Source organism: Hyunsoonleella aquatilis (genome assembly GCF_014270105.1).
In the GTDB taxonomy this organism is placed as follows: Bacteria; Bacteroidota; Bacteroidia; order Flavobacteriales; family Flavobacteriaceae; genus Jejuia; species Jejuia aquatilis.
Genome location: NZ_JACNMF010000006.1, coordinates 115344 through 168085, shown reverse-complemented (window position 1 = coordinate 168085; position 52742 = coordinate 115344). Strand labels below are relative to the sequence as shown.

General features: G+C 37.0%; 45 protein-coding genes (1 of these 45 only partly in view). 30 read left to right on the top strand and 15 right to left on the bottom strand.

Annotation, left to right across the window (positions count from 1 at the left end; genetic code table 11):
- Window positions 1–73 precede the first annotated feature (73 nt).
- The 6 genes from H7U19_RS16035 (at window position 74) to H7U19_RS16010 (ending at window position 5846) form a co-directional block, all read left to right on the top strand.
- The gene (locus tag H7U19_RS16035; RefSeq protein WP_186563890.1) at window positions 74–1720 is read left to right on the top strand and encodes a hypothetical protein; all 1647 of its coding nucleotides are present in this window, start codon (window positions 74–76) and stop codon (window positions 1718–1720) included.
- Between the two features lie 237 nt (window positions 1721–1957).
- The gene (locus H7U19_RS16030; protein WP_186563889.1) at window positions 1958–2206 is read left to right on the top strand and encodes a DUF6364 family protein; all 249 of its coding nucleotides are present in this window, start codon (window positions 1958–1960) and stop codon (window positions 2204–2206) included.
- Window positions 2203–2622, top strand: coding sequence for a type II toxin-antitoxin system VapC family toxin (locus tag H7U19_RS16025; protein ID WP_186563888.1), 420 nt, complete (start codon window positions 2203–2205; stop codon window positions 2620–2622). Before H7U19_RS16030 ends, H7U19_RS16025 begins: the two co-directional genes overlap by 4 nt.
- Window positions 2623–2783: 161 nt before the next feature.
- Window positions 2784–3548, top strand: coding sequence for a DUF6090 family protein (locus H7U19_RS16020; protein ID WP_186563887.1), 765 nt, complete (start codon window positions 2784–2786; stop codon window positions 3546–3548).
- A gap of 162 nt (window positions 3549–3710) precedes the next feature.
- Entirely contained in the window at window positions 3711–5366 is a 1656-nt protein-coding gene (locus H7U19_RS16015) for a SulP family inorganic anion transporter (protein ID WP_186563886.1), read from the top strand.
- Between the two features lie 39 nt (window positions 5367–5405).
- Window positions 5406–5846, top strand: coding sequence for a 2-dehydro-3-deoxyphosphooctonate aldolase (locus H7U19_RS16010; RefSeq protein WP_186563885.1), 441 nt, complete (start codon window positions 5406–5408; stop codon window positions 5844–5846).
- A 19-nt stretch (window positions 5847–5865) separates the two neighbouring features.
- Here the strand turns inward: H7U19_RS16010 and H7U19_RS16005 are convergent, their stop codons facing one another.
- The 4 genes from H7U19_RS16005 to H7U19_RS15990 form a co-directional block, all read right to left on the bottom strand.
- Entirely contained in the window at window positions 5866–8121 is a 2256-nt protein-coding gene (locus H7U19_RS16005) for a ribonuclease R family protein (protein WP_186563884.1), read from the bottom strand.
- A gap of 134 nt (window positions 8122–8255) precedes the next feature.
- The gene (locus H7U19_RS16000) at window positions 8256–10790 is read right to left on the bottom strand and encodes a T9SS type A sorting domain-containing protein (RefSeq protein WP_186563883.1); all 2535 of its coding nucleotides are present in this window, start codon (window positions 10788–10790) and stop codon (window positions 8256–8258) included.
- 132 nt (window positions 10791–10922) lie between these two features.
- Window positions 10923–12314 carry a T9SS type A sorting domain-containing protein gene (locus tag H7U19_RS15995; protein ID WP_186563882.1) on the bottom strand — a complete coding sequence of 464 codons (1392 nt, stop codon included), beginning with the start codon at window positions 12312–12314 and terminating at the stop codon, window positions 10923–10925.
- A gap of 10 nt (window positions 12315–12324) precedes the next feature.
- Complete coding sequence (locus tag H7U19_RS15990; RefSeq protein WP_186563881.1) at window positions 12325–13785, bottom strand: T9SS type A sorting domain-containing protein; 1461 nt, start codon at window positions 13783–13785, stop codon at window positions 12325–12327.
- Window positions 13786–14352: 567 nt separating this feature from the next.
- On the opposite strand from H7U19_RS15990, the gene rpiB reads away from it, so the two are divergent.
- Genes rpiB through H7U19_RS15975 form a run of 3 tightly spaced genes read left to right on the top strand, consistent with a single transcriptional unit; the run spans window position 14353 to window position 16158 of the window.
- Complete coding sequence (rpiB, locus tag H7U19_RS15985; RefSeq protein ID WP_186563880.1) at window positions 14353–14787, top strand: ribose 5-phosphate isomerase B; 435 nt, start codon at window positions 14353–14355, stop codon at window positions 14785–14787.
- Window positions 14788–14790: 3 nt separating this feature from the next.
- Window positions 14791–15702, top strand: coding sequence for a cation diffusion facilitator family transporter (locus H7U19_RS15980; RefSeq protein ID WP_186563879.1), 912 nt, complete (start codon window positions 14791–14793; stop codon window positions 15700–15702).
- A gap of 12 nt (window positions 15703–15714) precedes the next feature.
- Entirely contained in the window at window positions 15715–16158 is a 444-nt protein-coding gene (locus H7U19_RS15975) for a GNAT family N-acetyltransferase (RefSeq protein WP_186563878.1), read from the top strand.
- A 4-nt stretch (window positions 16159–16162) separates the two neighbouring features.
- On the opposite strand, the gene H7U19_RS17050 is transcribed toward H7U19_RS15975, so the two are convergent.
- The 5 genes from H7U19_RS17050 to H7U19_RS15950 all read right to left on the bottom strand — a co-directional run bounded on the left by H7U19_RS17050 (window position 16163) and on the right by H7U19_RS15950 (window position 21281).
- Window positions 16163–17713 carry a T9SS type B sorting domain-containing protein gene (locus H7U19_RS17050; protein WP_186563877.1) on the bottom strand — a complete coding sequence of 517 codons (1551 nt, stop codon included), beginning with the start codon at window positions 17711–17713 and terminating at the stop codon, window positions 16163–16165.
- A gap of 108 nt (window positions 17714–17821) precedes the next feature.
- On the bottom strand, window positions 17822–18679 hold the full coding sequence (locus H7U19_RS15965) for an OmpA family protein (RefSeq protein WP_186563876.1): 858 nt from the start codon (window positions 18677–18679) through the stop codon (window positions 17822–17824).
- 46 nt (window positions 18680–18725) lie between these two features.
- A complete protein-coding gene (locus H7U19_RS15960; RefSeq protein ID WP_186563875.1) occupies window positions 18726–20360 on the bottom strand; it encodes a S41 family peptidase in 1635 nt (544 codons plus the stop codon).
- A 9-nt stretch (window positions 20361–20369) separates the two neighbouring features.
- Window positions 20370–20747, bottom strand: coding sequence for a ribonuclease P protein component (gene rnpA / locus H7U19_RS15955; RefSeq protein WP_186563874.1), 378 nt, complete (start codon window positions 20745–20747; stop codon window positions 20370–20372).
- Window positions 20748–20852: 105 nt separating this feature from the next.
- Window positions 20853–21281, bottom strand: a complete 429-nt coding sequence (locus H7U19_RS15950; protein ID WP_186563873.1) for a VOC family protein — start codon at window positions 21279–21281, stop codon at window positions 20853–20855.
- 292 nt (window positions 21282–21573) lie between these two features.
- Here H7U19_RS15950 and H7U19_RS15945 point away from each other — a divergent pair, with 292 nt between their 5' ends.
- Together H7U19_RS15945 and H7U19_RS15940 are read left to right on the top strand one after the other, a co-directional pair.
- Window positions 21574–23424, top strand: a complete 1851-nt coding sequence (locus H7U19_RS15945; protein WP_186563872.1) for a CBS domain-containing protein — start codon at window positions 21574–21576, stop codon at window positions 23422–23424.
- 44 nt (window positions 23425–23468) lie between these two features.
- Window positions 23469–24629, top strand: a complete 1161-nt coding sequence (locus H7U19_RS15940) for a succinylglutamate desuccinylase/aspartoacylase family protein (RefSeq protein ID WP_246454833.1) — start codon at window positions 23469–23471, stop codon at window positions 24627–24629.
- A 34-nt stretch (window positions 24630–24663) separates the two neighbouring features.
- Here the strand turns inward: H7U19_RS15940 and H7U19_RS15935 are convergent, their stop codons facing one another.
- Window positions 24664–25215, bottom strand: a complete 552-nt coding sequence (locus H7U19_RS15935) for a hypothetical protein (RefSeq protein ID WP_186563870.1) — start codon at window positions 25213–25215, stop codon at window positions 24664–24666.
- A 60-nt stretch (window positions 25216–25275) separates the two neighbouring features.
- On the opposite strand from H7U19_RS15935, the gene H7U19_RS15930 reads away from it, so the two are divergent.
- Window positions 25276–25821, top strand: a complete 546-nt coding sequence (locus H7U19_RS15930; protein WP_186563869.1) for a GNAT family N-acetyltransferase — start codon at window positions 25276–25278, stop codon at window positions 25819–25821.
- Here H7U19_RS15930 and gltX read toward each other — a convergent pair.
- Both gltX and H7U19_RS15920 read right to left on the bottom strand, forming a co-directional pair.
- On the bottom strand, window positions 25816–27384 hold the full coding sequence (gene gltX, locus H7U19_RS15925) for a glutamate--tRNA ligase (RefSeq protein WP_186563868.1): 1569 nt from the start codon (window positions 27382–27384) through the stop codon (window positions 25816–25818). The two genes, H7U19_RS15930 and gltX, sit on opposite strands and share 6 nt — an antisense overlap.
- A 316-nt stretch (window positions 27385–27700) precedes the next feature.
- Window positions 27701–28531 (bottom strand): transporter, encoded by an 831-nt coding sequence (locus H7U19_RS15920; protein ID WP_186563867.1) that lies wholly within the window; start codon window positions 28529–28531, stop codon window positions 27701–27703.
- Between the two features lie 110 nt (window positions 28532–28641).
- On the opposite strand from H7U19_RS15920, the gene H7U19_RS15915 reads away from it, so the two are divergent.
- From H7U19_RS15915 to H7U19_RS15895, 5 genes are all read left to right on the top strand, one after another.
- Entirely contained in the window at window positions 28642–32076 is a 3435-nt protein-coding gene (locus H7U19_RS15915) for a hypothetical protein (protein ID WP_186563866.1), read from the top strand.
- Window positions 32069–32485, top strand: a complete 417-nt coding sequence (gene ybeY, locus H7U19_RS15910) for an rRNA maturation RNase YbeY (RefSeq protein ID WP_186563865.1) — start codon at window positions 32069–32071, stop codon at window positions 32483–32485. The genes H7U19_RS15915 and ybeY overlap by 8 nt, the downstream gene beginning before the upstream one ends.
- A gap of 174 nt (window positions 32486–32659) precedes the next feature.
- Window positions 32660–34531: a tRNA uridine-5-carboxymethylaminomethyl(34) synthesis enzyme MnmG gene (gene mnmG, locus H7U19_RS15905; protein ID WP_186563864.1), complete on the top strand. Its 1872-nt coding sequence runs from the start codon at window positions 32660–32662 to the stop codon at window positions 34529–34531.
- A gap of 88 nt (window positions 34532–34619) precedes the next feature.
- Window positions 34620–35471, top strand: a complete 852-nt coding sequence (locus H7U19_RS15900; protein WP_186563863.1) for a class I SAM-dependent methyltransferase — start codon at window positions 34620–34622, stop codon at window positions 35469–35471.
- Window positions 35472–35722: 251 nt separating this feature from the next.
- The gene (locus H7U19_RS15895) at window positions 35723–36241 is read left to right on the top strand and encodes an OmpH/Skp family outer membrane protein (protein ID WP_186563862.1); all 519 of its coding nucleotides are present in this window, start codon (window positions 35723–35725) and stop codon (window positions 36239–36241) included.
- A 71-nt stretch (window positions 36242–36312) separates the two neighbouring features.
- Here the strand turns inward: H7U19_RS15895 and H7U19_RS15890 are convergent, their stop codons facing one another.
- Window positions 36313–37770 (bottom strand): vWA domain-containing protein, encoded by a 1458-nt coding sequence (locus H7U19_RS15890; RefSeq protein WP_186563861.1) that lies wholly within the window; start codon window positions 37768–37770, stop codon window positions 36313–36315.
- Window positions 37771–38022: 252 nt separating this feature from the next.
- On the opposite strand from H7U19_RS15890, the gene H7U19_RS15885 reads away from it, so the two are divergent.
- The 8 genes from H7U19_RS15885 to H7U19_RS15850 all read left to right on the top strand — a co-directional run bounded on the left by H7U19_RS15885 (window position 38023) and on the right by H7U19_RS15850 (window position 45284).
- Window positions 38023–40398 carry a TonB-dependent receptor gene (locus H7U19_RS15885; protein WP_186563860.1) on the top strand — a complete coding sequence of 792 codons (2376 nt, stop codon included), beginning with the start codon at window positions 38023–38025 and terminating at the stop codon, window positions 40396–40398.
- A 29-nt stretch (window positions 40399–40427) separates the two neighbouring features.
- Window positions 40428–41273 carry a DUF4249 domain-containing protein gene (locus H7U19_RS15880; RefSeq protein WP_186563859.1) on the top strand — a complete coding sequence of 282 codons (846 nt, stop codon included), beginning with the start codon at window positions 40428–40430 and terminating at the stop codon, window positions 41271–41273.
- 149 nt (window positions 41274–41422) lie between these two features.
- On the top strand, window positions 41423–42076 hold the full coding sequence (locus H7U19_RS15875) for a head GIN domain-containing protein (protein ID WP_186563858.1): 654 nt from the start codon (window positions 41423–41425) through the stop codon (window positions 42074–42076).
- A 106-nt stretch (window positions 42077–42182) separates the two neighbouring features.
- Window positions 42183–42350 carry a hypothetical protein gene (locus tag H7U19_RS15870; protein WP_186563857.1) on the top strand — a complete coding sequence of 56 codons (168 nt, stop codon included), beginning with the start codon at window positions 42183–42185 and terminating at the stop codon, window positions 42348–42350.
- A 96-nt stretch (window positions 42351–42446) separates the two neighbouring features.
- On the top strand, window positions 42447–42983 hold the full coding sequence (locus H7U19_RS15865; RefSeq protein WP_186563856.1) for a sigma-70 family RNA polymerase sigma factor: 537 nt from the start codon (window positions 42447–42449) through the stop codon (window positions 42981–42983).
- A 5-nt stretch (window positions 42984–42988) separates the two neighbouring features.
- The gene (locus H7U19_RS15860) at window positions 42989–43531 is read left to right on the top strand and encodes a hypothetical protein (protein ID WP_186563855.1); all 543 of its coding nucleotides are present in this window, start codon (window positions 42989–42991) and stop codon (window positions 43529–43531) included.
- Window positions 43512–44600 (top strand): hypothetical protein, encoded by a 1089-nt coding sequence (locus tag H7U19_RS15855; protein WP_186563854.1) that lies wholly within the window; start codon window positions 43512–43514, stop codon window positions 44598–44600. The genes H7U19_RS15860 and H7U19_RS15855 overlap by 20 nt, the downstream gene beginning before the upstream one ends.
- Window positions 44601–44612: 12 nt before the next feature.
- The gene (locus H7U19_RS15850; RefSeq protein WP_186563853.1) at window positions 44613–45284 is read left to right on the top strand and encodes a hypothetical protein; all 672 of its coding nucleotides are present in this window, start codon (window positions 44613–44615) and stop codon (window positions 45282–45284) included.
- Here the strand turns inward: H7U19_RS15850 and H7U19_RS15845 are convergent.
- A complete protein-coding gene (locus H7U19_RS15845) occupies window positions 45281–46435 on the bottom strand; it encodes a DNA polymerase III subunit (protein ID WP_186563852.1) in 1155 nt (384 codons plus the stop codon). The two genes, H7U19_RS15850 and H7U19_RS15845, sit on opposite strands and share 4 nt — an antisense overlap.
- Before the next feature lie 96 nt (window positions 46436–46531).
- Between H7U19_RS15845 and H7U19_RS15840 the strand changes: the two genes are divergently transcribed.
- The 5 genes from H7U19_RS15840 to H7U19_RS15820 all read left to right on the top strand — a co-directional run bounded on the left by H7U19_RS15840 (window position 46532) and on the right by H7U19_RS15820 (window position 52208).
- Window positions 46532–47605, top strand: a complete 1074-nt coding sequence (locus H7U19_RS15840) for a DUF2652 domain-containing protein (RefSeq protein ID WP_186563851.1) — start codon at window positions 46532–46534, stop codon at window positions 47603–47605.
- 105 nt (window positions 47606–47710) lie between these two features.
- The gene (locus H7U19_RS15835) at window positions 47711–48898 is read left to right on the top strand and encodes a phosphoglycerate kinase (RefSeq protein WP_186563850.1); all 1188 of its coding nucleotides are present in this window, start codon (window positions 47711–47713) and stop codon (window positions 48896–48898) included.
- 68 nt (window positions 48899–48966) lie between these two features.
- Window positions 48967–49512: an MOSC domain-containing protein gene (locus H7U19_RS15830; protein ID WP_186563849.1), complete on the top strand. Its 546-nt coding sequence runs from the start codon at window positions 48967–48969 to the stop codon at window positions 49510–49512.
- 142 nt (window positions 49513–49654) lie between these two features.
- Window positions 49655–51214, top strand: coding sequence for a LysM peptidoglycan-binding domain-containing protein (locus H7U19_RS15825; RefSeq protein WP_186563848.1), 1560 nt, complete (start codon window positions 49655–49657; stop codon window positions 51212–51214).
- Between the two features lie 22 nt (window positions 51215–51236).
- A complete protein-coding gene (locus tag H7U19_RS15820; RefSeq protein ID WP_186563847.1) occupies window positions 51237–52208 on the top strand; it encodes a DUF4837 family protein in 972 nt (323 codons plus the stop codon).
- A gap of 387 nt (window positions 52209–52595) precedes the next feature.
- Here the strand turns inward: H7U19_RS15820 and H7U19_RS15815 are convergent, their stop codons facing one another.
- Window positions 52596–52742: the end of a lipocalin-like domain-containing protein gene (locus H7U19_RS15815; protein WP_186563846.1), read on the bottom strand. The gene runs 267 nt beyond the window's last position; only the last 147 of its 414 coding nucleotides appear in the window; the start codon falls outside the window, past its right edge — the gene reads right to left on this strand; it ends in the stop codon at window positions 52596–52598.

The following is a 52742-nucleotide window of genomic DNA, read 5'->3' as shown; positions in this document are numbered from 1 at the left end:
GCCATAAATCTACCCATCATTGGGTATTGCATCAACCAAAATTAAATGCTATTATTTAACATAAATATTGACTATGAGAAAACTAACCTTCCTGTTTACACTTTTAATCTTTTTGGGATGTTCAAAAGATGATAACAATGTAGAAGATTCATCGATTACTGGCACAATTAAACTTCCAATTGGCAGTCAAATTAATTCAGATTTATTACAAGTAAATTCTTTTGCCGGAAATAGTGAAGTGACTGATAACAATTATAGTGTTGATATTAATGAACTTGAAACCAATTTCTTATATGTTACAGACCAAACTGATAAAGTAATCTTAATGGGATTCAATTATCCTAATCAAACAGATTTCACTATAGATTCAGAATCCACGTTAATAGCCATGTTTATGTCATTGCCATTATCCCAGACATTAACAACTCAAGGGAAAATAGATTTATTAAATAGCCTTAAGCAAGGGCCTAACTTCGAAAGTTTAAAAATTGAACTTGAACAATTAATAGCTCAAGGTATATCACCCCTTGATACAAATCAAAATACTTTTGCTTCAAATTTTGTTTCATTTTTCCAGCAAAATGCAAACAAAAAAGCTTCTATTAAACTAAATGACAATCCAGTCACAATATTTCAACAAAATAGAGAGTTTATTTTTCAAAACCCTGGTAAAACATACTCAACTTACATTGGAATCTATAAAGATAATCAACGACTAGAATCTATAAAACTAGATAGAGTTACTTTTGTTCCAACATCCATTTCAGAAATCTTCCAAAGTATTCTTGACAATATTACAAATGATGTTGATATTGTCGAAAGTCCATATACATTACCTGCCGACAATGGTGATTATGAAATTAGAATAAGAACAGGTAGACAATTTAGTAATCAGGGAGATTATGAAGCTGCACTAGCATTGGGAGCCAATATAAAAGATATAGCGATGGATATATTTTTAGACCTAATCCCTTCTAAAAATGGTTCAAACCTTCAATGCGCACAGGCTCTTGCAGGCAACTTTGAAACATTTTTAGGTTCTGTAGATGATTTTCAAAATATAAATTCAGTTCAGGATATCTTGACATTTACATACAACAAAATTCTAGCTTTCATAACTACTTCAGAAAATGTGTTCTTTGGATGTAATCCACCTAACTCTTCAATTTCTATTTTAATAGAATCTATTCAAGATAAAATTAGTTGGTTAAAGTGGGTAGGAATTATTGGAAGTTCTGGTAATTTATCAATAGCAGCTTATCAATGGTTTACTGATGACGCGATTATAGATAAATGTTATTCTGTGAATGGTAATGATGTGCAAGAATGTGAAAATCAAATTGATATTGTTGGTACATGGTCATTAAATGATAATGGAATAACTTGCAGTTCTGGTCAAGAATATGGAGGTCCAACACCAATGACATTTTTTGAGGACGGCACACTTGAATATATTGCTGGTAGCACAGGAACATATGAATTTGATGGGAATAATTTGTCACTAACTTTTGGTTATGATTTATTTAACTTAGAATTTCAGTGTGATGATAATTCAACATTGTTACATGATCAATTTGTCGATGGCAGTTTTGAGGGAACCTTCAATGGAACCAGTTTTATAGGAACATTTACTTATTCAGTGAATAGAATACCTAATTTAGATTCTTGCAATGGAACCTCAGACTCGTCTTGTTCAGGAGCAATGACAATCTCCCAGTAGTAGATAACAAGTTAAAAACTGCACACAACAATGGCTATAAGTAATTGCTCGTTCTCGCCTACTTATGAAAATCCTCGCGGATTTTCAGTTTGGTGTGTAGATGCTAAGTTAAGTGCTAACCCACGCAACTACTCATAGCCGATGCCGTTGGGCGTAATTAAACCTCACAGCAAAAGTCATTGCTAACTACATTTATACGGATTATTTTATTATATTTGTACGTATAAATGATTTGTTATGGACACAAAATTAACTTTAAAGCTCAATCAGAGGATTATTGAAAAGGCAAAGGAATATGCTTCTAATAAAAAGATGAGCCTATCTCGAATTGTAGAAGCCTATTTACAATCCTTGACTTCTGATAACGATACTTCTGAATTCGAGATTTCACCTTTCGTGAAAAGTATCTCAACGGGAACTGAAATTCCAGCTGATTTGGACTATAAAAAAGAATATTCTGATTATTTAATCGAGAAGTATAAATGAGCAAAAGGATTTTTATAGACACAAATGTAATGTTGGACTTTTTAGGAGAGCGAAAACCATTTTACGAACCGATTGCAAAAATTGCAACGTTGGCCGAAAAAGAAAAGCTGACAATGGTTGTTTCGCCTATTTCTTTTGCAACAGTAAACTATTTTATAGCAAAATTTGAGAACGAGAAAATTGCAAGAGAAAAACTTCGAAAATTTAAGATAATCTGTGAAATATGCTCTCTCAATGAACAAACGATTGAAAAGGGACTTAATTCTTCGATAAAAGACTTTGAAGATACATTGCAATATTTCAGTGCGACCGAATCAGAATGTGAAATTATAATAACAAGAAACGGAAAGGACTTTAAGAAATCATTATTACCTGTAATGACAGCAGATGAGTTTTTAAAATCTCTGAATAAATAATAACTACACCCAACAATGGCTATAAGTAATTGCTCGTTCTCGCCTACTTATGAAAATCCTAGCGGATTTTCAGATTGGTGTGTAGATGCTAAGTTGTGCTTCATTATTTCTTACTTATACGGAATTAAATAATTATTCTAACTTTAGAGAATTTCCAATCAATGATAAAATTCTTTAGAAAAATTAGGCAGAACTTACTTTCGGAAGGAAAGACTGGAAAGTATTTTAAATATGCCATTGGAGAAATCATTCTTGTCGTTATTGGAATTTTAATTGCTTTGCAGATTAATAATTGGAATGAAAACAGAAAAAATAAAAATGCCGAGGCTGATTATTACTGTAGAATTTTAGACGACTTTGAGTTAAACGACAAATTAATTAATGAAACTTCTAAACTCACAACTGATAAAATTAAGCTTTGTAAAGAGCTAATATTAGACTTAAACAAATCACCTAATGACAGAGGTGAACTACTCAATAATTTTGTACTTGCTTTAAGACAAGACGTTTTTGTACCCAGCAATATTGCTTTTGAAGACATAACATCTTCGGGACAGTTGAAACTGTTGACGGATTTAGAGCTTAAAAACAGACTCATTCAGCATAGTACATTTTTGAACAATATTCTAAATCTACTTCAAGAGAATAGGAATGAAATTCTTAAAAGAATGAGTGATTTTGAATTAATATGTCATTTCGGGTTTCAAGATATTGATTACCTAAATCAAGAGCTCGACAAAGAACTATTAGACCTATTACCAAAAAATGATTGGACAAATGAGCCCAATAATCCAATATTCGTAAAGTTTCAAGATAATCTTGTTTTTTTTATTGCTATGCTAATCAGACAGAAACAACATTTATCTAATTTGAAAAAGGAAATGCAAGAACCTATAGAATTATTAAAAAATAAAAAGTGTAACTAACGAAAGCAAAACAACAGGTATAATCCCTAGCTATGCATTTTTAAAATTTAGAATATTCCTTACCTTTAAATCGCACTGATTCCTATGACCGAATTCTAATCGAATTCAATCGTTTAGGAAACATAAAGCGATATTCCTATGAATAAATCTTATAAATAAAATATGCTATCAAAATTCTACAACATTAAAAATTTAAAAGGTGATTTTACCGGAGGTTTAGTAGCCGGAGTAGTTGCGCTTCCTTTGGCACTGGCCTTTGGTGTACAATCTGGTATGGGTGCCACTGCAGGTTTATACGGCGCTATTGCCGTTGGTGTTTTTGCCGCCATGTTTGGCGGTACCGAAACACAAGCTAGTGGGCCAACTGGACCGATGACCGTCGTTTCAGCAACACTTGTAGCAGTAGCTATTGAAATGACAGGAAGTCTTGAAAATGCTATGGGGATCATTTTAGTGGCCTTTTTATTGGGGGGCTTATTTCAAGTGATTTTCGGGTTTTTAAATATTGCCGGTTATGTAAAATACTTCCCCTACCCTGTGGTATCGGGATTTATGAGCGGCGTGGGACTAATTATTATTATTCTGCAGCTCTTTCCTTTTGTTGGACTGGGCTCGGCAAAATCCACTTTGGCGGTAATTCAAGATTTTCCAAGACTTTTTCAAGAGGCCAATCTTTATGCTTTGCTGTTAGGGGGTGTTACCATTCTTATTTATTTCGTGTTTCCAAAAATTACTAAGGCCATTCCTAGCGCATTGGTGGCTCTGATTGTAGCGACTTTAATCGCTTATTTTACAAAAATGGATGTGCCTTTAATTGGTGAAATCCCATCTGGTTTGCCCTCCTTTCAATTGGGAGGAATTTTAGATATTGATTCTAGTGCGTATAGTACAATTTTGGAGTATGCTATTGTTTTGGCTGTTCTTGGAAGTATTGATTCTTTATTGACTTCTGTTATAGCTGATAATATGACCAAAACAAGACACAACAGTAATCGCGAATTGATTGGGCAAGGTATTGGAAATATGCTTGCGGCAGCCATCGGCGGTATTCCGGGTGCAGGGGCCACCAAAGGCACTGTTGTAAATATTAATGCGGGTGGAAGAACACGATTATCTGGAATTTTGCATGGCCTCTTTCTTTTAGCTGTATTGCTAGGTTTAGGACAGTTGGCGGCCCATATTCCGCTTTGTGTACTGGCGGGTTTGCTCATTCCAATCGGTTTTAAAATTGTAGATTTTAAAGGGTTGAAACACTTATTAAAAGTACCTAGGGCAGATGCTATTGTTTTGGTTTTAGTGTTGTTGATTACCACTTTCGGTAGTTTGATTCAAGCGGTTGGCATTGGCGTGGCACTAGCATGCTTGTTGTTTATGAAAAAATCCGGTGATATTAGCGAACAAGGATTAGAGGTTGGTGCCGTTGCAGATATTGATGGCAACAAACCATGGCAGGACGAAATAGAATTCTACGAAAAATACAAAGACAAAGTCATCATCAAACATTTGTACGGTGCCTTGTTTTTTGGGTTTACCTCGTATTTTAAAGATCAAATAAAAGGACTACCCAATGAAGTAAAAGCTGTGATTCTTAGAATGGATCGGGTGCCTTATATGGACCAATCGGGTTTATATACTTTAGAAGATACCATTTTTGATTTGCGTGAAGAAGGTATTGAAGTATTGTTGGTAGGCTTAAAAGAACAGCCTATGGATATGCTGGAAGCAGTAGATATTATTCCTGATTTAGTGCCAAAAGCTGATGTTTTTGAAGAGATTGATGATGCTTTTGGGTATTTGAAGGGGAAGTTGAAGGGTTGATATATTGAAACGTAAACTCCATTGAATTATAACAACACCATGAAAAAAATATTAATCGCTTTTGTAGCTTTAGTATTATTTCTTTCCTGTGGTTCAACACAACAGGCATCAAAAAATACCGCTCAGATTCTGAGAGATAACAACACATTTGTGGTCACTGAAATAGCCAAAGACAAAACCTATGGCTATTCTCCCAAAAATCCCGTTGAAGTTGGCGGTGCCAAAGACTCCGAAGGTCCAAAAAATGAAAGACGGTTTCTTAATGCATTAGCTGGGCCTAATGGTGAACAAATTTCATACTATAGAGATGGAAGCTGTTGCCCAGTGAAAAGCAACAATGATCCTTTTGGCTTTGGTAGCGTAATGCTGGATAATTATCGGGTGACATGGGAAAACTCAAAAGATACGGTTTCCATCTATATCAATATGTATGACTCAGGACCTCTGAAAGCCCCTATTGGCTTTACTATACGAAAGTAACTATTTCAAATTAGAGTGTTTATGCCGTTGCCTTCCCAATCAAATGAAAATCCAAATGCTTTTTAACTAAATCGGTATTTTTTACTTTCACCACTACTTCATCGCCTAACTGATACATGGTTTTGGTACTTCGTCCCACCATGGCATAATGGTCTTGATCGAAAGCGTAATGATCATCAGTCATATCCCGGACGCTTACCATACCTTCGCATTTATTGGAAATAATTTCCACGTAAATACCCCAATCAGTCACCCCTGAAATCACCCCTATAAATTCCTGATCTTTATGGTCTTCCATAAAACGAATCTGCATATATTTAATGGAATCCCGTTCAGCTTTAGTAGCCAGCATCTCCATATTGCTGGAATGTTGGCATTTCTTTTCGTAACTCTCTTCGTTGGCAGATTTACCACCATCTAAATAATGCTGTAACAACCGATGCGCCATCACATCCGGATAACGACGGATGGGTGAGGTAAAATGACTGTAGTAATCAAACGCCAATCCATAGTGCCCGATGTTGTGCGTGGTATATTCGGCTTTGCTCATGCTTCGTATCGCCAAGGTATCCACTAAATTTTGCTCTTTTTTACCCACTACTTCTTTAAGCAAGTTGTTTAAAGAGGCGGTGGTGGACTTTCTATCCTTAAAATTCAGTTTATAGCCAAAACGTCCTACCACATTTTGAAGCGAAGCTAGTTTTTCATCATCCGGTTCGTCGTGCACACGATAGACGAAGGTCTTTTTTGGTGATTGCTTGCCGATAAATTCTGCTACTTTTTTATTGGCTAATAGCATAAATTCTTCAATCAGTTTATTTGCATCCTTGCTGGTTTTAAAGAAAACACCTTCGGGATTGTTATTTTCATCCAGATTGAATTTGACTTCAACTTTATCAAACGAAATAGCACCGTTTTTCATACGTTTTTTACGCATGATTTTGGCCAGTTTATCTAAGGTTAGAATAGCTTGTGCTAGTTCTGGAGTGGTATTGTAGGCTTCTCCAGTTAGTGAAACTTCAGCAGGAATTTTATAATTGATCTTGCTTTTTTCTTGCACTTCGTCCCGATAGCTATCGGGAGCGCTCAGTGTGACATTCTGCTCAATAACAGATTGTGCTTCTTCGTAGGCGTACCGTGCATCACTGTAAATAACAGTTCGGCCGAACCATTGGTGTTTAACCTCGGCATTCTCATTGATTTGAAAAACTGCCGAAAAGGTATATTTTTCTTCATGCGGTCGTAAAGAACAAGCATTATTGGACAATACTTCAGGCAACATAGGTACTACCCTATCCACCAAATAAATTGAGGTAGCACGCTCAAATGCTTCATCGTCCAAAAGAGTACCTTCTTTCACGTAATGCGACACATCGGCTATGTGAATACCTATTTCATATAGCCCATTATCCAGTACTTTAAAAGACAGAGCATCGTCAAAATCCTTGGCATCCTTTGGATCAATGGTAAAGGTTAAATCCTTGCGCATATCACGGCGTTTGGCAATTTCGCTTTCTGTGATTGAAGTATCCAGTTCATTAGCAAAAGCTTCTACTTCATGTGGAAATCCATGTGGCAAACCATAATCCGCTAAAATCGCATGGATCTCAGTTTGGTGTTCCCCTGGTTTTCCGAGTACTTGTTTCACTTTTCCATAAGGTGAATCTGCATTTTCAGGCCAGTCTTCCAATGTCACCAATACTTTATCACCATCCTCTGCTTTTAAAGTCTTGCTGATAGGAACAAAAATATCTTTGTACATTTTTGTGCTGTCCGGTACCACAAAGGCATAATTGCTGTTTTTTTGGATTTGAATCACTCCAACGTATTCAGACTTAGCTCTTTTTATAACATTTGTGATTTCACCCTCTATTTTCCCGCGTTTGCGACGTTTGTAAGCGTAAAATTCTACCTCGTCACCATTCAAGGCTTTGTTGATATTGTTGGAGGCAATAAACACATCCTCATCAAAATCCTCTGAAATTACATAGCCCGAACCTCTGGCAGATATATCCAAAATACCCGTATGATATTCTGCATTAACAATCGCTTTAAACTTGCCACGGTCTACTTGTTGTATTTCCTCTTTTATGGCAAGTTTGGCTAGTGTTTTTATAATTTGATTACGACTACTAGCATCGTTAACACCTAGTTTTGAAGCAATTTGTTTGTAGTTAAAAGTTTGGTTTCTATCTTTTTTTAAAATGCTTAAGATGGCATTTGTTAGGTTAGGGATTCCTTTTTTTCTGGATTTCCCTCGTTTCTTTCTTTTCATTTAATTCTTTTCTTCATGTTTTAATTTCCAAGGTTTTGGAAATTTTAGTATTCAATAGCATCAGGCGAAGAGTTTGCTATTTGTTTCAACAAAGTTAGGGTTTTAATATTAAATGGATGTTTTAGAAACTTAAACTATTCTATAATTATTTTTTTCGTGGATTTTCCTTGATTAGTTTCAACTTCTATAAAATAAAATCCACTTGTTAACCTCGAGACATCAATACTTTTCTCTTTCGTAGAAAACAAAAATTGTTTTTGGATATTGTAAATATTAATATTTTTCAATTGAATACTTTTTTCTAGGTTTATGTTTACTACTTCTTTTGCTGGGTTGGGATAAACTAATACTTCACCACCCTTAACAACTTTATCTATACTCAATTCTTCTGAAGCTAGAAGTCTTGCAATTCTATTTCTTCCTTCTTCATGAAACTCATGAAAAGTCCCACCAATAATAATCTTACCGTCATCTTGAATCGTTAATGTATGTACATAATCCCTGTATAAAAAATGATCATCTTTACTTATTCCAGTACTAAAACTATCGTCCACACTACCATCTGAATTTATACGAACGACATCATTCATGTCTTGGTTATCAACCTGGTTAATATCTCCTCCTAAAAGTATTTTTCCATCACCCTGAAATGCTACAGCTCTAATATCGCCAACTCCCACAATGGAAAAGGTATCATCCAAAATACCATCTGGTTGCATTCTTACCATAGATGACACGTCTGTACCATTATATTCATTAAACCAGCCGTAGACAAGAATTTTTCCATCGTTTTGTAAAAACACACCCTTTACCACATCATTAAAACCCTTTCCTCCTGAGGCAAATGTAAAGTCTACGTTACCATCCATATTTAGACGTACAAAATTGTCAAATAAGTAACCATTGTATCTTCCAAAATCTCCTCCTATAATTATTTTATTATCATTTTGAACTACTACTGACCATACCTTACTATCACTTAGAAGAGTAGCCTCAGTAAAACCTGTATCTATGCTTCCATCACTATTTAATCTGACTATTTTAGACCTTCCAGTACCATTATAATTTATAAAATCCCCGTAAAGCAGTATTTTACCATCTTGCTGTATTTCTATACCATAAACCGAACCATCATCCTCATCAATGATTCCATCTGTAAAACTTGTATCTATGCTTCCATCACTATTTAAACGTCTTACTCTATTAACAATTCTATTATGATTTGAAGTACCTGTACTCCTATTTAAAACACCTGAACCGACAATTATTTTACCATCACCCTGAACCTTAAGTATCTCGACAACTGAAACATAGCTAACAACTAATTCGGCATCAAAACTAGTATCCAAACTTCCATCTTCTGTATTCAAACGAGCTATATTGTTAACTAATTTGCCATTATATCTATTAAAAGAACCTCCTATAAGAATTTTGCCGTCACTCTGTTTTGCAGATGTATAAACGTTATGATTAGCGCCCGTTCCTTCATTGAAACTCATATCTAGACTACCATCTGAACCTAGCCGTGCAAGTCCGTTAATGTATATACCATTAAAATTTTCAAAATCACCGGAGATTACTATTTTACCATCACTCTGAATCACCATTGTTCCAATATATGGGCCACTTTTACCATCATCCGCACCAGTTCCAGTATTAAAGCTTGTATCCAAACTACCGTTGGTATGTAAACGTGCAATTCTATTTACAGTCGTTTCGTTATATCCAGGAAACGTGCCAGAAATAAGTATTTTACCGTCACTTTGAATCTTAATACTAAACAGAGTGCCATAAATACCCGTTCCTGTATTAAAACTAGTATCTATACTACCATCGCTATTCAGACGTGCAAGTCTGCTTGCTAGAATTCCATTGTATCTTTTAAACTGTCCTCCTATTACAATTTTGCCATCATCTTGAACAACCATAGCATTAATGGCGTTATCCGGGCCTGTTCCAGCATCAAAATTGTTATCCAAAGTACCATCTTTGTTTAAACGAACTAAACCATTTGCTTCTTCATTATTAAATAAATCATAATCTCCTGAGACAAGAATATTTCCATCGGCTTGAACTGCGAGTTTACTAACATAACCGTTTGTACCAACTCCGGAATCAAAAGTGGTGTCTAAACTACCATCGCTATTTAGGCGTGCTATTCCGCCTACAAAAATATTATTAATAGTTCTAAAACTTCCACCCAAAACAATCTTACCGTCATTTTGTACTGCTAACTCAGTGATAGGCTTGTCCGTTCCAATACCTACATTAAAGCTAGTATCCAAACTTCCATCGCTATTTAAACGGGCTAAGTAATTGACCACAACACCGTTATATTCATTAAAGTTACCTGCTATCAGGATTTTGCCTTCACTTAGAATTATTATTTTATAGATACGCCTATTAGTATTAACCCTTCCTTTTATAAAACTATTATCTATGCTACCATCATTGTTTATACGTGTCAAAGCTACTCCCTTTAAATCTGGCCTTGATTGATACGGCATTGCAACAACAATCTTCCCATCGTTTTGGATAGCCATAGCCCTCGCGTCCATAATATCCTTGCCGAACCCATAATCATTAGAGTTAAATGAAATATCTAAAGATCCCGGTTGCTGAGCAACTACACTTAATGAAAATAATAGGAGTAAATAAAAAACTTTCATAAATAGCTTATTGATTTTAAACAACATACTTAATAATACTATAATTTAAAAATACAAAAAATCACTTAATTGAATAAGAGAAATCTTCAAAAAGGATTTTATATCTGCAGAATATAGTTAATTCTAAACAATCTATTTTATAAATACCTTTTTTGTTAATTTGCCTTGGTTAGTTTCTACCTCAATAAAATACATACCACTTGCTAATTTACTTACGTCTATTTTTGAGGTTTTTACTGAATACAAATATTGGCTTTGTAGATTATAAATATTTATCTGTTTTAGTTCTAAGCCTTTATTTAAAGTAATATTTAAATTGTCTTGAACAGGGTTTGGGTATATGTGAAAATTATTTTTCCTTAAATAAGTGAGGTTTAGGTTTTCACAATTTTCATTAAAACTGGCATCAGCGTCTTTACCTTCAAACCAATTGGCATCACTGTAGGTAGCATCATCTACCTCAATACAACTTAAATTTTCATTATTGATTGCTTTAAAAAAAGTAAAACTAGTATTGTTTCCATTTTTAACATTTAAGCTAGTCAAACTGTTATTTTGACATTCCAAATATTTTAAATTGTTGTTAGTGCTAACATCTAAACCGGCTAGTTTATTATTATCACATTTTAAAGTTGATAACAATGCGTTTTTGCTAACATCTAAATCACTTAAGTTATTGCCAGAACAATATAAAAAATACAAACCAACATTATTATTAACATCCAAGCCATTCAAATTATTAAACGAGCAATCTAGAAAATAAAATGCAAAATTATTACTAACATCGAGGCTGCTTATGTTATTAGTAAAACAAAATAAAGTTTGTAAAGAAGTATTTGTACTAATATCTAAAGCGCTTAATTTATTATCCCAACAGTATAACTCCTCTAAAGTTGTAACTGAATTTACATTTAAATTGGAAAGCTCATTTTTTGAGCAATTCAATCGCCTTAAAACACTATTTGAACTTACATCTAATGTACTTAACTGATTATTAAAACAATCTAACCACTCTAAATCTACATTTTTTGAAACATCCAAATTTGTGATGTTATTATTCTTTACTATTAAATCAATTAATCTAGTATTTGTGGCAACATTTAAAGCAGTTAATTTATTATTTCCACCCTGTAAAAATAAAAGGGATGTATTACTAGAAAGATCTAAACCAGAAATAAGATTATGATCACAATACAAGGTTTTTAGTTCTATATTTGATGATGTGTTTAAGTTCTGTAAGCTATTATTAGAACAGTATAATTCTTCGAGGCTAACAAAATCAGCAATTCCTGTTAAATCTGAAATTTCTCTACCAGAAATATCTAAAGATTTAAGATTAGTAATATTACTAGTTAGTACAAAATCATCTAAAACCGTATCGTAACCGAAATCAATTAAAGCTTGCTCAAAATTATTATCGGGTACGTAGGTATTCATTAAAGAAAAAACATTGCTGTTTTCACTAGTTTGGGTTTGACCAAACATAAAAAACGGACATAGTATTAATATAAATACTTGCTTCATTTCCCAATTTTTAATTGATTATTATCTTCTTAGCAGATTTTCCTTGATTGGTTTCAACCTCAATAAAATAAAGCCCACTTGCTAATTTACTTACGTCTATTTTTGAGGTTTTTACTGAATACAAATATTGGCTTTGTAGATTATAAATATTAACCTGTTTTAGTTCTAAACCTTTGTTTAACTGGATATTCAAAATATCTTTTACTGGATTTGGATAGTATGAAAAATAATCTTTTTCAAAACTCTGTGTTGATAAAACTGCGCTTAAATCATATAATCTTACATGACCAGCTATATCGTTAGATACCGCACCAATGGCAACAACTGAAGCATCCGAGGATATACTTAAACTATATCCTGAATAATCTTGCTGAAATTCTCCATCAATATTTTCCCCTATTTGTGTCCATACATCATTTTCATTCTTAAATATTCTTACATGACCTGCATATAAGCCAGAGTCGTTATGGTTATTAGGGGCAGCAATAGCAACTATTGATCCATCTGCGGAGATACTCACTTTAGAACCTGACTCGTCATTCATAGATTCTCCGTCAATATCATTTCCTATTTGAGTCCACACATTATTTATATTTCTAAACACTCTTACATGTCCTGCTTTTTCGGCAGTGCCATCATTAGTTGGAGCACCAACAGCAATAATAGAACCATCAGATGATAAACTTACACTAAATCCAAAAGTATCTCCGTGCTCCTCACCGTTAATATCACTTCCTATTTGAGTCCATACATTATCTATATTTCTGAAAACCCTTACATGTCCTGATGAACGTCCATTGCCATCATTACGATGAGCTCCAATGGCTAAAACATCACCATCTGATGATAAACTTATGCTAGATCCTGAGTAATCAGCTTCAGCTTCACCGTCAATATCGCTTCCTATTTGGGTCCATACATTATCTATATTTTTAAACACCCTTACATGTCCTGAAGTACCTCCATTGTCGTCATTATAAGGTGTTCCTATTGCAACTATAGAGCCATCAGATGAAATACTTATACTATAGCCAAACTGGTCATCTTCATTTTCACCGTCAATACCACCTCCTATTTGAGTCCAAATATTATTTATATTTTTAAATACTCTTACTTGTCCTGAATCTTCCCCATTTGCTCCATCATTGGTAATTGAACTAATAGCTACAACATTTCCATCAGAAGATAAAGACAAACTCCACCCAGAAAAATCGGTTTTTTTTTCACCATCGATATCTCCACCTAATTGAGTCCAAACATTGTTTATATTTTTAAATACTCGAACATGACCCGCTCCTATTGCCTTACCAGCATTAAGATATGCGCCTATAGCTACCACCGAACCGTCTGAAGATAAGCTAACACTACAACCCGAGTAATCGTTCATTGATTCACCATCAATATCATCTCCGATTTGGATTTGGCTAAAACTTATAAAAGGAACTAAAAGCAAAAAGAGTAAATTTTTCATAAAAAATATTGTTAATTTAATATGCAGTATTAATAGCCTGATAAACATAAAGACAATTACTTACAAGACAAAGAGATTTCGATAAAAGGATAACTTATCCACATTATATATCATATAATTATTTTCTTTTTAAAATTTAAAAAAATAAATGATGATTATGATAGCTTGTGAATAGCGGTATAACTTTTTTAAGCTTTATTTTGAATTGTTTCTTATTGAATATTGTTGATAGGAAATCAACAGCTTAAAAATTGGTAAAACGTTAGAATATAATGGCTTTCATTTTTCTATCAACAATTGTTTAAAACTACTATTGACAAACTATTTTTAATAAGTATTAGTATTAACAAAGCTGAAAAGTATAGATTGTGGTGCTGATAACTTAACCAAAAATTTACATTAACTATTTTGGATGTTATCTAAAGGTTATGGATTGAAAATTTAAAGTGATTTTCCTAATAATTTTTATAAAAATCCGTCAAGAGATATTAACAAGTCATCAAAAGGCTAGTTAACAGAAATAGGTTTTAGTAACTTTGCAATTCAAACGACTTATTTATCAATATCATGACAATTTCAATAGGAAACGATCACGCAGGCACGGATTATAAATTTGCAATAAAAGACTATTTGGAAAGTAAAGGCCACACCGTTAATAACTATGGTACGGATGTACACGACAGTGTGGATTACCCTGATTTTGTGCACCCTGTGGCCAAAACTATAGTTGATAAATCGGCTGATTTTGGTATTTTGATTTGTGGTAGCGCGAATGGCGTAGCAATGACGGCCAATAAATACCAGGACATTAGAGCTGGATTGTGTTGGACAAAAGAGATAGTTAGCCTTATCCGTCAACATAACAATGCCAATGTATTGTGTATTCCTGCGCGTTTTACAGCTATTCCTCAGGCGATTCAAATGGTTGACACGTTTTTGAATACCGATTTTGAAGGTGGAAGGCATCAAAACCGCATTGATAAAATTCCCTTGTCCTGTTAAATCATGGGACACAGTCATGGGCATAATCACTCACATGGCGATCTAAAGGGTCGCAATCTTCTTATATCCATTGTATTAAATATTGCCATTACCGTGGCACAGGTTATTGGTGGCCTGCTTTCCGGAAGTTTATCTCTGTTGAGCGATGCCTTGCATAATTTCAGTGATGTTTTGTCGCTCATCATCAGTTATATAGCCAATCGGTTGACCAAAAAGAAAGCCTCAGCACAAAAGACATTCGGGTATAAACGGGCTGAAATTTTAGCAGCCTTTATCAATGCTTCAACTTTAATGATTGTAGCTATTTTGTTGATTGTCGAAGCTATTGAGCGTTTTCAAAATCCCCAGGAAATAGAGTCTAGTCTAGTCATTTGGTTATCTGTAATTGCTATTTTAGGAAATGGCTTTAGCGTACTGTTGTTGAAAAAAGACGCTAATGCTAACATGAATATGAAAAGTGCCTACCTGCATTTGCTGACGGATATGATGGCCAGTGTGGCCGTATTGGTTGGAGGTATTTTAATGTTATTTTATCAGATATATTGGGTAGATAGTTTGTTGACTTTGGCCATAGCTTTGTATTTAGTTTGGATGGGATTTGATTTGTTGAAGAATTCAACCAAAGTGTTGATGCTGTTTACGCCAGATGACATCCCTGTTCAGAAAATTGTTGACGAATTGAATGCTTTCGAGTCCATAAAAAATGTGCATCATGTACATGTTTGGCAGTTAAACGAAGAGGAAATTCACTTGGAGGCCCATATTGATTTTCATGAAAATATTACCTTGTCCAAATTCGATGAAATTTTACATGAAATAGAAACTCATGTGTTCAAAAAGTACGATATCAATCATGTTAACATTCAACCAGAATATGGTAAGGATGATGCCAAAGAAGTGATTGTACAGGATTAACAAAACGAAACTATGTTAAGTATAAAAGTAAAAACCTTCTCAGAATTAACTGCAGAGGAATTGTACGCGATCTTGCGTTTAAGAAGTGAAGTTTTTGTGGTGGAACAGGATTGTGTATATCAAGATATCGATGGAAAAGATCAAAATGCCATACATATTTTAGGTTTTAAAGCTGATGAATTAGTGGGCTATGCTAGAGCTTTTAAGCCAGGAGATTATTTTGAAGAGGCGAGTATAGGAAGGGTAGTAGTATCAAAAAAAGAAAGAGCTTTTAAATATGGTTATGATATGATGTACGCAGCAGTTGAAGCGTTAGAGCAAAATTTTAAGGAAAAGACTATTAGGTTATCAGCACAGTGTTATTTAAAAGGGTTTTACAATAAAGTAGGTTTTGAAGCTGTGGGAGAAGTCTATCTTGAGGACGGGATACCACACGTGGCGATGATCAAGGAATAGACTATTAGCGCTTTAAGGCGAAATACCCTCGAACCGCTCCGCCGTTGTTTAATACAATTTCGTACCAATAAGTATCCGATGGCAATAATTGCCCATTGAATATGCCATCCCATTTTGAACTAGGCAATAAAAACTTCAACAGTTTCCCATTTCTGTTGTAAATTGAAATATGCTTAATCTCATTAAAGGTATCTACTATTCCCCAAAAATCGTGCTCACCATCATTATTTGGCGTGAAATATTTTGGAATGAAGTAGTTTGGGCTTCCGGGAGATGAAATAATAACATTGAATCGAGATTCATTGCTGTAGCAACCGTTGGTATTGAAGATATAAATGGTCTGTGAGGTAGTAATAATTTCACCAGAAAAAAGGGGTTGTCCTGTACCATTGGATCCAGTAAAATAGGAGCCGTCATTAAGTGTAGGTAAGATAAACTGGTTCCCAAAAAAATCATTTAGAACGTCAACATCAGGGGTAATATCAGCCACTGCATCACACTCCTCTTGATTGGTAACAAAATTGGTAATTGGCTCAATATTTGTCCAATTTGAAGCACTATAGATAGGGTCGTCCACAAATACACAAGATAAGTCTGGGTTCTCCCGAGCATCAAAAAAAGTCACATTGGTGTTTGCCCTATTTTTAATATTAAGGTTGCAAAGTGAATTGTTAGCTACATCAACATGGTTTAATGAAGCGTTTCGATTCAATTGGAGTGTTGTTAAAGTGTTGTCGTTGCAAATTAATTCCACCAAATTTGGGTTTCGGGATACGTCCAAATCATTCAACATGTTATTTCCACAACTCAAAATACCAAGGTCTCCATTATTGAAAAGATCAAGCGAGGATATCATATTTCCCATACAATATAATTGCTGTAAAGCGGGATTTTGAGAAAGGTCTAAAGTACTGATAAAGTTGTATTCGCAATTCAGCACGTTCAACGATGGGTTATTGGTCACATCCACTTCGGTAAGCCTATTATTGCCACAATGAAATACCTTTAAATTAGAATTTTGGGATACATCAAAATTTGAAATCTGATTGCCAACGCATAGAAATGTGTTTAAGGAGAGGTTGTTGGACACATCAACATCTGTCAACAAATTATTACTGCAAACTAGAGACAGCAATCTTGAATTGTTGGACACATCTAAAACGGGAATCCGGTTGAAATTACACCAGATGATGCTTAAGTCTGAATTATTTGAAATATCCAGACTTGTAATTCTATTGAAAGCACAAAACAGTTGTTTCAAATTGGTGTTTTGAGAAATATCAAGAGCTGATAATCGGTTTTCTGAACAATCTAAAACTTCTAAGGCAGAGAAGTCTTCTATTCCGGTTAAATCATTGATATTCAATTGAGAAACATCCAAATCAATTATAGTATTGATGTTGGAGGTAGGCACGAGGTTGTCCAAAGGTCCAGTATCATAGCCTTTGTCAATCAAAGCCTGTTCAAAAGTAGCATCAGGTACAAAAGTGTTCTGTGGCTTAGCGTAACCATAGACCAGTAATAGGACGACTAAATGCAGGTACTTTGAGGACACAACGGAAAAATTGAGTTTAAAGGTAAAGATTTGTTGACGCTTTACCGCAAAACGCCTATATATTGCATCAATTTTGGCTGAAATTTTATAATTGGAAGTTTGAAAGCGCTACTGACTTTCATTGTTACCAACGTAAGTAATCAGGATTTCTACACGCCTATCGTATTTTGGATCGCCACCCAGAGGAAATTTTCGCCTTAAGCCCAAGTAGCGCATGCGTTTTTTATCCACGCCTTTTTTAGCAAAATAGTCATATACGTATTTAGCTCTGGCCACGGAAAGATTACGTTTTTTGGTTTTCTTATCAATGGCGTCCCTAGTATATTTGGTACAACATACATGTCCTTGAATGGTGAAATAAATATCATCGCGCTCAACCAAAGCTTGTGCTATATTCTGCAATATTTTTTTTGAAGGTGGCGTTACGGTGCTATAACCGGTTTTGAACAAAATATTTTCGAAAACAATCTTATCCCCAACCTCTAAATGGCCTTTAATTTTCTGCGGCACTGTTTTCTTTTTTACTTCGGCTACCACTTCTTTTACCTCTGGTTCCGGAAGTTTTTCAGTAACAATGATTTCAACTTTTCGGTTAAGCCCTCTGATTTTTAAAACGTCCTTTTCATCTACTATTTTCAGCAGAATTTCACCTTTTCCATCTACGTTGGTAATCAACGATTCACTTATTTCATTGTTAGAAAAGATGGTTTTTATGGCGTCTGCACGCTGTTGCGAAAGCTTCATATTGTAGGTGTCCGCACCAACATCATCACAAAACCCATAAATAGCAATAGACTCAATTTCGATGTCCTGAAGTTTTGAAATGAAAAGTAAAAGCCTGTTTTCCTCAGTTTTTGGCACCACGAACTCGTCCGTGTTGAAATACACGTCATGGGTATATTCGGTTTGGGAGAATCCGAGATACGCCTGAAAGCATACTAATATGGCTATTAATAGTCTATGCATGTTTGGGAGCAATAAATAATGTTTAAAGATAGTATTTTTTGAAAATCTACCTTAAATAATCCATGTAAGTCATAGTATTACCGAGGATTTGCGTGCTTTTCTTAATATATTCGTCATGGGTTTTATAATAATCGTATAATCCTTCGCGATACGTATAACGTTTTACGATGTCTTCAGTAAGCATCTTCAGAATAAAATCTCTATGCGCATCGATAGCTTTATTTTTGGAGGCTTTTAGACCTGAAATAAGGGCGTTATAGTCGGATTCTATATCATCGTTTAAATTTTCCTTTACAGAGGTGTCATAAGCTTTAAACAATGCTTTTTCGGTATCCGTAGTGAAGGAAAAGTTGTTTTTCTCCATATAGGTTTTAAAGTCATTGAAATCAATATCCGTCAATTTAAAATTCACTATATCCTGATCAGGATGTTTGTAATAATAATCCGTGGCAAAATCGAAAATCAAATTACTTTGGATGATGGCTTTAGTGATGGTAGAATTCTTCGTTTTTCCAAAAGTAACGTCGGGAAAAATACCGCCTCCATCAAATACTTTTCTGCCATTTTTGGTTTTGAATTCGTTGTAGTTTTCCTGTTTTACTCGAACAGCTTCGCCTTTGTCGTTACGGTTCCAATAGTCCAAGGATTGGATGCATCGTCCTGAAGGGGTGTAATATCTTGAAATGGTGATTTTTACTTGGGTACCATAGGTTAATCGTTTTGGGCGTTGCACCAGGCCTTTACCAAAACTGCGGGAGCCAACAATAACAGCACGATCCAAATCCTGTAAGGTACCCGACACAATTTCGCTGGCAGAAGCACTGGAACCGTCTATTAAAACCACCAAGGGAATTTCAGTGTCCAAAGGTTCTTTTTGGGTGAAATATTGACGGTTGTATTTTTTTACTTTTGATTTTGTGGTGACTACCAATTGGCCTTTCGGAACAAACAGGTTTACTACATTGACAGCTTCGTTCAGCAAACCGCCCGGATTTCCTCTTAAGTCGAGAATAATTCGCGTTGCTCCTTGGGCTTTAAGATCCCGAAGCGCATAATTGGTTTCAGCGGATGCTTTGCTGTTAAACTTGCTTAAGACAATGTAACCCGTATGTTCGTTTACCATCGAAAAATGGGGCACAGCCTTGATATCCACTTCTGCCCGTTGAATGGTGGCGCTTTTGGTCTCGTTATTACGTGTAAAAGTTACATTAATGGATGAACCGGATGGTCCTTTGAGCAGATTTCCTGCATCATCTTTATAGTCTGAAACCATAACATCGCCCACTTTTATGATTTCATCCCCAGCCTTTAAACCAGCTTTGTCCGCGGGGTAATCCTTGTAAGGTTCAATAATCACCAACTTGTCTTTTTTGGTCATTACCTTGGCACCAATGCCCGTATAATCGCCGGTATTATTAATTCTGGCCGCTTCTACATCCTGTTCGTTCATAAAACGAGTGTAGGGGTCCAAATCGTCCAACATGCTTTTGATGGCGGTGTCCATTAAATCCCCAGGGTTGGTTTCGTCCACATAATTCATGTTCAGTTCCTTGAACAACGTGGTGAAGATTTCAATCTGCTTCGCGATTTCAAAAAAATCGTTTTTAAAGGCAGTGGTGCTTAAAAACACGGCGCACAGTGCTATTGGAATTAGTATTTTGGTTTTTAATAATCGTTTCATAGAGCTTATTTAAGATTTGGAATGTTGGTTTAAAAATTTTCCGAACAGCTTTTTCATGCTGGCGTCCACTTGGGCAAAAGTTGGTTTGTCTTTGCCAATGTACAAAATCATAAACGCATGTTGTGTTGTTAAATTGTTAAAAAGATCTGGTTTGTTTAAGCGGTAAGCCTCTCTTAACAAACGCTTTATGCGATTTCTGTCCACAGCAGTTTTAAAATTTCGTTTGCTCACGGAAACTCCGGTTTTCACCAAAACACCATCATCAAAAGTAGTGCCTAGATACACCAACCGCAACGGAAATACCGAAACCGATTGCCCTTCGGAAAAGAGTTGGTCAATCAATTTCTTGCTTTTCAGCTTTTCTATTTTGGGGTAAGTGAAATTCAACAGGCCTTATTTTAGGGCCAAAGGTAACAATTTTGGAGGGTTGGTTTTTTTCGTTGCCGTTGTTGACGGCAATTGTTTATAAATTGAAATAGTATTTACGTTTCTTTATTCTGTAAGCAGAAATTGCCACGATACGCCATATTTGTCCTCACACCATCCGAATTTTTTTCCAAACCCATAATCCCCTTCCCCTCTGTAATTGTCAAGGGGAATCATTATCTTACCATAGTTGGAAGAAAGTTTTTCGAATAAGGTTTGGATCATTTCATCTGAATTATCAGATATAAAAATTGAAACCGAGGGTGTAAACGACCAAGCATGATTATAATTGCTTTCAGCTACCATATAGTCAGTTCCATTTAGCGAAAATAGACCATATTTAATCAATTCGGGCGTGCCTCCTTCCTCTCCTTCGGAGTATTTGACTATCCTTTTAATTTCTGAATTTGGAAATATGGAAGTATAAAACTTGATGGCTTCCTGGGCTTTTCCGCATCGGTCACCTACGAACGTTAAAAATGTTGTTGTAGTCATAATTATTTATTCATTTAACAATTGTAGTGTTTTTTATAATCTCTGTCAAGCTTGTTCAATGCTTAGTTTTGGCAATCGATTTGAATCATTAAGGGGTGCATAGAAAGAATTACTTTATCTAATGGCACGCTGAAACGAAGTTAACGGAAATTTTGGCAAAGACAAGTCGTTTTAGGTATCATTAAAATTCCCTAACTTTAAAAACACACACTAGTACCCATGACAAAAATCATAGAATCCATTTGGTTTTAAGGGTATTTTTGGATTTGGTAATGACATAAAATGAAGGATTATGGGAGATTTAAACGTTTCGAAACTGCACAGGAAAAAGGATAGGGCCAATTATGTACACCACTTGCTCAATGATATTGAGGCTCTGGAAATGCTGTTGGAAAAGGGCTGGATTGAGTCCGAACCCATACGAATAGGCGCAGAACAGGAGTTTTGTTTGGTAAAGCATAATTTTTCACCAAGTAGCAATGCGTTGGATATTTTGCATGATATTGACGACCCGCATTTTGCTACCGAAATAGGTGACTATAATCTTGAAGCTAATTTAGATCCTTTGGAGCTAAATGGTGATTGTTTTTCACGAATGCACCACCAATTAAAATCCCTGCTGAAAAAAGCTGAGGAAGCGGCCGCTAAAAAGGACACTAAAATTGTATTGGCAGGCATATTGCCTTCTATCGGATTGGACAATGTAGGGGAAAAGCAAATGACACCCCTGCAACGCTATACCATTTTGAATGAAGTTATAAAAGCATCCCGAAAACAAGATTTTAACATTCACATTCAGGGTGTGGACGAGTTGAATTTGCTGTTCGATTCCGTGATGTTGGAAGGTTGTAACACCAGTTTTCAGGTGCATTTGCAGGTAGCTCCGGACAATTTTATTGACGCGTACAATTGGGCGCAGGCCATTGCCGGCCCTGTTTTGAGCACCTGCTCCAATTCCCCTTTGCTTTTTGGCAAGGAACTATGGAGCGAAACGCGTATTGCGCTTTTCACCCAGAGTATTGATACTAGGGCCAATTCCTATCAGTTGAATGAAAATCAGTCACGCGTAAGCTTTGGGCGTGGTTGGTACACGGGTTCGGTAACCGATATTTTTAAGGACAATATTTCACGGTTCAGAAGTTTTTTAACTTCGGATTTTATTCACGATAGCGTCAGTTTGATTGAAGAAGGCAAAGTACCACGGCTACTTGCACTCCAATTGCACAATGGCACTGTGTATCCGTGGAACCGCGCCTGCTATGGTGTGGGTAACGGGAAGCCCCACTTGCGTATTGAAAACAGGTATATTCCCTCTGGACCAACTGTCGTTGACGAAATGGCAAATATGGTGTTTTGGGTAGGTGTGATGATGGGCAAACACAAGAAGTATAATAACATACATGAAACTTGGGATTTCAAAGATGTAAAAATCAATTTCTTCAATGCGGCCCGTTACGGCATGGCCGCCCAAATATATTGGGACGGAAAATACGTGTCCTGCAAGGATTTGATTTTGGACGAGCTTCTTCCCATGGCCTATAAAGGATTATACAGGTTTGGTGTCGATCCAAAGGATGCCGAGTATTATCTGGCGGTGATTGAAAATAGGGTGAAAGGACTAAACGGCTCGGAATGGACGGTAAGAAGCTACAGGCACCTGTTAAAAAGCCATAGGCGCTTTGAGGCCATGCAGATTTTAACTTCAAAATTATACGAAAAGCAAATAAAGGATTATCCCGTTTCAACTTGGCGTATTTTACAGGAAACCAGCGAACTTCCAGAGCCAGAAAGTAGGGTTGTTAAACACATTATGAGTACGGATGTGTATTCGGTGGACAAAAACGATAGCGTTGAATTGGTTTTGAATATTATGCAATGGAAAAACATTCACCATCTACCCGTGATTAACCACGCCAAGGAACTGCTTGGAGTGCTGTCCTGGACAGACGTTAAGGATTATTTAGATGACAAGGAAAAAAAGCAACAGTCCGTGGAATCTATTATGGAGAAGGATATCGTCGTGATTAGCGAAAGAGACAGTATTGAAAAGGCAAAAGGAATGATGGCCAGGCACAATATCCACCTTTTGCCGGTCACCAAAAATGGTAAGCTCATCGGACTGATCACCTCAAATGATTTTTGATTTTGACGACCAATATCGATAACATAATGCCCCAAACACAAACTATGACGAGGGTTCTCTTCAAGATTGAAAAAAGCGCCGATGCGCCCACCATTGTGTTTTTTGCCGGGATACATGGCAATGAAAAGGCTGGGGTCATTGCTCTTAATCATGTTTATAAATCTCTGGACAAGAGCCAACTAAAAGGGAATGTATATGGTATCTTAGGGAATATCAAGGCTCTGGAAAAAGAGCAACGCTTTATTGACACCGACCTAAATAGGTTGTGGACCAAGCACCGCATTGACAAGATTTTTTCAAAGGAACACCCGAATACGGAGGAGCTCCAATTAATTACGCTATATAACCTTCTACAGAACATATTAAAATCGAATACTGGTCCGTTATATTTTATCGATCTACACACCACATCAAGTAAAACATTGCCTTTTATTACAATTAACGACGCTATGATTAACAGGGCCTTTTCTAAACAGTTTCCTGTACCTATTGTTTTGGGCATCGAGGAGTATTTGGAAGGTGCTTTATTGAGTTATATCAATACTTTAGGCTATGTGTCTATCGGTTTTGAATCCGGACAGCATACGGACGCCGCTTCAGTGGAGAACAATATTGCTTTCATCAATCTGGTATTAATGAACACAGGGATTTTGGAAAAGGAAAAGATAGATTTTGATGCGCACTTTCAAACATTGGTAAAAGCTTCCGAAGGCGCTAGGCGTTTTTTTGAAATCGTCCATTTGCTTAGAATACGGCCCAATGATGAGTTCAAAATGAAAGAAGGTTTTAAAAGCTTCCAAAGGATAGCCAAAGGGACGCCATTGGCTTTTCTTAACGGCACTGAGATTCAGTCCGGCCATGATGGGCATATTTTTATGCCATTATATCAAAAGAGGGGTGGCGAGGGCTTTTTTATTATTAAACCTATCCCCCAATTCTTTTTAAAACTCTCTCGGATTTTAAGGCGTTTTAAAGTGGACGGCTTGCTTATTGCTCTGCCGGGCATATATTGGCATGACAAATACGCTGGGGTGCTAAAGTCAAACTTAAGAGTAACCCGATTTTTGGCTAAACCTATTTTTCACCTGTTGGGGTATCGCAATAGGCGCGTGACGGAAGACTTTGTATACCTCTATAATCGTGAGCGTATTGCTAAATTAAGTTTATATAAAAATACCCAATGGGCTAGGGCAGAGCGTTTGTAACTTAGGCTTTAAGCGAAAAAAGCGCAGAATAAATTCAAGGCTGACAATCATAGTTGTAAAATTCAACTATATCATATACTTCCCATTTTTTAAACTCGTTATTTTCAATTTTTTCTATAAGTAATGGACAATCCTTAAATGCCTCCATATGCTTCTTTTTAAGAATATTTACTACTTTGTAAAGCATATCCTCAATTTTCAAATAGTAAATCTCATAAGGGTTTATCATGATTGAGACGCTGTTTGGAGGGCTATCAGCTATTAAATGGCTTGGACTTTTTGGAGTATCAGCGTAAAGGGAAACTTTGCCATCAAGAATTAACTTATACAGCTTTGGCATAGCGCCAGGTTTCTTTTTTACATACCTATATTGCCAACCTTTTACATCATAGCCTTGGATTTGTTCACGATCATAATCTATGGGTTCTGCATCTTTTTTTGGTTTGATTTTTATGCCGTCAAACGTCTTAACCCTTATGAATCCTTGAGAGGTAGAATCGCCTTTAAAATAAACCGTGCCTTCATGATACTGCGCATGGATAATAGGGAAAGTCAACATAAATAATAGGGCAATTGTTCTTTTCATGGCTATTGTATTTGGTGGCGAAAAGACTATTAAGATTTATATATTATTATTGCAATATACATGAAAGCCATAAACTATACATTCCGAAAGGCAACACTTCAAGATGAAAAAGCACTTGATGAGCTCATCCAAGCATCTGCAAAGGCGATCAACCAGTCATTTTATTCTGAAAGGGAAATTGATGCGGCCCTGAAGTCTGCTTGGGTGGTGGATAAACAGTTGATTTTAGACAACACATACTGGATTGTCGAAAATAAAGAAGGTTTGGCAATTGGTTGCGGAGGCTGGAGCAAACGCAAGTTATTGTTCGGAAAAAGTGATACAGATCATACTTCGGGCGCTAAACTCGACCCCAAAAGTGAACCCGCAAGAATTCGAGCTTTTTTTGTACATCACGATTACAAAAGACAGGGCATCGGAAGCATGATTTTAGAGAAAAGCGAGGCTGAGGCTAAAGCTTCCGGTTTTTCATCAATGGAACTCGTAGCAACATTAAGCGGAGAAAAACTATATGCATCTAAAGGTTATCAACCCATGAAACGTTATGAAATTGATTTGGAAAATGGGGTGACTAATCAGGTGGTATCTATGTATAAGGCTTTATAAAATTTCAATCACCTTTTTAATCCGCTTCACACTCTCGCCCTTCCCAATCATAAACATAATGTCAAACACGTCGGCCCCCTTTAAAGCACCAACCAAGGCTAACCGTAACGGCATCATAACCTTTCCGAAACCGATTTCATTTGAAGTTATCCAACCTTTGATTTCAGTTTGAAGGGTTTCAACGGTAAAATCTTTAATGTTTTCAATAATGGAAGCCACTTGCGCCAAAATGGCTTTTGTACCCTCTTTAAATGCTTTTTTTGAAGCTTTTTCGTCATAAGACGTCGGAGCAACGAAGAAGAAATGGCTTAGGCTCCAGAAATCTGAAATAAACGTAGCACGTTCTTTTATTAATGCCACTACCATTTCAATATAATTCACATCTATGTCATTTCGACCAGAGGGAGAAATCTCATCACCATGAGACCCTTCGACTGCGCTCAGGGTGACATTGCGGTCAACAATTGGCTTAAAAGCTCTTGCCAATTCTGCATTATCCTGCTCCTGCATATAATGGTGGTTAAACCATTTGGTTTTATCAGGGTCAAAACGGGCGCCGGACTTATTGACGCGCTCCAAATCAAAAGCATTGATTAATTCGTCCATACTGAAAATTTCCTGCTCTGTACCAGGGTTCCAACCCAAAAAGGCTAAGAAATTGACCATCGCTTCGGGGAAGTAGCCGTCTTCTTTGTAGCCTCTTGAAACATCACCTGTTTTGGGGTCGCTCCATTCCAAAGGAAATACCGGAAAGCCTAGTTTATCACCATCACGTTTGCTTAATTTTCCTTTTCCGGTAGGTTTTAAAATCAGCGGTAAATGTGCAAATTCAGGAGCTTCCCAACCAAAGGCTTGATATAATTGATAATGCAAAGCTAAAGAAGGCAACCATTCTTCACCACGAATCACATGGGTGATTTCCATTAAATGGTCATCAACAATATTGGCCAAATGATAGGTAGGCATCCCGTCACTTTTAAACAATACTTTGTCGTCCAAAATATTAGTGTCAATTTGAATGTCCCCGCGGATAATGTCCTTCAAATGTAAGGTTTCCTCTTGTGGTGATTTAAAGCGAATGACGTAATCTTCACCAGCATCCAATTTGGCTTGTACTTCCTCTTCAGAAAGCGACAAAGAGTTTTTCAATTTCAAACGATTGTGCCAATTGTAAATGAATGTTTTCCCTTTGGTTTCGTGGTCTTTTCTATGTGAATCCAATTCCTCTGAAGTATCAAAAGCGTAGTATGCGTTTCCCGAGGCGATTAATTCATCAGCATATTTTTTATAGATCGCCTTGCGCTCGCTTTGGCGGTATGGGCCATAATTTCCTGGATTTGTGGGGCTTTCATCAGCAGGCATCCCACACCAATTCAAAGCATTGATAATATATTGTTCAGCACCTTCCACATAGCGATTTTGGTCGGTATCTTCAATTCTAAGAATAAAAGCGCCACCGTGTTTTTTAGCAAAAAGATAATTAAACAGTGCCGTACGAACACCGCCTACATGCAAAGGCCCAGTTGGACTTGGCGCAAAGCGCACACGAACATTTTTGATCATAAAAGATGAGTAAAAAGGGTTCAGTTGATGCCTGCAAAGATAAAACGATATTTAGGATTTGAAATGTTAATGCCAAATCATTTTACAAAGCCTTAAAACAACCTGAGTTCGATGTATGACGATTTGATAATCAATTATTTAGAGTGTTTATTGTTACAAGTATGTCATTCCGATCGAGGAACGAGGAGGAATCTCACCTTCATGAGATATCTCGTCGCTCATCCTTCGCTCTGTCGAATATGACAAAGCGCGGTTTTTCAATATTTTAATAATAATTTATTTGTTGATATTTAAATCGAACCCATATTAAAATACATCAAAACTTATGATACAACCCCAGAGTCAAGGCTGGACTTTTGGCCACGTTATTCCCCGAAAATGCTCCGCCAAAACCGGCATTGATGCCAAAGGCATCAGTGATTTCGCCAATGATTTTTAGACCGTAGGTGGTATATTCTTGATTATTGACGTAAAGGGCGGTCAGTTGGTTGCTAACTGGCAAGTTGATATTTCCATTTCTAAAGGATTCGACAATGTCCAAAAAGGCGATAAGTAGAATCTTTTCCCAAGGTTTTGCCCCTATTTCACCACCAATTTTGAAATTACTGCTATAACCGTTGGTTCGAAGATTAAGCCCCGTAAACCCTTGAACATAGAACCCATCAAAACTTCGGCTTGCATTTAGGGTTGGCGTAAATGTCCAGGCATCATAACCAGTTCTAATTCCCGAAGTGTTATCAAATGAACCTGTATTGGCTTCCACATTCAATTGGCCGGCAATCACCCACTTTTTGTTGTAGAATTGTTGTTTGAGGCCGATTTCAACATTACCCAATTTTGATGAAGCATCAGCATTGGTGACACCACTTGAATTTCCAACCAACCCATCAGTTTTGATGAACTTTAAAGGTAAATTAAGGATGATGGTAGTTTTATCAGTCAACCCATATTCCGCATAAAATTGGAGGGTATTATCTACAATTTCACGTTCGGTAAGGTACTCTGGATTAGCAAAAATTTCGCTATAGCTGGGAATGGTAGTAAAGGCAATTTGGGTATAGGCTTTCCCCTTTTTTAGTGTCCACCCACTTTGGGCATTTATAATTTGGGCCGAAATCAAAAATAGAAAGGCTAAATAAGTCCGCATAAGCACTAATTTTTGGTCTTTAGTCCTTTGGTTTTTTAGAACCTTGCAACGGGTTTAACAAAGATTAGGATTTTATTTTTAGTAAATACACTACTTTTATAACGTCTATCATGGATAATTTTAAGCACATACAGCAAAAATTAGAGCGATTTATACGGCGTTATCACACCAATGAATTGGTAAAAGGAGGCATTTTATTTTTCGCCATTGGCCTGCTTTATTTTCTGTTTACTTTGTTGATTGAGCATTTTTTATGGTTGGATACAACAGCCAGAACAGTGCTGTTTTGGCTATTTATTGCTGTAGAATTGGCTTTATTGGTGAAGTTTGTGGCGATTCCTTTGGCGAAATTGTTTAAGCTGAAAAAGGGAATAGATTATGAAAAGTCGGCAAAAATTATCGGCAAGCATTTCCCCGAGGTAGATGATAAATTGTTGAATGTCATTCAACTTAAAAATTGTAGCCAGCAGTCTGAATTGCTATTGGCCAGTATTGACCAAAAGTCGTTGGAATTAACCCCGATTCCTTTTAAATTGGCAGTAAACTTTAAGCAAAACCTGCCTTATTTAAGATATGCGGTCATCCCGATTGTAATTTTGTTATTGGTTTATGCAACTGGCAATTTTAATTGGTTCAGCGATAGCTATAAGCGTGTGGTGCATTACAAAACGGCCTATGAACCACCAGCACCTTTTCAGTTTTTTGTAGTGAATGAAAACCTAAAAGCAATCGAAGGGAAAGACTTTAAATTAATGGTAAAAACGGCGGGGGAGTTGGTGCCTGAAAATGCCCAAATTACCTTTAATGATGAAACCTATTTTTTACAACAAACGGGTGTGGGGGAGTTTGAGTATATTTTTTCGCAACCCCATCAAGACATTGAATTTACGCTGTCTGCAAATGATGTAAATTCTAAACCCTATCAAATTGAGATTATTGAAGTGCCATCACTGCTTAGTTTTGAAATGGTTTTGGATTACCCTAGCCACACAAAAAAGAGGGATGAAACTCAAAAGAGCACTGGTAATGCTATTGTCCCCGAAGGCACAAATATCACATGGCGACTGCAAACAAAATCTACGGATGAGGTGTTTTTATATGCCAAAGACACTGTGGGTTTTGAATCAGACAAGGTTGGTGTTTTTGAAGCTTCAAAACGGGTATTCAATAATTATGATTACACATTAAGCACGAGCAATATAAATCTAAAGGATTATGAAAATTTGTCCTTTTCCGTTGATGTGGTTAAAGACGAATACCCTGAATTGAACGTACAAATGAAGGTGGACAGCCTCGATTTGCAAACCTTGTATTTTTACGGGCAGGTGAGTGATGATTATGGGCTGAGCAAACTACAATTGGTGTATTATCCATCTGATAATGAGGAGGATAAAATGAAAAAGGAGATTTCAATTAGCTCTAGCAATGTGCAGGATTTTATATCTGCCTTTCCTGATAATTTGGAAATTGAATCCGGAATTCCGTATCAGCTTTATTTCCAAGTATTTGATAACGACCGCGTAAACCGTTTCAAAAGTAAAAAGAGCCCTATTTTCAATTATCGTAAACGAACCTTGGATGAGGAAGAAGAAAAGCAACTGGAGCAACAGGGGGAAACCATCAAGGATTTAAACCAGTCTCTCAAAAAATTTAAGGAGCAGGAAAAGCGTTTGGATGAGCTCACAAAGATGGGGCGGGAAAAGAAGAATTTGAATTTTAATGACAAAAAGAAGTTAGCTTCATTTTTTCAACGTCAGAAACAGCAGGACGAAATGATGAAAAACTTCAACAAAAAACTAAAAGAGAATCTTGATGAATTTCAAAAGGAAAATCAGAAGGAAGATGCTTTTAAGGAGGATTTAAAAAAGCGTTTAGAGGAGAATGAAGAGCAATTGAAGAAAGATGAAAAGCTTTTGGATGAATTGAAAAAGCTTCAGGAAAAAATCAGTAATGAAGAGTTGATCAAAAAGCTGGAGGAAGTCGCTAAACAGAATAAAAATAAAAAAAGAAGTTTGGAGCAATTGCTTGAATTGACCAAGCGCTTTTATGTTGAAAAGAAATTGGAGAAGTTGACGGATGACTTAAAACAGTTATCTGAAGAACAAGAGAAGTTATCCAAAGCTTCTGAAGAGGAAAACACAAATGAGAAGCAGGATGAGCTTAATGAAGAATTCAAGAAATTCCAAGAAGCGCTAGAAGAGTTAAAAAAGGACAGCCAAGCTTTAAAAAAGCCGATTGATATTCCACAGGATAAATTGGATGAAAAGGAAGTAAAGGATGCCCAGGAGAATGCTTCGGAAGAATTAAAGCAAAAAGAGGAGCAGGAGCAACAGCAGGAAGGAGAGCAGAATGAATCTCAGCAAAAGCAGAAGGAAAATCTAAAGAATGCTCGAAAGAACCAGAAGAAAGCAGCTCAAAAGATGAAGGAGCTGAGCAGTAAAATGCAAGGGTCGATGCAATCCATGGGAGGGGATCAAATGCAGGAGGACATGGAAATGTTGAGACAGATTTTGGATAATTTGGTGCAGTATTCCTTTGATTCGGAGGCTTTGATGGACCAGTTCAAATCCATTGATGTGAACCATGGCAAGTACGCTACCTATCTTAAAAAGCAAAATAACCTTAGAGAGCATTTTGAGCATATTGACGACAGCCTCTTTGCTCTTTCGCTTCGTCAACCAAAACTGTCGGAGCAAGTGAATAAAGAGATTTCTGAAGTGTATTTTAATATTGAAAAGGCTTTGGAGTTGCTTGCCGAAAATCAATTGTACCAAGGTGTGTCGAAACAACAGTTTGCGATAACGGCAACCAATAATTTGGCGGATTTGTTGAGCAATATTTTGGACAACATGCAAGAAAGTATGAGTATGTCTGCCGGGAAAGGTGGCGACGGGGATATGCAGTTGCCGGACATTATTATGAGCCAGGAGGAATTGAATAAGATGATGGAGCAAGGGATGAAAAAGGGTCAGCAAGGACAAAAGAAACCTGGAGAAGGTGAGCAGGAGGGTGAAGGCCAGAAAGAAGGGGAAAAAGGAGAAAAGGGTAAGAAAGGGAATGAAGGTGATAAGGAAGGCAAGAATGGGCAGAATGGCCGGCACACCGGCGGAGAGGGTGAAGGCGACAATTTTGATATGGAAGGTTTATTGTATGAAATTTACCAAGAACAGCAACAGTTGCGTCAAGCTCTGGATAAACGTTTGGAGAAAGAGGGTAAGGGAGGTATTGGAGATAGGCTGTCAAGGCAAATGGAGGATATTGAATTGGACTTATTGAATAAGGGCTTTACCAATCAAACACTTCAGAAAATGATGAATTTAAAACATCAATTATTAAAGCTCGAAAACGCTACCCACCAACAAGGCGAGGATAACAAACGAGAATCTGAAACTAACAAAAAGGAATTTGAGAACACTTCAGGAATCCAAATTCCAAAGGCAAAACAATATTTTCAAACTACAGAAATTTTAAACCGTCAAGCCTTACCTTTGCAACAAGTTTATAAGAAGAAAGTACAGGAGTATTTTAGACCATCCAATGATTAATTTTAATTACGAAACGGATTTCAAACTTCTAAATGAGGTCGAAGTTGCGAAATGGATTTTGGGCGTGATTGATTCCGAGGGATTCAAGGTTGAAGAGGTCAATTATGTGTTTTGCGAAGATGAGTACTTGCATAAGTTGAATGTAGAATTTCTGAATCACGATACCTTGACGGACATTATCAGCTTCGATTATTCAATAGGAAAAATAATACAAGGAGATATTTTTATTTCTGTTGAAAGAGTAGAGGATAATGCTAAGGATTTCAATACGAAATTTGACTATGAATTGAATCGTGTAATCATTCATGGCATATTACATTATTGCGGCTACAAGGACAAGACCGAGAAAGATGCTAGGCTCATGCGGGAAAAGGAAAACCACTACATCAACAAATTGACTGAGCACTAATTCTGAGAGCATAAATCTTAGGCGTTCCCATTGGACATTGTCATTCACGCGAAAGCGGGAATCTAAAACACAGATTTTTGATTTTTCAAAAAGGTAGTGTTTTCAAGATTTCAACGTATATTTGCACACTTAAAAAAATTGATGTTCCACGTGGAACACTATTGTTGAAGCATTATGTTTAACGAAGTTTATGATGTTATCGTTGTAGGGGCTGGCCATGCTGGAAGTGAGGCCGCTGCCGCGGCCGCCAATATGGGGAGTAGGACCTTATTGGTGACCATGAATCTACAAAACATTGCTCAGATGTCTTGCAATCCTGCCATGGGCGGTATAGCAAAGGGGCAGATCGTTAGGGAGATTGATGCGCTGGGTGGTTATAGTGGTATTGTTTCCGACACATCGGCCATTCAGTTTAAGATGCTGAACAAATCTAAGGGGCCTGCTATGTGGAGCCCGAGGGTGCAGAGTGACAGAATGCGATTTGCGGAGGACTGGAGGTTGCTTTTGGAGCAAACTCCTAATTTGGATTTTTATCAGGAAATGGTGTCTGGTTTGCTAATTGAAAAAGACAGGGTTGTTGGTGTAAAAACGTCGCTAGGCATAGAGATAAAATCCAAAACGGTCGTGTTGACAAATGGTACATTTTTAAATGGACTGATACATATTGGCGATAAGAATTTTGGTGGAGGTAGAGCCGGTGAAAAGGCGGCAACTGGTATAACAGAGCAACTAGTAGATTTAGGTTTTGATTCCGGTAGAATGAAAACCGGAACACCTCCAAGAGTGGATGGGAGGTCTTTGGATTATTCCAAGATGGTTGAGCAGCCAGGGGATGAAAACCCTGAAAAGTTTTCCTATTTGGATATTACAAAACCACTGGAAAATCAGCGCTCTTGCCACATGACTTATACCAGCCCAGAAGTACATGAATTACTTCGTGAAGGGTTTGATAGATCGCCGATGTTTAACGGTAGAATTAAAAGTTTGGGGCCACGCTATTGTCCGTCTATTGAGGACAAAATTAATCGTTTTGCCGATAAGGATAGGCATCAATTGTTTATTGAACCTGAAGGATGGAATACGGTGGAAGTGTACGTAAATGGCTTTTCCACATCTTTGCCAGAGGATGTTCAATTTAAGGCATTGCGGTCTGTAGTCGGTTTTGAAAACGTGAAGTTTTTTAGGCCAGGATATGCTATTGAATATGATTATTTTCCGCCAACTCAATTAAAGCACACTTTGGAGACAAAGCTTGTTGAGGGCTTGTATTTTGCTGGCCAAATTAATGGAACCACAGGTTATGAGGAGGCGGCCTCTCAAGGATTGATGGCAGGGATAAATGCTAGTTTAAAAGTTCTGGAAAAAGAACCTTTTACCTTGAAAAGGGATGAAGCCTATATCGGTGTTTTAGTGGATGATTTGATCACTAAAGGCACTGAAGAACCGTATCGTATGTTTACATCTCGAGCAGAATACAGAACGCTTTTGAGGCAGGATAATGCTGATTTGAGATTGACACCGAAGGGTTATGAACTAGGTCTGGCTTCTGAAAATCGTTTGAAGCGCATGGAAGAAAAGCATGAGGCAGCGGAAAAATTCGTGGAGTTTTTTCAAACGCAAAGTGTAAAGCCTGAGGAGATAAATCCAATTCTAGAAAGTAAAAATTCGGCACCTGTAAAGCAATCCGGAAAACTATTTAAGATATTTGCAAGGCCAAATATTGAGATGGAAGATGTTAAAAAAGTTGAGAGTGTTGAGTCCTATATTAAGGATAATAATTTGGATAGGGAAGTGATTGAGCAGACCGAAATCCAAGTAAAATATTCGGGATATATAGCCAAAGAAAAGAACAATGCCGACAAGTTAAATCGATTGGAGTATGTTAAAATACCAGAGAATTTTGATTACTCCCAAATCAAATCCATGAGTTTTGAGGCACGAGAGAAATTGAAAAAAATACAACCAGCTACAGTCTCTCAGGCCTCAAGAATAAGCGGCGTGTCGCCCAATGATATTTCTGTTTTGTTGGTTTATATGGGAAGATAATTTTGAAAAAACTTGAACGTTCCACGTGGAACATCTCTCTTAGATTTCTGTATTTGTCTTTTTAAATTTGCTTCGGAATCTTTAACGAATGAATAAAAATACAGCCTTTCTTAAACTAAAGGACCACTCCGTTTCAGGAGAGGAATTTGAATTAATTGAAAATTCAGAGTACGGTTTTTTAGAAACACATCCCCAACACTCGGAGGAAAAATTGGCCAAATATTACGAAAGTGAAGATTATATTTCGCATACGGATTCGAAGCGAAACATATTTGAAAAGGCCTATCATTTGGTCCGAAAGCATGCTTTAAAACAAAAGTTAAAATTAGTCAATTCATGTGCATACGAAGAAAGAAAACTTTTGGATATTGGATGTGGTACTGGCGATTTTTTACAGATTGCGCAACAGAATAATTGGAAGGTTTTTGGAATTGAACCAAATGAAAACGCGAGGGCAATTGCCAATGCAAAAACTAATAATTCAGTCTTTGAAATTGATGAACTCTTAAAGTTTGAAGCAAATAGTTTTGATGTGATTACCCTTTGGCACGTACTGGAGCATTTACCAAAATTGAAAGAACATATTTCAACATTCAAAGAGCTTTTAAAACCAAGCGGCAGACTGATAATTGCCGTTCCAAATTATAAAAGCTACGACGCAAAACATTATAAATCATTTTGGGCGGCCTATGATGTACCCAGACACCTTTGGCATTTTAATCAAGAATCTATTGCAAATTTAATGGTGAAGTTTGGCTTCAAAGTAGAAAAAACAAAACCTATGTGGTTTGATGCTTTTTATGTAAGCCTTCTTTCTGAAAAATATAAAACAGGAAAAATGAATCCAATCAAAGGATTTTGGGTGGGGCTACTATCGAATATTAAGGCAATTAGCTCAAAAGAGGCTTCATCCTTGATTTACATCATTAATAATAATTAAAACGGCATAGGGAAATGTTTACCATGGGCTTTTGGTATTCAAAAGGGAAATACCAGCCCAAATTTTAAATCCCTCTTAAAACACTTTATTTAAAGCTATTTTTTATAGAATATTCTTATTGAATTCAGGGTAAGGTATAATTATTCTTTATTATTTAAAATCCACGGCATTAGCCATTTCATATTGATAGACTTTAGTACATTTGTGCGAATTTGAAAAACGACTTCCACAAAAGCTAAATTAAAAGAAACATGAAACATATATTTTATACCGGACTACTGTTATTGGTTTTGGCGTCCTGTCAAAAACCAAATAAAATTGGTTATATTGACAATAGTGTTGTAATCAATGAGTATCAAGAAAAGAAGGATATTGAAGCACGTTTTAAGGGCAAGGAACAATTGTTTACTAAGCGGTTCGATAGCATTGAAGAGGCTTTTCAATTTGAAGTTCAAAAATTTCAAGTAAGGGCTAGCAAAATGTCCCAAAAGAAAGCACAAGAGCGCTATGAGGAATTGGGCAAACTAAAACAGATTAACGACCAACAAAAGCAAAGTGAGGCCCAAGCTTTAACGCTGGCATTTCAAACAGAAATTGATACATTGATTGTAAAGGTAAAGGACTTTGTAAAAGACTATGGAAAGCAAAATGGTTACACATACATTTTAGGTACTAGCGATGCGGCGGCTTCAGTGCTTTACGGGACCGATGATAATGATTTGACCCAGACGATTTTAGAGGCGTTGAATGCGTCTTATAAGGATAAATAAATATTGAAAATTAATTTAAAAACCTGATAAACAATTGTTTATCAGGTTTTTTATGCCTTAAAGCGAAACTGTTAGTCCTGCCAGCTTTCAACAAGCCTTATAAATTCTTTTCTAAACCCATGCGGATCGAACGATGTGGATGCATTGGCTAAATCAAGAACGATTTCTTTAGTTATTGCTCCTTTATATTCCGAGTCTTTCATTATTAAACCAAAACCGGCAACGGCTGTTGCAAATTTCATGTTTTCTGAGATGGTGTTTCCTGTACTTTTAATTTCGTGTGTAATGAGGATACTTTCAGCGGTATTCGGTTTTTTGTAACGAAAATCGAAGGTGGCAAAAATATCTTCATTGGGGCTATTTTTTAAAACCACTTCGTAAAGTGCCGTTATGGTTTGCGATGAGCCAATTTCTCCAGCATCTTTTGTGTCGTCTTCAAAATCATCATTATCCAATGCTCTATTTTCGTAGCCTATCAACCGATAAGAAGCCACTTTATTTTCATTAAAAGTGATCTGAATTTTAGAATCTTTGGCTATGGTATATAGCTTGCCTAATTCATAAGAAAACACTTTTTGAATCTGTTCGGCATTGTCAATATATTCATAGTTGCCATTACCTTTATTTGCAATTTGCTCCATGCCGTAATCGTTCAAATTTCCTCCACCAACACCAAGCACAGTCAAATAAATTCCTGTTTCTCTTTTTGCTTCAATAAGTTCTACTAAATCTTCAGTGGATGAAGGACCAACATTAAAGTCGCCATCCGATCCTAAAATCACTCTATTGTTGCCATTATTAATAAAGTTTTCCTCAGCAATTTTATAAGCCGTAATAATGCCTTCGGCTCCGGCGGTAGAACCACCTGCTCCGAGTTGATCTATGGCCTGTTTAATTTTATCCTTCTCGCTTCCAGGGGTAGATGGCAATAATAAACCCGCACTACCCGCGTAAGTAACTATTGCAATTTTATCATCGTCTTTTAGATTGTCGGTCAAGGTTTTGAAACCGGATTTTAAGATGCCCAATTTGTCTGGAGAACTCATAGACCCCGAAACATCAATCAGGAATACATAATTTGAGTTTGGTAACTGCCCTTCCGGAATGGTTTTACCTTTCATTCCGATACGTATTAAATGATGCGCCGTATTCCATGGACAAAAGGATGTTTCTGAATGTAGACCGACGTTATTATCTCCTTGTGGTTCAGAATAATCAAAAGTAAAGTAGTTAATATATTCTTCGATCCTCACCGAGGCGGTAGGAGGGGTTTGCCCCAGGTTTAGAAATCGTCTCATATTGGCATAGGAGCCTCCATCTGCGTCAACAGAAAATGTAGAAATAGGGGCTTCACTAGTTTCAATAAATGGATTTTCTCCATGGTCCTTATATTTTTCAATTTGAGGCGTTTCAAAGTCTAAGGCTTCATTTTGAAAAGGCGACACGAATTTGGACGTATCGTTTGCCGTACACCCGACTAGTATTAAAAAAAAGGCTAAGACGTAAAAAAGGTAAGATTGATGATTCATGGTACTGATATTTGAAAGTTTATTTATTGCGATTGCAGGTATGTATTATAGATGTGAATTGTGCCAAATGGTTGCGCCTATTTGTAAATAAAGTCACAATGAAATGCTTCTGCTTGAAAATATTTCAAAATACTTTTACAAATAAGCAACCTTTCAAATTTTGGTCTGTCAATAAGAGTACAATCAATCATAAATCATGTGATGCCAAATCACCCGACCTTTCGGTGCATCGCAAAAAAACGAACAGACCAAATGAAAATTATGTTTTTAGGGTTGTGCTTATTTTTAGGCATAGCCTCAACCGCACAAAGCACATTCAGTGTTCGAGGTACGGTAAAAGATGCCAAAAATGGCGAAACCCTTTTAGGAGCAACTGTATTTTTAAAAGGGACCACCAATGGTGCAGTAACTAATGCTTACGGGTTTTATTCTTTAACAGCTCCGGAGGGCAATTATACTCTAATTGTGTCTTACATGGGGTACGAAGAGATATCCAAAACCATCAACCTTAATGAAGACCAGGTTTTGGATTTTGAACTTGTTGAAGCCACAAATCAATTGGACGAAATTGTGGTTACTGCCGAAGAGTCCGAGAGTATCAGCATCAAGAAACCCCAGATGAGCGTTTCAAAATTGAACGCTTCAACCATCAAACAAATACCAGCAGTTTTAGGCGAAGTAGATGTTATAAAATCCATTCAATTATTACCTGGAGTTACTAATTCTGGTGAAGGTACAGGCGGTTTTAATGTAAGAGGTGGAGCAGTTGACCAAAACCTCGTTTTATTGGATGAAGCTATCATTTATAATACCTCGCACTTTTTTGGGTTTTTCTCTGTGTTCAATAATGACGCCATCAAGAATGTAAAACTCTATAAGGGGGATATTCCAGCAAAATTTGGTGGACGAATTTCCTCTGTTTTGGATGTGCATCAAAAAGACGGAAACAGCAAACAATTCGAACTCAATGGTGGCGTTGGCTTAATTTCTAGTAGGCTTACTGCCGAAGCACCTTTATTTGGCAAAAAGGGTTCCTTCCTAATTGCAGGACGCTCCTCTTATGCGCATTTATTGATGAAGGCGATTCCAGAAGTAAAGGACGATAAAATTTCTTTTTATGACTTGAATTTGAAAACGAATTACAGTCTTAACAGAAACAACAGGCTGTTCCTTTCAGGGTATTTTGGGAGGGACGTTTTTGATTTGTCTGGCGTGGTGAGAAACAACTACGGTAATGCCTCTGGAAATTTAAGGTGGAATCATGTTTTTAATGATAAGTTGTTTTCCAATTTGTCCTTGATTTACAGCAAATATGATTATCGAATTGTCCTAGACTTTATAGAACTAGATTGGATTGCCAACATTACAAACTACAACTTAAAATATGATTTTGGGTATTATCTGAATGACAAACTCAAAATAGATTTTGGTGCTAGCACAATACTTCACAATTTAAATCCAGGTGAAGTAAAACCAACTAATGATGATTCAGCTGTTAATTACTTAAAGTTAGAACAGAAGCGCGCTTTAGAAAGTGGTATTTACGCCAGTGCAGAACATCAAATTTCGGATAAACTCACCTTGAATTATGGATTGAGATACAGCAGGTTTAACAGGCTTGGTGGACAAAACATCATGAATTATGTCAATAATATGCCAGTGACATATAATGATGAACTAGGTATTTATGAAGATGGAGAAGAAGTAGGGGAAACGGTTTTCGAAAAAAGTGAAAGCATAGAAACCTTTAATAATTTTGAACCGCGTTTTGGGTTGTCGTATCAGTTGAACAGTTCATCTTCCGTTAAAGCGAGTTATACAAGGTCGGTTCAATACATGCATTTATTGTCTAACACTATGGCGGTAACTCCGGTGGATGTATGGACGCCAAGCGGAAAATATATCAAACCTCAAAAGTCGAATCAGTATGCTGTCGGATATTATAAAAATTTGAAGGATAACATATTTTCTTTGGAGGTTGAAGCCTATTACAAAACGGTGGATAACAGAATTGATTACGTTGATGGGTCAGATTTAATAGGTAATAATACCATTGAAACCGAAATTTTAAATGGTGAAGCCAGAGCTTACGGACTGGAGTTTTTGTTGAGAAAAAACAAAGGACGTTTTACAGGTTGGTTGGCCTACACCTTATCAAAATCTGAGCAAAGAACCCCCGGAGGAATTGCTGGTGGATTAGGCATTAATGATGGCAAATGGTACAACACCCCTTATGACAGAACGCATGACGTTTCCATAACAGGGGCATATAAACTGAACGATAGATGGAAATTCAGCGCAAATGCCGTTTATCAAACAGGTAGACCTGTGACATATCCGGACGCGCAATACATCTATGAAGGTTTATCTATCGCCAGTTTTTCAGATAGAAACGCTAGCAGGTTACCAGCGTATCATAGATTGGATTTGTCTGCCACGTACACCCCAAAAAAGAATGCCAACAAAAAATTAAAAGGCGAATGGGTATTCGGGATTTACAATGCTTACAATCGTAAAAATGCGCAGTCCATTAGTTTTGGTCAAAACGCAGAAACAGGCAGTAATGAAGCTACAAGAATTGCCATTTTTGGCATTATACCATCAATCACCTATAACTTTAAATTTTAGTCCACAATGGACATTAAAACATATACACTATGAAACCTTTAATAAAATCATTTTTAATACTGTTTTTTGTTGGATTAACATCATGCGAGGACGTTATTGATGTAGATGTGCCAACTTCTGCACCACGACTGGTCATTGAAGCGTCTTTAGATTGGGAAAAGGGCACAACAGGTAACAATCAAGTTGTAAAATTGAGTACCTCAACTCCCTATTTTGAAAACTCAACAAATCCAACGGTTACAGGTGCTTCGGTAAAAGTGACCAATAATAACAGTAGTGCGGCATATACTTTTGTAGACCAAAATGATGGCACTTATACCATTTCAAATTTTGTTCCCGTAATAAATGACAGTTATACTTTAGAAGTGGAATACAATGGCGAGATGTATCGCGCCACGGAAACTTTAAAATCGGTGTCGCCAATTAAACGTGTGGAGCAATCTTTGGAAGGCGGGTTTGATGATGAAGTTTTGGATGTCTCCATATTTTGGGATGACCCTGCGGATGAAGAGAATTTCTATTTGATAAAATTTATAGAACAAGGCGATTTGGTGCCGGAGTTTGAGGATTATCCCGATGAGTTTGTAAATGGAAATGAATTGGATACCTTTTTTGAGAAAGATGAAGATGAAAACGATGGTCAAGGCCAGTTTATGCCTGGAGATGTAGTAGAGTTTACGCTCTATGGCATTTCTGAGCAATATGATAATTACATCAGCTTACTGATAGAACAATATGATGCAGATGGCGACCCATTCAGCGCTATTCCTTCTAAGTTAAAAGGAAATTGTATCAACATTACGACACCAGAAAATTATGCCTTTGGATATTTCAGGCTGTCGGAATTTGATAGGGTATCGTACACATTTCAATAATATCGATTTAACACAACAGTTTCCCTCTTAAAAAGGAGGTCCCGATAACTATCGGGATAAGGGAGGTGTTATTCAAAATTAACACCCCTAAAGTCCCCTCGCGAGGACAACACTCAAACTCATAAATATTAATCAAAAAACAAAAAATCATGAAAACACAGTATGCAATCTATTTATTTTTAGCATGTGGAATACTGCTAAACTCTTGCTCCATTGACGGCATTAAGGCGTCCAATAACATCATTACCGAAGAACGAACCTTAGCCAATTTTGACGAAGTTGATGTTTCCGACGACATGGAAGTTATCATCAAACAAGGCGAGGTGCAGTCTGTAAAAGTCACTACAAGCGATAACATTATTTACAACGTTACCACGAGAGTAGATAGCGGTAAACTGGTGGCCCGACTTAAAGGAAATATCAGAAGGTTGAACGTAATGCGTCTGGAAATCACGATGCCTACCATCAACAGATTATCACTTTCAGCGGACAGTTTCGGGCGTCTTTCGGGCTTTGAAAACTTGGATACGTTTAGAGTGAGGGTTTCAAGCGATGCATTTATATCTCTTTCCGGCTCTGCGCTCAGTATGGATATTGATGCGAGCAGTGATGCTAAAATTGAGGGATTTGATTTTCAATCGAAAACCTGTAATGTCAACTGTTCGTCTGATGCCTCAGTGTCTGTAACCTGTACGAATGACTTGACCGGGTCAGTTTCCAGTGATGGGGTGCTATTTTACAAGGGCAATCCAACGGTAAATGTATCTACGAGCAGTGATGGTGCTATAATAAATTCAAATTAAATCATTCAAGACCTGAAAGGTTTCAAAAACCTTGTAGGTCTGTATGAAAGTTTGCTTTTGTACCAACAAGGTTTCCAAAACCTTGCAGGAAAAGTAAAATTTGACTTTGGCAAAAGTACGTGTAGGTTTGTTTTGCGACCATGTGTTGGCGGATTTGCCCGCGTTAGGGATTGCAGAGGAAAGCCCACAGCCCGACGCAGGAGGTGCGAGGACTTGGAACGGAAAGCCCGACCCTCCCGATAGCTATCGGGAGTGGGTAACGCCCAAATACTAAATATTAAATTAATTGTAATTTGGTGCAACCTTTTAAAAACTCCGTTGTCTATAATAATAGCAACTGAATCCAGAATCGATTTTACATCAAAATGTAGTGGCTAACCAAGTACTATTTACACATAAGAATCTTATTGAGAAGAGTAAATTGGGCGACCGTAAAACGCAATACGAGCTGTATTCGCTGTACGTCAATGCTATGTTTAACGTGAGCATGCGGATGGTAAAATCAAAGGAAGACGCAGAGGATATATTGCAGGAAAGTTTTGTGGATGCTTTTAAAAACCTGGATAGCTTTAGATACGAAAGCACCTTTGGCTCTTGGTTAAAGCGTATTGTCATCAATAAAAGCATTAACCATTTAAAGTTAAAACGAATACCACTGGTGGCCTTGGAGGATTACGATTATCGGATTTCAGAAGCCGAGGAAGATGTAAAAGAAGCTGATTTGGATGTGAGCAGTATAATGCTTGCCATAAAACAGTTGCCACAGGGCTATCAGACCATTATCAATTTGTATTTAATTGAAGGATACGACCATGTAGAAATTGGGGAAATTTTGGGAATCACTACATCAACCTCAAAATCCCAATACCACAGAGCGAAAAAGAAATTAATAGCATTAATGAATTAAGGAGAATGGATAATTTGAAGAAATACACTACCGAAAATCAAGGTAAGTTTGACGAATATAATCTGGACGAAGCGGATAGATTACGACTTTGGGGAGACATTGTTTCCGAACTTCCAGAAAAGCCTGTAAAAGTCATTCCGCTTTGGAAAAGGGCTGGTTTTAGGTTTGCAGCCAGTGTTCTGCTTTTGATAGGATGTGCCTTTTTCTTTTTAATATCTGGAAACACAGATGCCGAACAACAGATTGTCAATCAAGAACTCCATGAAATTGATAGTCATTACCAACTTTTGGTTAATAATCAAATTCAATTGATTAAAAATAGCAACTACTTGTCCAAGGAGGATCAGGACGATTTTTTGTCTCTGATTGATGATTTGGATGAAGAGTATGAAATCCTTAAAAACGAACTCAAATTAGGTATCAATAATGAGAAAATTATTGAAGCCATAATTAGTAATTACAGAAAAAAAATCCAACTGATGGAAGACCTATTAAAGCGTTCTTATCCAATTAAAACTGACTTTGAAGATGAAGCAATTACTCTATAGACCCTTTCTTTTTATTGCCTTTGTGCTATGGTCCGCCATTGCAATTGGGCAGGATAAGCTAAGTAAGGAAATCAAAAAGGCATACCCTTTAAATAACCAAGGAGCTCTGTATTTGGAGAACAAATATGGTAATGTTTTTATAAATGGTTGGGACACGGACAGTATTCGGATAGATGTATCCGTTGAGGTAAAGGGAAAAAGTCTGGACAAAGCTAAGGACTTGTTGAAACGTATAAATCCAGACTTTGTCATTACAAACAAACAGATTATTGTTAAAACCCAAATATCCGATAAAAACCCATCCTTTTTCAATAAGTACATCAATAAAATAGGCCCGTTAAACAGCCATAAGGCCAATTCGGATATCAACTATACTATCTATTTGCCCCGTCATGCGGAAGTGGAGGTGTATAACAAGTACGGCGATATCATTATTTCGGATTGGAACGGAAAATTAATTGCGGATGTGGAGCACGGCGATTTAAGAATTACGGATGAGTTAAACGATTCAAAACTCTCCGTGAAATACGGCAAGTTAAGAGCAAATGTTTTAACCCAAACCAGCATTTATGCTAAGGATGCCACTTTGTCTTTTGAAAAGGCTGAAACTTTAAAATTGGACTCCGACGGATCAAACCTAAGCTTGGATGAAGTTGGTCAATTGGATATCAATTCTAATAAGGACGATATTGAAATCAATAGTATTAAAAATGTCTTTGGAAGCATAAAATATTCTCGGGTTTTATTGAGCAATGTCATTTCTAAAGTGAATTTAAATTTAAACCTTGCGGAGTTGCGGGTGATGAAATTTGGCACCACGGCGCCTGTTGTAAACGTGCATCAAAAATCGTCGGAGGTTTATATAAATATCTCTGAAACCAATTTCAATTTTAGTGCTGAGCTGGAGCAGGGTGTATTGCGATTGCCCAAAACTATGAGCGGGATTAATAGTAAGGTTTTGGACGAAAAAAATAAAATTCGGCAAATTAGGGCCGGATACGGAAAAGGCAATCAAGGTATTGTGGATATTACCGGATATAAAGGCATCATCATATTTAAAGAACTTTAAATCAATCAAAAAATGAACAGAATAATTATAATACTATCCGTTTTAATCACTTGGAACAGTATTTATGCCCAAAAAGAGAAATCTGCAGATTATGTCCAATTTGACGACAGGAAAAATGTAGTACATGGCGTGTATTTTGGCTTTAATTTCCATTACGCACGATTTGACGTGCCGGGAAATAAGGATGCCTTTATGGGCAATTTTAAGTTGGCCTATGTGGCCAACCAAAAACTGGATGTGGGGTTTGGGGTGACGGCTTTTTTTAATGAAAGGGACAACAATCGGCCAGATCTTTTTAATGGTGATAAAATTGCCTTGATTGGCGGTTATGCCGGTATCCATTTGGAACCAATTCTCTATGGAAAACGCTTTATAAGTGTTTCGTTTCCCGTGTTAGTAGGAGGTGGAGCAGTAGGCTATTTTGGAAACAGTTTTACTGACGAGTATGACGACTTACGGGATGAGGATTTTGATGAGTTTTTTGTGGTAGAACCGGGGATTAATATCCTTTATAATTTCTCCAGATTTACACAGTTTGAAACGGGTATTCGATACCGATTTACGAGTAATTTCAATTTGTCACCTTACGACCGGGGAAACTTAAATGGCTTCTCTGTTGGTGCTGGACTTAAAATTGGAATTTTCAATATGGGCAGAAAAAAGAAGGTCAAGGATAATTTTTAATCCATCTTCTTGTGCAACAACCGAGTCAATTTAATCGATAAATCCGTAAGTATAATTTTTGAATTGCCGTTGCGCTCAATATGGTAAATAGCGTCTTGTAGTTCGTTGCTAATATCCATAATATTGTTACCGTGAACAAAAGGTGCAAATTTTTCCAATTGAAATTTCTCGGTCTTTGGCTCAAAATAAACCAAATCGGTTGCATTATAGTTCATCAATAAAGCCTGACGGAAAAAATCTAAGCAAAAATTAAGGAACTGTTTCTGCGTTTCCCTGCCGGTTTTTGCTATATCCTCGCTCCAAGAAATTAAATCATGGATAGCAGCCTTATTGCCTTTAGCCTTAAAAGCACTTCTTATCCAAAAGATAAACCAGGTTTCAAATTGGGTGTCTTCAGAATCATGGTACACCAAATCGCAGGCTTTGTTATAATTCCCGTTGGCCTGATGTGCAATTTTTGTGGCAATTGAGGCTTCCAGATTATAATTTTTGATAATAGCATCCTTAATAACCTCTTCAGCCAAAGGGGGAAAGTGCAAGATTTGGCAACGCGACCGAATGGTATTGATAATCTGTTCTTCATCTTCGGTAATCAACAAAAAAACAGTTTTGTTTGGCGGTTCTTCAATCAGTTTCAACAATTTATTGGCACAAGCAATGTTCATTTTTTCGGCCATCCAAATCAACATTACTTTATAGCCGCCTTCATAAGATTTTAGCGTGAGAGATTTTACGATCTCATGTGCTTCGTCCACGCCGATCTGCCCTTGTTTGTTGTCCACACCAAGTAACTTGTACCAATCAAACAAGTTGCCATACGGTTGCTCGTTCAGCAATTGGCGCCATTCTTCAAGATAAAAATTGGAAACGGGTTTACTTTTTACCTTGTCACTTGTAGTAACGGGAAAGGCAAAATGCAAATCAGGATGCGAAAAGTTTTTAAACTTGATATTACAAGCGTCGTTTCCAGAAGTATTTTCACCATTAATGTTCCGGCATAAAATATATTGCGCATAAGCTATGGCCATCGGCAAAGTACCACTGCCTTCTGGCCCAACAAACATTTGCGCATGTGGCACACGGCCATTATCCGCACTCAGCGTTAAATGCGATTTGATGTGCTCTTGCCCTAAAACTTCTGAAAACAGCATTAAGCAAATATAGGTATTGGTTTTAACTTTTTATTGTAACAAATTCAATTAAAATCGTCTTATTTTTATCCTCAAAACCAACCGAAACCTCAAGGCATGAGTCAAAACGCCATTCTTTTTATTCCTGATATTTCCGGCTTTACGGAGTTTGTACATCACACATCCATAAATCATAGTCGGCATATTATTTCGGAGTTATTGGAACTGTTAATCGACAATAATACAATGGGTTTGGAATTGGCTGAAATTGAAGGCGATGCTCTGTTCTTTTATAAAATGTCGGATGGATCTGAGCTGTCATCCCTCGATGACCAAATTGAGAAAATGTATGTAGCGTTTCATACCCATTTAAAGCGGTATGAATATCAGCGTATTTGCCAGTGTGGGGCCTGTTCTTCGGCCTATAATTTGAAACTGAAGTTTGTGGTGCATTATGGCGAAATTGAATTCATCAAAGTAAAAAACTCTAAAAAGCCATACGGAAGTAACGTGATTCAAGTGCATCGTCTGTTAAAAAACGAAGTGCCTGTTGACGAGTACGCACTTTTTACAGAAAGCGTTAAGGAAATTGACAAAACACAAGAAAAAGCCATTACAACAACTTATGATTTTGGAGACATTTCATTTTCGTACAATCCTCTAAAACCCTTAAGGGCAAAGCTTCCAGAGGTTCATCCTATTCCAGATGATGTTCCAAAGCACAAGTTATTTGATGAAACCGAAATCATTAATTTACCTATCAACGACCTGTATGAAGTCATCAGCAATTTTGACTACAGATTGCTTTGGAATAAAGGCATTGATAAGTTGGAGTACGAAAAGAACAAGGTGAACAGAGTAAGCGAAAAGCATAAATGCCTGTTCAATAAGAATGATGATGTTGAGGTAACTACCATTTCAAAAAAAGTTGAGCAAAACCAATTGGTGTATGGTGAAACTACCAGCGATGTGCCCTTCACAAAACGTTTCAATAGTTATTTTGTACTGGAAGAAATGGAAGACGGCAAAACAAAATTGAACATTGAAGCTTTTGTCGATTTCAAGCCCTTTGGGATAATTATGAAACCGCTTCTCAAATCAAAACTTAATGCAAATATTTCGGAAAGCATCAAGGACTTGATGTTGCTGATTGACTCAGGTTTTTCGCCTAATGAAACCGTTGACCCTTAGATTTTTAAAATTCTTTTCTACTTCAAACGTTTTCGTGAAAAAAGTCATTTTTTATCCCTGTTGAATTGCCTACATTTGTGGCTAAATCCATTTAAAACCATAAAAATGAAGACGCTAAACGATTTCAATTTTGAAAATAAAAAAGCCCTAATACGTGTAGATTTTAATGTACCATTAAACGAGAATTTTGAGGTAACAGATGCTACAAGAATAGTTTCAGCAAAACCAACTATCATTAAAATTTTAGAGGATGGTGGCAGTTGTATTTTGATGTCGCATTTAGGGCGTCCAAAAGGATTTCAGGATGAGTTTTCGTTGAAGCATATTGTTTCCAAAGTTGAGGATGTTTTGGGCGTGGGCGTAAAATTTGTTGAAGATTGCATTGGTGAAGATGTGGAAGCGGCGGCCGCCAATTTACAACCTGGAGAGATTTTGTTATTGCAAAACCTTCGCTATTATAAAGAAGAAACCGCTGGCGATGTAGGTTTTGCCGAAAAATTGTCAAAGCTAGGTGATATTTACGTAAACGACGCCTTTGGTACTGCGCATAGAGCCCATGCCTCAACAACAATTGTAGCACAGTTTTTTGAAGGTAAAAAATGCTTCGGAAACTTATTGGCTCAAGAAATTGATAGTATCAAAAAAGTAATGGAAACTGGTGAAAAACCCGTTTTGGCAATTCTCGGTGGCGCAAAGGTGTCTTCAAAAATCACGATTATAGAAAACATTTTAGATAAGGTAGACCACTTGATTATCGGTGGCGGCATGGCATTTACGTTTGTAAAGGCGCAAGGGGGAAGCATCGGAAATTCTATTTGCGAGGATGACAAAATGGATTTAGCTCTAGATATTTTAAAGCAAGCCAAAGCCAAAAACGTACAAGTCCATATTCCTTTGGACACGGTTGCGGCAGATGCATTCAGTAATGATGCCAATACACAAATCGTAAACATCAATGCCATTCCCGATGGTTGGGAAGGTGTGGATGCTGGACCAAAATCCGTGGAACAATTTCATAATGTGGTGATGGCATCAAAAACCATTCTTTGGAATGGCCCATTAGGTGTTTTTGAAATGGAAAAATTCGCCAAAGGCACAATTGAACTTGGAAATTCCATAGCCGAATCTACCGAAAATGGTGCCTTTTCGCTTGTTGGAGGAGGGGATTCCGTAGCCGCCGTAAAACAGTTTGGCTTCCAGGATAAAGTGAGTTATGTGAGCACCGGAGGTGGTGCCATGCTTGAAAGCTTGGAAGGTAAAACCTTGCCGGGAATTGCTGCAATTTTGAGTTAAGCGAATGTATTGCAAAGCACACATAAGCATTTTTTGATGAAGTGCTTTGCTAACCAAACCTAAATAAGATGATTAAACCAATTGTGACTTCGGTGAGCAAAAGTAGCACCCATACTTTTAGTAAATATACTTGTGAAAAAATATACTTACTCAAAGGATTAGGAGTAGATGGCGACGCTCACTCAGGAACTAAGGTTAAACATCGTTCTAGAGTATCAAAAGACCCAAATCAGCCTAATTTAAGACAAGTTCATTTGATTCACTCTGAGCTTTTTGACGAGTTGAAAGAAAAGGGATTTGATATAAAAGAGGGAGAAATCGGCGAAAACATTACGACAAAGGGAATAGAACTACTTAGGCTACCTATAGATTCGGTATTAAGTATTGGGGATGAAGCTAAAATCCTAGTGACTGGATTGAGAAATCCATGTAAACAACTAGATTCACTTAAACAAGGACTGATGAAAGCCGTATTGGATAGAGACGATAAGGGAAACCTGATAAGGAAGGCTGGAATAATGGGGGTAGTTTTAGAAGGAGGTGAGGTAAAAACAGGGGATGAAATAACAGTTAAATTACCCGAAGAACCACATATTAAATTGGAAAGAGTGTAACGGAGAGAGGCGCTTCCATCAAGGTCTAAATAGTAAAACAAAAGAATCGCAGCCTAAAAACTATCAAGGGCTACTTTTTGTATTTCAGCCAAAAAACACGATTTTAGCCATATTATCGTTCGCTAAAAGGAGAATAGATACTATGGCTTTTCGTTTTTTTTTACTCAATATACTTTTATACTGCGGTATTTGTCATGCCCAGACACAAGATTCTGTTAGCGTTCAATCAGAAATACCAAAGGATACATTGGTCGATGCCAAGGTTGAGGTTGTAAAGCCCATTGAAGCCATTGCTGAAACCGATAGCCTTTCCATAAAGAATTTATCTGATGACTCTTTTTCTGCCGAAATTGACAAAAAATGGCAGGAGGAATTGTATAGTAACTCTCTGTTTGATACCATTTACAAGTCCGTGACTGAAATGACGTTTGAAGAGGTTGAATATCCTGAATTGCCAACAGACACACTAAAAAAGCGACTTGAAGAATTGGATGCCAGAACGCCTTTCAACGTGGCCTATAATCCGTCTTTGGAAAACGTTATCAAATCCTATTTAAAACACAGGCGAAAGCATCTTCAAAAGTTGATGACGTTGAGTGCATTTTATTTCCCATTGTTTGAACAGGAATTGGATAATCATAATATTCCTTTGGAAATAAAGTATTTGGCCATTGTTGAATCTGCATTAAAACCCAGGGCAAAGTCCAGAGTGGGTGCTACCGGCCTCTGGCAATTTATGTTCAGTACGGGCAAGATTTACGGCTTGGACGTTAGCAGTTATGTGGACGAGCGTAGCGACCCCATCAAATCTACCAAAGCGGCTGCAAAATATTTGGCAAAGCTCTATGAGATTTTTGGCGATTGGGATTTGGCTTTGGCGGCCTATAATTCCGGACCAGGTAACGTCACCAAAGCTATTAGGCGTTCTGGTGGTTATCAAAATTATTGGAACATTCGCCATAATTTACCTCGCGAAACAGCTGGTTATTTGCCTGCATTTTTGGCCAATATGTACATTTTTGAGTATGCCGAGGAGCACGGTTTTAAACGCTACAAACCGGAAAAAACCTATTTTGAAACAGATACCATTTTGGTAAAACAGATGATTACTTTAGACCAAGTATCCGAGGTTACAGGGACCCCAATTGAGCAGTTGCAGTTTTTAAACCCTTCCTATAAACTGGACATTATTCCCGTGATAAAGGGAGAGAATTACAGCTTGCGATTGCCAACCGATGTGCTGGGCACTTTTGTCAATAATGAAGATAAAATTTATGCTTTCGCAAAAGAAGAATTGGATAAACGCGAGAAACCTTTGCCACAGTTTTTTAATGCCAATGACAGAATTCGATATCGGGTAAGGTCGGGAGATTATTTGGGTAAAATTTCAAGAATGTATGGGGTTCGCGTTAGTGATATTAAACGCTGGAACGGCCTGCGTAGCAATAATCTTAGTATCGGTCAACGGTTAACAATTTATCCGAGAAAGCCCTATGTTGCAGTGGCTAAAAGTACAAGTACAAAACCCAAACCAAAGCCCCTAACGGGAGATGTTATCATCTACACAGTAAAAAGTGGGGATTCACTTTGGAGCATCTCACAAAAATTTTCCGGAGTTTCTGTACAAAATATTAAAGATTGGAACGGTATTAGTGGTAGTTCATTAAAACCGGGAATGAAACTCAAAATTTCCAAGGGGTAAATTCAAGAAAACAGACAAAAAAATGAAAAAACTTTTAAGTGTTTTAGTGTTGGCGCTAGCGCTGTTGTCATGTAAGGACAGCAAAACTTCAGATAAAATCCTTTTTGATTCAGAAGGAAAACTTAATGATGTTTCAGTGGTGATTGGCAATGACAATTGGAAAGGAAGCGTTGGCGAGGCTATTCGTGACGTTTTGGCTACGCCTATTTATGGATTGCCACAGGATGAACCTACCTTTATTATCAATCAGATTCCACCACAGGTATTTTCAGATTTTATCACTCGTACAAGAACTGTTTTAAAGATAGAATTGGGCAAACCTGCGGGAATAGCATTTGCAGATAACGTTTACGCTAAACCCCAAAAGGTGATTGTAGTATCGGGGAACAAGCAGGAAGTCATTGGACTTTTAAAGGAGAACGCCTCTAAGATCATTGAGACCTTTAAAGGGATTGAATTGAAATACAAGCAAAAGCTGACGCGAAAATCACTTTACAATACCAAGGTAATTAAGGATAAATTGGGTGTCAATATTGAGTTCCAAACTGCCTACCGTATCGCAAAGGACGATGATACCTTTTTCTGGATTAGAAAGGATGTACGTACTGGGACCTTAAATCTGATGCTTTATGAGTTGCCTTACCATGCCATACAGCGAAACGATAGCATCATCAACCAGATTGTAAAAATCAGGGATTCCATAGGGAAGGCACATATCGAGGGACCTACCGAGGGCAGTTATATGATTACAGAGTACGCTTATACGCCCTTTCAAAGTGAGATAATATTGGATGGCAAGCCCACATTGGAAACCAAAGGGCTATGGGAAGTAAAAAACGCCTTTATGAGTGGCCCGTATATCAATTACGCTATTGAGGATAAGGCCAACACCCGTTGGCTGATAGCAGAAGGTTTTGCCTTTGCACCCTCCGTTGAAAAGCGCAATTATATTTTTGAGTTGGAGTCTATTATTAAGACGATAAGGATTGATTAAGGGTTTCGCCCATGGATTATGACAGGAAATAAGGCATTGAATTTTAGGTAACTTAAGAAATTTAGCTTCTATTAATAAATTTTATCGAGGCAATTTACAAATTCAACTCCGTTTTCCGTTTCAGCTTTATAAGTCATCTTTAGCTTTTTCTCTAATAATTTGAGAATTGATTTTGCGTAATAAGAAATCATATAAAACAGCGGATTATGCTTTCATGGTCAATTGATAATTGGTATACCACCGCTGTCTGTTTCGTAAGTTGTAAGGTATTTACAATTACCCATTTTAACTGCATGCATTCTATCTCCACCTGCAGTTAATTTTATTAAGCTTAAATTATAGTGTTTTCGTGAAGTAAATAATTTAAGAGTTGTTAGGTTAGTATACTCAATTTTTTTTATAAATAGAAATATACGGGGTGTCGTAATATATTGAAAAAGTATTACCATTTATAATTATATCTTCTTCATATGGCGTTCCTCCTGCAGGATTTGGGGTGTATTTTAGTCTAACAGTTTTCTTGCCTAAGTTTTC

Excerpts from the sequence above, each read along its gene's own strand:
- H7U19_RS15945 (WP_186563872.1), top strand. The coding sequence starts at position 21,574 with ATGGGAGATTTAAACGTTTCGAAACTGCACAGGAAAAAGGATAGGGCC.
- H7U19_RS15965 (WP_186563876.1), bottom strand. The coding sequence starts at position 18,679 with ATGCATAGACTATTAATAGCCATATTAGTATGCTTTCAGGCGTATCTC.
- H7U19_RS15935 (WP_186563870.1), bottom strand. The coding sequence starts at position 25,215 with ATGAAAAGAACAATTGCCCTATTATTTATGTTGACTTTCCCTATTATC.
- H7U19_RS15900 (WP_186563863.1), top strand. The coding sequence starts at position 34,620 with ATGAATAAAAATACAGCCTTTCTTAAACTAAAGGACCACTCCGTTTCA.
- H7U19_RS16025 (WP_186563888.1), top strand. The coding sequence starts at position 2,203 with ATGAGCAAAAGGATTTTTATAGACACAAATGTAATGTTGGACTTTTTA.
- H7U19_RS15820 (WP_186563847.1), top strand. The coding sequence starts at position 51,237 with ATGAAAAAACTTTTAAGTGTTTTAGTGTTGGCGCTAGCGCTGTTGTCA.
- H7U19_RS15825 (WP_186563848.1), top strand. The coding sequence starts at position 49,655 with ATGGCTTTTCGTTTTTTTTTACTCAATATACTTTTATACTGCGGTATT.
- H7U19_RS15915 (WP_186563866.1), top strand. The coding sequence starts at position 28,642 with ATGGATAATTTTAAGCACATACAGCAAAAATTAGAGCGATTTATACGG.
- H7U19_RS15960 (WP_186563875.1), bottom strand. The coding sequence starts at position 20,360 with ATGAAACGATTATTAAAAACCAAAATACTAATTCCAATAGCACTGTGC.
- H7U19_RS15875 (WP_186563858.1), top strand. The coding sequence starts at position 41,423 with ATGAAAACACAGTATGCAATCTATTTATTTTTAGCATGTGGAATACTG.
- H7U19_RS16000 (WP_186563883.1), bottom strand. The coding sequence starts at position 10,790 with ATGAAAGTTTTTTATTTACTCCTATTATTTTCATTAAGTGTAGTTGCT.
- H7U19_RS15930 (WP_186563869.1), top strand. The coding sequence starts at position 25,276 with ATGAAAGCCATAAACTATACATTCCGAAAGGCAACACTTCAAGATGAA.
- H7U19_RS16005 (WP_186563884.1), bottom strand. The coding sequence starts at position 8,121 with ATGAAAAGAAAGAAACGAGGGAAATCCAGAAAAAAAGGAATCCCTAAC.
- H7U19_RS15950 (WP_186563873.1), bottom strand. The coding sequence starts at position 21,281 with ATGACTACAACAACATTTTTAACGTTCGTAGGTGACCGATGCGGAAAA.
- H7U19_RS15920 (WP_186563867.1), bottom strand. The coding sequence starts at position 28,531 with ATGCGGACTTATTTAGCCTTTCTATTTTTGATTTCGGCCCAAATTATA.
- H7U19_RS15850 (WP_186563853.1), top strand. The coding sequence starts at position 44,613 with ATGAACAGAATAATTATAATACTATCCGTTTTAATCACTTGGAACAGT.
- H7U19_RS15880 (WP_186563859.1), top strand. The coding sequence starts at position 40,428 with ATGAAACCTTTAATAAAATCATTTTTAATACTGTTTTTTGTTGGATTA.
- H7U19_RS15830 (WP_186563849.1), top strand. The coding sequence starts at position 48,967 with ATGATTAAACCAATTGTGACTTCGGTGAGCAAAAGTAGCACCCATACT.
- H7U19_RS15835 (WP_186563850.1), top strand. The coding sequence starts at position 47,711 with ATGAAGACGCTAAACGATTTCAATTTTGAAAATAAAAAAGCCCTAATA.
- gltX (WP_186563868.1), bottom strand. The coding sequence starts at position 27,384 with ATGATCAAAAATGTTCGTGTGCGCTTTGCGCCAAGTCCAACTGGGCCT.
- H7U19_RS15860 (WP_186563855.1), top strand. The coding sequence starts at position 42,989 with ATGGATAATTTGAAGAAATACACTACCGAAAATCAAGGTAAGTTTGAC.
- H7U19_RS16015 (WP_186563886.1), top strand. The coding sequence starts at position 3,711 with ATGCTATCAAAATTCTACAACATTAAAAATTTAAAAGGTGATTTTACC.
- H7U19_RS15980 (WP_186563879.1), top strand. The coding sequence starts at position 14,791 with ATGGGACACAGTCATGGGCATAATCACTCACATGGCGATCTAAAGGGT.
- H7U19_RS16010 (WP_186563885.1), top strand. The coding sequence starts at position 5,406 with ATGAAAAAAATATTAATCGCTTTTGTAGCTTTAGTATTATTTCTTTCC.
- rpiB (WP_186563880.1), top strand. The coding sequence starts at position 14,353 with ATGACAATTTCAATAGGAAACGATCACGCAGGCACGGATTATAAATTT.
- H7U19_RS15845 (WP_186563852.1), bottom strand. The coding sequence starts at position 46,435 with ATGCTGTTTTCAGAAGTTTTAGGGCAAGAGCACATCAAATCGCATTTA.
- H7U19_RS16035 (WP_186563890.1), top strand. The coding sequence starts at position 74 with ATGAGAAAACTAACCTTCCTGTTTACACTTTTAATCTTTTTGGGATGT.
- H7U19_RS16020 (WP_186563887.1), top strand. The coding sequence starts at position 2,784 with ATGATAAAATTCTTTAGAAAAATTAGGCAGAACTTACTTTCGGAAGGA.
- mnmG (WP_186563864.1), top strand. The coding sequence starts at position 32,660 with ATGTTTAACGAAGTTTATGATGTTATCGTTGTAGGGGCTGGCCATGCT.
- H7U19_RS16030 (WP_186563889.1), top strand. The coding sequence starts at position 1,958 with ATGGACACAAAATTAACTTTAAAGCTCAATCAGAGGATTATTGAAAAG.
- H7U19_RS15895 (WP_186563862.1), top strand. The coding sequence starts at position 35,723 with ATGAAACATATATTTTATACCGGACTACTGTTATTGGTTTTGGCGTCC.
- H7U19_RS15840 (WP_186563851.1), top strand. The coding sequence starts at position 46,532 with ATGAGTCAAAACGCCATTCTTTTTATTCCTGATATTTCCGGCTTTACG.
- H7U19_RS15885 (WP_186563860.1), top strand. The coding sequence starts at position 38,023 with ATGAAAATTATGTTTTTAGGGTTGTGCTTATTTTTAGGCATAGCCTCA.
- H7U19_RS15990 (WP_186563881.1), bottom strand. The coding sequence starts at position 13,785 with ATGAAAAATTTACTCTTTTTGCTTTTAGTTCCTTTTATAAGTTTTAGC.
- H7U19_RS15995 (WP_186563882.1), bottom strand. The coding sequence starts at position 12,314 with ATGAAGCAAGTATTTATATTAATACTATGTCCGTTTTTTATGTTTGGT.
- ybeY (WP_186563865.1), top strand. The coding sequence starts at position 32,069 with ATGATTAATTTTAATTACGAAACGGATTTCAAACTTCTAAATGAGGTC.
- H7U19_RS15975 (WP_186563878.1), top strand. The coding sequence starts at position 15,715 with ATGTTAAGTATAAAAGTAAAAACCTTCTCAGAATTAACTGCAGAGGAA.
- H7U19_RS15890 (WP_186563861.1), bottom strand. The coding sequence starts at position 37,770 with ATGAATCATCAATCTTACCTTTTTTACGTCTTAGCCTTTTTTTTAATA.
- H7U19_RS15855 (WP_186563854.1), top strand. The coding sequence starts at position 43,512 with ATGAAGCAATTACTCTATAGACCCTTTCTTTTTATTGCCTTTGTGCTA.
- H7U19_RS15940 (WP_246454833.1), top strand. The coding sequence starts at position 23,469 with ATGACGAGGGTTCTCTTCAAGATTGAAAAAAGCGCCGATGCGCCCACC.